Consider the following 48,516-nt stretch of genomic DNA (forward strand, 5'->3'; position numbering starts at 1 on the left):
CACGCCGCTGATCGCCGACCGGATGGCCGAACTCAACCGCGCCGGGATGGCCGTCTCGGACCCCGAGAGCGTCGTGGACGCCCTGGAGACCGTGCTGGCCGACCCGCGCACCGGGCTGGCCTGGCTGGTGATGGCCGACCGCCCGCTCGCGCCGTTCGAGTTCGCGGACCTGCCGGTGGCGCGGGAGAAGAACCTGCTCTTCGAGAACGGCGGGGTCAGAGCCGTCCAGATCCCGGAAGGGAACCAGCCATGACATCGACCAAGGCGGCTGTCGTCCGGGAGAAGGGCGGGGCGTTCCTGATCGAGGACGTGGACGTCGCCGATCCGCGCCCCGGCGAGGTGGCGGTCCGACTCGTCGCGAGCGGCATCTGCCACACCGACCTGCTCGCCCGCGACCAGGTCATGCCGCCCGCCGCGCCCGCCGTCCTCGGCCACGAGGGCAGCGGGGTGGTGACCGCCCTCGGCGCGGGCGTCGACTCGGTCGCCGTCGGCGACCGGGTGGTGCTCGCCCCGATGAGCTGCGGCCAGTGCCGCAACTGCCGCAGCGGGCACCCGATGCACTGCGCCGCGTTCCTCGCCCTGAACCTGCGCGGCCGCCGCAAGGACGGCAGCACGGCCTACCGGGACGCCGAGGGCGCCGAACTCAACGGGCACTTCTTCGGCCAGTCCTCGTTCAGCTCCGACGTCGTGGTCCACGAGCGCAGCGTGGTCAGGGTCGAGGACGTCCTCGGTGACGTGCCGCTGGAACTGCTGGCACCGATGGGCTGCGGACTCCAGACCGGCGCGGGGACCGTCCTGAACGCCCTGCGGCCGGCGCCCGGCAGCAGCATCGCGGTCTTCGGCGCCGGCACGGTCGGCCTGGCCGCCGTGATGGCCGCCCGGATCGCGGGCTGCGACCGGATCGTCGCGGTCGACCTGCACGACCACCGGCTGGAGCTGGCCCAGGAGCTCGGGGCGACGCACGTCTGCCGCGCCGACGCACCGTCCCTGGTGGCGGACATCGTCGCCGCGACCGGCGGCGGGGCCGACTTCGCGGTGGACGGCGTGGGCCTGCCGCGGACCGCCCGGGCCGCCGTCGACGTCCTGAACATCGGCGGCACGGCGGCGGTGGTCGGCTCCGCCGGGGCCGGGCAGGAGGTGTCCCTGGGACTCTCCCCGCTGTTCGGGCGGACGGTGAAGGGCGTGGTCGAGGGTGACAGCGTCCCGGCGCTGCTCATCCCGCAGCTCATCGCGTTCCACCGGGCCGGCCGCTTCCCGTTCGACCGGCTGATCCGGACCTACCCGTTCGAGGAGATCGAGCGGGCGGTGGCCGACACGGCCTCCGGGGCCACGGTCAAGCCGGTGCTGGTGCACTGAGGTGTACTGACGGAAACACGGTATTAACAAAAGGGATGAGGGGTCGCCCCAGGCGGCCCCTCATCCTTTTTGTCATGTACTTCTGTGTTGACTTGACTGCGCATTGTGCTTAGGGGATACCTAGGGGCTTTCAGGAGGTCACGAGCGTATGCCGATCCGTTAGGGTCGTAACCAAGGCAAGAAGTAATGAGTGCAAATTCAGATTGCTTTTAATTACTCCGTAGTGAAGGTTGGACGATGAACGACGCTGCATCCGTCATCAATGGCGAGTCACTCGATCAGAATGACGCGATCGCAGTGATCGGCATGGCCTGCCGATTCCCGCAGGCGCCGACGATCGAATCCCTCTGGGAGCTGCTCAGCGGCGACGCGCACGCCATCACGGCCCGCCCGGCGGGCCGCGGGAACGGCGGGCCGGGCATTGACCAGGGCGGCTTCCTGGACCAGGTGGACCTCTTCGATGCCGCCTTCTTCGGCGTCTCCCCGCGCGAGGCCGCCTTCATGGACCCGCAGCAGCGGCTCATGCTGGAGGTCACCTGGGAGGCGCTGGAGAACGCCGGGATCGTGCCCGCCCAGCTGAACGGCCGGCGCCTCGGCGTCTTCATCGGCACCATCTGGGACGACTACGCCAAGCTCATCTACCGCGACGGCGTCGACGGCACGACCCAGCACACCACCACGGGCATCCACCGCAGCATCATCGCCAACCGGATCTCCTACTTCCTCGGCGTCAACGGCCCCAGCCTGGTGGTCGACTCCGGCCAGTCCTCCTCTCTGGTCGCGGTCCACCTGGCCTGCGAGAGCCTGCGCAGCGGCGAGATCGAGGCGGCCGTGGTCGGCGGCGTCAACCTCGCCCTGCTGGCCGAGACGACCGAACTCTCCGCGCGCTGGGGCGGCCTCTCCCCGGACGGCCGCTGCTACACCTTCGACAGCCGCGCCAACGGGTACGTCCGCGGCGAGGGCGCCGGCGCCGTCCTCCTGAAGCCGCTGTCGCGCGCCCTGGCCGACGGCGACCTCATCCACTGCGTGATCCGCGGCAGCGCGGTCAACAACGGCAGTGACGACTCGCTCACCACGCCGAGCCGGGCGGCGCAGGAGGACGTGCTCCGCCGCGCCTACGCCCGGGCGGGAGTGGCGCCGGCGCAGGTCCAGTACGTCGAGCTGCACGGCACCGGCACCCCGGTCGGCGACCCGATCGAGGCCGCCGCGCTCGGCGCGGTCCTGGGCCAGGCGCGGGACGCCGGACAGCCGCTGCGGGTCGGCTCGGTCAAGACGAACCTGGGACACCTGGAGGGCGCGGCCGGCATCGCCGGCCTGATCAAGGCGGCCCTTGCGCTCAGGCACCGCGAGATCCCCGCCAGCCTCAACTTCGAGTCGCCCAACCCGGCGATCCCGCTCGCCGAACTGAAGCTGCGGGTGCAGCAGGAGCGCGGCCCGTGGCCGGACGCCGAGCGGACGCTGCTGGCGGGCGTCAGCTCGTTCGGCATGGGCGGGACGAATGCGCACGTGGTGCTGGAGCAGGCGCCGGTGGTCTCGGCGGTTGTTGCTGAGGGTGTTGCTCCGGTGGTGACGCCTTGGGTGGTGTCGGGTCGTACGGCTTCTGCGCTGGCTGGGCAGGTTGAGCGGTTGCGGTCTGCGGTTGTGGGGCTGCGGCCGGTTGATGTGGGTTGGTCGCTGGCGGTGGGGCGTTCGGTGTTCGAGCACCGGGCTGTTCTGGTGGGCGACGAGACGGTGGAGGGTGTCGCCGGTTCTGGTCGGGTGGCTGTGATGTTCACCGGTCAGGGCGCTCAGCGCGTCAGCATGGGACAGGAGTTGTACGAGGCCTTCCCGGTGTTCGCGGCCGCTCTGGACGAGGTGCTCGGGCACCTGGACCCGTCGCTGCGGGAGGTGATCCTCTCCGGCACGGGTCTGGACGAGACGGGGAACACGCAGCCTGCCCTCTTCGCGCTGGAGGTTGCGCTGTTCCGCCTGGTCGAGTTGTGGGGTGTGAAGCCCGAGGTGCTGGCGGGTCACTCGATCGGTGAGATCGCTGCCGCGCATGTCGCGGGCGTGCTGTCCCTGGCGGATGCGTGCACGCTGGTGTCGGCGCGCGGACGCCTGATGCAGGCACTGCCGTCCGGTGGCGCGATGGTCGCGGTCCAGGCTTCGGAGGAGGCGGTCCTTCCGCTGCTGTCGGACACGGTCGCCATCGCGGCCGTCAACGGGCCGACGTCCGTTGTGCTGGCGGGTGTTGAGGCTGATGTCCTGGCGGTTGCTGCCGGGCTGGGGGTGAAGTTCAAGCAGCTGTCGGTGAGTCACGCGTTCCACTCGCCTTTGATGGACCCGATGCTGGCGGACTTCCGCCAGGTCGTCTCCGAACTGACGTTCCATGCTCCGCAGTTGCCGATCGTCTCGACGGTGACCGGTGAACTCGCCTCCGCGCAGGAGCTCCAGTCGGTGGACTACTGGGTGGAGCACGTGCGCCGTCCGGTCCGCTTCGCGGATGCGGTGCGCACGATCGAGGCCCGCGGTATCGACTCGCTCCTCGAACTGGGCCCGGACGCCGTGCTGTCCGCGATGGCCGCCGAGGTGACCGAGCTCCCGGCCGTCCCGGCGCTGCGCAAGGGCCGCCCGGAGGCGCAGCAGCTCGTCACGGCGCTCGCCCGCCTCCACGTGACCGGCACCCCCGTCGACTGGCAGGCCTACTACGCCAACTCTGGCGCCCAGCACGTCGACCTGCCCACCTACGCCTTCCAGCGGGAGCGCTACTGGCTGGACGACGCCCAGCCCTCGCCGCGCGTCGGTGCTGCGGTGGTGGCCTCCGCGCTCGCGCAGCAGTTCCACGGCCTGACCGCCGACGAGCGTGCCCAGTTGGTGACCGACCTGGTCGGAGCACACGTGGCCGCCGTCCTGGGCCAGGAGTCCGCCGTCGACATGCGGCGCCCGTTCAAGGATCTGGGTTTCGACTCCTTCATGGCGGTCGAGCTGCGCAACGGCCTGGCGAGTGCGACCGGCCTGCGCCTGCCCTCCGGGCTGCTCTTCGACTACCCGACGCCGCAGATCCTCGCCGAGCACATCCTGGACGAGACCGGGGGTGCGGACCTTGCCTCGTCCGCCGCCGGTGTCGTCCCGGCCGCCTTCGCGACCGACGAGCCGATCGCCATCGTCGGCATCGGCTGCCGGTTCCCCGGCGGTGTCGGCTCCCCGGAGGAGCTGTGGCGGCTGGTGGCCGGCGGCGCTGATGTGATCTCCGGTCTGCCGACCGACCGTGGCTGGGACCTGGACGGTCTCTACCACCCCGACCCCGAGCACTCCGGCACCACCTACGCGGGCCAGGGCGGATTCCTGCGCGACGCCGGCAGCTTCGACGCGCCGTTCTTCGGGATCTCGCCGCGTGAGGCCCTGGGGATGGACCCGCAGCAGCGGCTGCTGCTGGAGACCGCCTGGGAGACGTTCGAGCGCGCGGGCATCGACCCGGAGCTGGTCCGCGGCACGCAGACCGGTGTCTTCGTGGGCGCCACGGTCCAGGACTACGGCCCCCGCATGCACGAGGCCGCCGACGCGGTCGAAGGCTACGTGCTCACGGGCGGGACGCCCAGCATCATGTCCGGCCGTATCGCCTACACCTTCGGGCTGCTGGGTCCGGCCATGACGGTGGACACGGCGTGCTCCTCGTCGCTGGTGGCACTCCACCTGGCCGCGCAGGCGCTGCGCTCGGGCGAGTGCGAGATGGCTCTGGCGGGCGGCGTGGCCGTGATGTCGACGCCCGGGATGTTCCTGGAGTTCAGCCGGCAGCGCGGGTTGGCCGCTGACGGACGCTGCAAGGCGTTCTCGGCGGATGCGGACGGCACCGGCTGGGCCGAGGGGGTTGGCCTGCTGCTGGTCGAGCGGCTCTCCGACGCGCAGCGCAAGGGCCACAACGTCCTTGCCGTGCTGCGTGGTTCGGCGGTCAACCAGGACGGTGCGTCCAACGGGCTGACCGCGCCGAACGGTCCGTCGCAGCAGCGGGTGATCCGTCAGGCGCTGGCGAACGCGCGGCTGACGCCGGCCGATGTCGATGTGGTGGAGGCGCACGGGACGGGTACCCGGCTGGGTGACCCGATCGAGGCGGAGGCGCTGCTGGCGACCTACGGTCAGGATCACACCGCCGAACAGCCGCTCTGGCTGGGCTCGTTGAAGTCCAACATCGGCCACGCGCAGGCAGCTGCCGGTGTGGGTGGCGTGATCAAGATGATCGAGGCGATGCGGCACGGGGTCCTGCCTCGGACGCTGCACGTCGGTGAGCCGTCCCCGCTGATCGACTGGTCGGCTGGTGCGGTCGAGCTGCTGTCGGAGTCCCGCGACTGGCCGGAGACGGGTCGTCCTCGGCGGGCGGCGGTGTCGTCGTTCGGGATCAGCGGCACGAATGCGCATGTGGTGCTGGAGCAGGCGCCGGTGCTCTCGGCGGTTGCTGAGGGTGTTGCTCCGGTGGTGACGCCTTGGGTGGTGTCGGGTCGGACTTCGGGTGCGCTTCAGGGGCAGGTTGAGCGGTTGCGGTCGGCGGTTGCGGGGCTGCGGCCGGTTGATGTGGGTTGGTCGCTGGCGGTGGGGCGTTCGGTGTTCGAGCACCGGGCGGTGCTGGTGGGCGATGAGACGGTGGAGGGTGTCGCCGGTTCTGGTCGGGTGGGTGTGATGTTCACCGGTCAGGGTGCTCAGCGCGTGGGCATGGGCAAGGAGTTGTACGAGGCTTTCCCGGTGTTCGCGGCCGCTCTGGACGAGGTGCTCGGTCACCTGGACCCGTCGCTGCGGGAGGTGATCCTCTCGGGTGAGGGTCTGGACGAGACCGGGAACACGCAGCCTGCGCTCTTCGCGCTGGAGGTGGCGCTGTTCCGCCTGGTGGAGTCCTGGGGTGTGAAGCCCGAGGTGCTGGCGGGTCACTCGATCGGTGAGATCGCTGCCGCGCATGTCGCGGGCGTGCTGTCTCTGGCGGATGCGTGCGCGCTGGTGTCGGCACGCGGTCGGTTGATGCAGGCGCTGCCGGCCGGTGGCGCGATGGTCGCTGTCGCCGCGTCGGAGGAGACGGTCCTTCCGCTGCTGTCGGACAAGGTCGCCATCGCGGCCGTCAACGGGCCGACGTCCGTTGTGCTGGCGGGTGTTGAGGCTGATGTCCTGGCGGTTGCTGCCGGGCTGGGGGTGAAGTTCAAGCAGCTGTCGGTGAGTCACGCGTTCCACTCGCCTTTGATGGACCCGATGCTGGCGGACTTCCGGCAGGTCGTCTCCGGACTCACGTTCCATGCTCCGCAGTTGCCGATCGTCTCGACGGTGACCGGTGAACTTGCCTCCGCGCAGGAGCTCCAGTCGGTCGAGTACTGGGTGGAGCACGTGCGCCGTCCGGTCCGCTTCGCGGATGCGGTGCGCACGATCGAGGCCCGCGGTATCGACTCGCTCCTCGAACTGGGCCCGGATGCCGTGCTGTCCGCGATGGCCGCCGAGGTGACCGAGCTCCCGGCCGTCCCGGCGCTGCGCAAGGGCCGCCCGGAGGCGCAGCAGCTCGTCACGGCGCTCGCCCGCCTCCACGTGACCGGCACCCCCGTCGACTGGCAGGCCTACTACGCCAACTCCGGTGCCCAGCACGTCGACCTGCCCACCTACGCCTTCCAGCAGGAGCGGTACTGGCTGCTGGCCCCGGCTCCCACCGGCGATGTGTCGTCGGCGGGTCTGTCCTCCGCCGGGCACCCGCTGCTCGGCGCTGCGGTCGAACTCGCCGACGGCGAGGGCCTGGTCCTCACCGGACGGCTCTCCCTCTCCACCCACTCCTGGCTGGCCGATCACGCGGTCTTCGGGACTGTCCTGCTGCCCGGCACGGCGTTCGTCGAGCTGGCCACCCAGGCCGGCGACCGGGTCGGCTGCGACACCGTCGAGGAACTGACACTCGCCGCGCCGCTGGTCCTCTCCGAGCTTGGTGCGGTCCAGCTCCAGCTGACCGTGAGCGGCGCCGACGAGAGCGGCCGGCGCGAACTCACCGTGTACTCCCGCCCGGAGGGTGAGGACCAGCCGTGGGTGCGCCATGCCACTGCCGTCCTGGCCACCGCCGAGCCGGCCCCGGCCGTCGACCTCACCGTCTGGCCGCCGGCCGGCGCGACCGAGGTGGATCTGACGGGCGTCTACGGGCGTCTGGTGGATGAGGGCTACGCCTACGGCCCGGCGTTCCAGGGGCTCCGTGCGGTCTGGCAGCGCGACGGCGAGCTGTTCGCCGAGGTCGCCCTGCCGGACGAACTGCGCGCCGAGGCCGCCCTGTTCGCTCTTCACCCGGCCCTGCTGGACGCCGTCCTGCACCCCCTGCTGCGCGGCGTGGTCGACTCGGAGCGTCCCCGCGCTCTGCCGTTCGGCTGGTCCGGCGTCACCGTGCACACGGCGGGCGCGTCGAGCCTGCGGGTCCGGCTGACCTGGACCGGTGCTGAGACGGTGGCCCTGGAGCTGGCGGACGACGCCGGCACGCCGGTGGCCGCCGTGCGCGAACTGCTGTGGCGCGAGGCGAGCGTCGAATCGCTGCGCGGGGCCGGGGCACGGATGCACGACTCGCTGTACCGCGTGGCGTGGACCCCGGCGCCCGTCGCGTCTGCTGCGTCTGACGCGTCCGCCGCATCCGTCGCGGTGCTGGGCGGCGCGTCGGTGCCGGGCCTCCCGGCGGAGGTCGCCAACCACGAGGACCTGGCGGCGCTGGTTCGTGCGGTGGACGCCGGCGCGGCGGTTCCCGCCGTCGTCCTGGTGCCGGCGCAGAGCGGTGACCCGGTGGACGTGCCCGGCAGCGCCCGGCGTCTGACCTCCCAGCTGTTGGACCTGCTGCGGAGCTGGCTGGCCGACGAGCGGTTCGAGGCGTCCACGCTGGCGGTGCTGACCCAGGGTGCTGTCGCCACCTACGACGGCGCGGATGTCGAGGATCTGGCGCAGGCGGCCCTCTGGGGCCTGCTGCGCTCGGCGCAGACCGAGAACCCCGGCCGGTTCGTCCTGCTGGACGGCGACGGGCTGGAGGAGTCCGGCCGGCTGCTGCCCGCCGCCGTCACCTCCGGCGAGCTTCAGCTGGCCCTGCGCGCCGGTGCGGTGTTCGCCCCCCGCCTGGTCCGGGCGGTGGCGTCGTCGTCGGTCGAGCTGCCCGCGGGTCCGTTCGGTCCCGAGGGCACGGTGCTGGTCACCGGCGGCACCGGCGGTCTCGGCGCTCTGCTGGCCCGTCATCTGGTCACCGAGCACGGTGTCGGCCACCTGCTGCTGACCAGCCGTCGCGGTGCTGCGGCGCCGGGTGCCGAGGAGTTGGCCGCTGAGCTGACCGCCCTGGGCGCGCAGGTCACGCTCGCCGCGTGCGATGCGGCCGACCGTGCGGCGCTGGCCGAGCTGCTGGCCGAGATCCCGGCCTCGCAGCCGCTGACCGCCGTCGTCCACACCGCCGGTGTGCTCGACGACGGCGTGGTGCACAGCCTGAGCGCCGAGCAGCTGGACCGGGTGCTTCGGCCCAAGGTCGACGCCGCCTGGCACCTGCACGAGCTCACCGCCGACCTGGACCTGTCCGCCTTCGTCCTGTACTCCTCGATCTCCGGCCTGATCGGTGCGGCGGGGCAGGGCAACTACGCGGCGGCCAACACCTTCCTGGACGCGCTCGCGCACCACCGGCGCTCCAAGGGCAGCGCGGCGCTCGCGCTGGCCTGGGGCCTGTGGGCGCAGGGCGGCGGCATGGCCGACACGCTGGACGCCACCGACCTCCAGCGGATGGCCCGGGCCGGGGTCGCCCCGCTGGACCGCGCGGACGGGCTGGCGCTCTTCGACGCCTGCCTCACGCCGGGCCGCGAGCAGGCGCTGCTGGTGCCGATGAACCTGGACACCGCGCAGCTGCGGTCCCAGGCAGAGCGCGGAGAGGTGCATCAGCTGCTGAGCGGTCTGGCGCCCCGCCCGGCCCGCCGCAGCCGTTCCGCCGCCCGCGGCTCGGCCGCCGAGCCGCTGCGCCGCAGGCTGGCCGCGCTCAGCGCCGCCGAGCGCAACCGCGTGCTGGCCGACCTGGTCGGCACGCAGGTCGCAGCGGTGCTGGGGCACGCGAGCGGGGAGTCGGTGGACCCGGACCGGGCGTTCAAGGAGCTCGGCTTCGACTCGCTGACCTCGGTCGAGCTGCGCAACCAGCTCAATTCGGCCACCGGGCTGCGCCTGTCGACCACGCTGGTGTTCGACTACCCGAGCCCCCGGGCGGTGATCGACCACCTGGCGGCCGAGCTGGCGCAGGTGGAGGAGTCGGAGGAGCCGGCCGCAGGCCGCGGCGTGCGGTCGGTTCGGTCGGCCGACGCGGACGAGCCGCTGGCGATCGTCGGTATGGCCTGCCGCTACCCGGGCGGGGTCGCCTCGCCGGAGGACCTGTGGCGCCTGGTGGCGACCGGTACCGACGCGATCTCCGGTCTGCCGGAGAACCGTGGATGGGACGCCGACCTCTACGACCCGGACCCCGAGCGCCCCGGCAAGACCTACGTCCGCGAGGGCGGGTTCCTGCACGACGCGGGCCTCTTCGACCCGGCGTTCTTTGGGATCTCGCCGCGTGAGGCCCTGGGGATGGACCCGCAGCAGCGCCTGCTGCTGGAGACCGCCTGGGAGACCTTCGAGCGCGCCGGCCTCGACCCGGCCACCCTGAAGGGCAGCCAGACCGGCGTCTTCGCCGGCGTGATGTACCACGACTACGCGCCCAAGGTCGGCCAGATGCCGGAGGATCTGGAAGGCATCCTGCTGACCGGCAACACCGGAAGCGTCATCTCCGGGCGGCTCTCCTACACCTTCGGTCTGACCGGCCCTGCCGTCACCGTGGACACCGCGTGCTCCTCCTCGCTGGTCGCTCTGCACCTGGCGGCGCAGGCGCTGCGCTCGGGCGAGTGCGACCTGGCGCTGGCCGGCGGCGTGACGGTCATGTCGACCCCGGGCACCTTCGTCGAGTTCAGCCGCCAGCGCGGGCTGGCCCCGGACGGCCGTTCGAAGTCCTTCTCGGCGGACGCCGACGGTACGGGCTGGGCCGAGGGCGTGGGCCTGCTGCTGGTCGAGCGGCTCTCCGACGCGCAGCGCAACGGCCACAACATCCTTGCCGTGGTCCGTGGTTCGGCGGTCAACCAGGACGGTGCGTCCAACGGCCTGACCGCCCCCAACGGTCCTGCTCAGCAGCGCGTCATCCGCCAGGCGCTGGCCAGCGCCCGACTGACGCCCGCCGACGTGGACGCGGTCGAGGCGCACGGAACCGGCACCCGGCTGGGCGACCCGATCGAGGCGGAGGCGCTGCTGGCCACCTACGGTCAGCAGCACACCGCCGAACAGCCGCTCTGGCTGGGCTCGTTGAAGTCCAACATCGGCCACACCCAGGCCGCCGCCGGCGTCGGCGGGGTGATCAAGATGGTGATGGCGATGCGCGCGGGCGTGCTGCCCAGGACTCTCCACGTCGAGCAGCCGTCGCCGATGATCGACTGGGAGTCGGGCGCGGTGGAGCTGCTGACCGAGGCTCGGCAGTGGCCCGAGACCGGTCGCCCGCGCCGGGCCGCCGTCTCCTCCTTCGGTATCAGCGGCACCAACGCGCACGTGATCCTCGAACAGGCCGCACCGGCGGCAACCGGTCAGCAGGCACCCGCTGTTGACCCTGCCGCGCCCGCCGTCCTGCCGTGGGTGGTCTCCGCCCGCGGCGAGGCCGCGCTGCGCGAGCAGGCCGCGGCGCTGCACACCTTCGCAGGCGCGTCCGACGCACCTGACGCCCCGCGTCCGCAGGACATCGGCCGCTCGCTGGCCGAGACCCGGACGCTGCACGAGCACCGCGCCGTCGTCCTCGGCGCGGACCGCGAGCAGCTGCTGACGGCCCTGGAGGCGCTGGCCACCGGCGCACCGGCGCCCGGCCTGGTGGCGGGGGCGGCCGGCGGAAGCCGGGACAAGACCGTCTTCGTCTTCCCCGGCCAGGGCTCGCAGTGGGTCGGCATGGCGACCGAACTGCTGGACACCTCACCGGTGTTCGCCGAGTCGATCGCCGCCTCGGCGGCGGCGCTCGCACCGTTCACCGACTGGTCGCTGCTCGACGTGCTGCGCGAGGTGGCCGAGGACCCGGCCGACTCCTCGCTGGCCCGGGTGGACATCGTCCAGCCGACCCTGTTCGCCGTCATGGTGGCGCTGGCCGCCGTCTGGCGCTCCTACGGTGTGGAACCCGCGGCCGTGATCGGCCACTCGCAGGGCGAGATCGCCGCGGCCTGCGTGGCCGGCGCGCTCAGCCTGGAGGACGCCGCACGCATCGTGGCGCTGCGCAGTCAGGCGCTGCTGGCGCTGGCCGGGCAGGGCGGCATGATGTCGGTGCCGCTGCCCAGGGAGCGCACCGTCGAGCGGCTGGCCGGCTGGGGCGAGCGGATCTCGGTGGCCGCCGTCAACGGACCGTCCTCCACCGTCGTCTCCGGCGACTCCGCGGCGCTGGACGAGCTCTACCAGGCGCTGGTGGCCGACGAGGTCAAGGCGCGCAGGATCCCGGTGGACTACGCCTCGCACTCCGCCCACGTGGAGCTGATCGAGGAGCAGCTCGCCGAGCTGCTGGCGCCGGTGCGCCCGCGTCCCGCACAGGTGCCGTTCCTGTCCACGGTCACCGCCGACTGGGTGGACGGCACCGGCATGGACGCCGCCTACTGGTACCGCAACCTGCGTCAGACCGTGCTCCTGGAGGACGCCACGCGGGCGCTGCTGGAGCAGAAGTACGACGTCTTCCTCGAGATGAGCCCGCACCCGGTGCTCGCCGTGGGCATCGAGGAGACCGTCGAGGCGACCGGTGCGGACGCACTCTTCCTCGGCTCGCTGCGGCGCGGCCGCGGCGGCCTGGCGCAGCTGCTGGGCTCGATCGCCGGTGCGTTCGCGGCCGGCGTGCCGGTCGACTGGAGTGCCGCCTTCACCGGCACCGACGCCCGGCGGGTCGACCTGCCGACCTACGCCTTCCAGCACGAGCACTTCTGGCTGTCCGCCGAGGCGGGCGTCGGTGACGTGTCCTCGGCCGGCCTGACCGCCGCCGGGCACCCGCTGCTCGGCGCTGCGGTCGAACTCGCCGACGGCGACGGCCTGGTGCTCACCGGCCGGCTCTCCCGGCAGACCCACCCGTGGCTGGTGGACCACACCGTCTTTGACACCGTGCTGCTGCCCGGGACGGCCTTCGTCGAGCTGGCCACCCAGGCCGGCGACCGGGTCGGCTGCGACAGCGTCGAGGAGCTGACCCTCGCCGCGCCGCTGATCCTGCCCGAGCAGGGCGCGATCCAGCTCCAGCTCGCCGTGGGCGCGCCGGACCCGAACGGCCGCCGCGAGCTGGCCGTGCACTCCCGCCCCGAGGGCGGGGAGCAGCCGTGGACCCGCAACGCCACCGCCACGCTGGCCCCGGCCGAGCCGGCCCCGGCCGTCGACCTCACCGCCTGGCCGCCGTCCGGCGCCGAGGAGGTGGACCTCGCCGGCGGCTACCAGCGCCTCGCGGAGGCCGGGTTCGGCTACGGCCCGCTCTTCCAGGGGCTGCGCCGGCTGTGGCAGCGCGGCGCCGACGAGGTCTTCGCCGAGGTCGCCCTGGCCGAGGAACTCGCCTCCGAGGCAGGCAGTTTCGCTCTGCACCCGGCCCTGCTGGATGCCGCGCTGCACCTGCTGCTGCCCGGCGTGACCCGTGGTGAGCGCCAGGCGGGCCTGCCGTTCGCCTGGTCCGGGGTGCGGGTGCACGCCACCGGCGCCCGCATGCTGCGGGTCCGGGCCACCTTCACCGGCCCCGACGCGGCCTCCTTCGTGCTGGCCGACGGCGCCGGCGCGCCGGTCGCCACCGTCGAGAGCCTGACGCTGCGGCCGATCTCGCCGGAGGCCCTGCGCGGCAGCGGCACCGGCACCGGCCGATCGGATGCACTGTTCGGCCTCGACTGGCCGACCCTGCCCACCGTCGAGGCGGGTACCGACCGGTACGACGCGAGCGGCTGGGCGCTGGTCGGCGCCACCCATGAACTCACCGAGGCCACCGGCGCCACGGTCCATCCGGACCTGGCCGCACTGGTGGACTCGGTGGCCCGAGGCGCCACGGCTCCTGCGGTGACGATCCTGCCCATTGAGGGCGGCGGAATCGATGCCCACACCGCGGGGGCCGCGGCGCACCGCGTGCTCGAACTGACCCGCGCCTGGCTGGCCGACGAGCGCCTGGCCGACACCCGGCTGCTGGCGGTGTTCCGCGGCGCGGTCGCCGCCCGCTCCGGTGAGCCGGTCACCGACCCGGCCGCCGCCACCGCCTGGGGCCTGCTGCGCTCGGCGCAGACCGAGAACCCCGACCGCTTCGTCCTGCTCGACACCGACAGCGCGCTGCTGCCGGCCCGGGCGCTGGCCGCGGCGATCGATGCGGGTGAGCGTGAACTGGCACTGCGCTCCGGCGAGTTGCACGCCGCCCGGCTCTCCCGCTCGGCCACCGGCGAGGACCTGCTGCCCACTCCGGACGTCCCCGAGTGGCGGGTGGTCGCCCCGGTCAAGGGCACCCTGCGCAACCTGGCCATCGCCCCCTGCCCCGAGGTGGCGGCGCCGCTGCGCGCCGGCGAGGTCCGGGTCGCGCTGCGCGCGGCCGGCCTGAACTTCCGCGACGTCCTGGTGGCGCTCGGCCTGGTGCCCGAGAACGGCGCCCAGATGGGCCGCGAGGGCGCGGGCGTGGTCATCGAGGTCGGTCCCGGCGTCGACGACCTGCGGGTCGGCGACCAGGTGATGGGCCTGTTCGACGGCGCCTTCGCCTCGGTGGCGATCGGCGACCGGCGGCTGATCGCCCGGATGCCCGACGGGTGGACGTTCGCCCAGGCGGCAGCCATTCCGGTGGTCTTCCTCACCGCGTACTACGGTCTGGTCGACCTCGGCCAGGTCCGCCCGGGTGAGTCGGTGCTGGTGCACGCGGCGGCCGGCGGCGTCGGCATCGCGGCCGTCCAGCTCGCCCGCCACCTGGGCGCCGAGGTCTACGGCACGGCCAGCCCCGGCAAGTGGGACACGCTGCGCGCGCTCGGCCTGGACGACGACCACATCGCCTCCTCGCGCACGCTGGACTTCGAAGCGCAGTTCCAGCGGGTGAGCGGCGGACGCGGCGTCGACGTGGTCCTCAACTCGCTTGCGGCCGAGTACATCGACGCCTCGCTGCGGCTGATGCCCGGCGGCGGCCGGTTCCTGGAGATGGGCAAGACGGACATCCGCGACGCGGACCGCCTCGCCGCCGACCACCCCGGGGTGGACTACCAGGTGTACGACCTCACCGTGCTCGCCCGCACCGAGCCGGGCGCCGTCGGCGGCGTGCCGGACCGGGTGCAGGAGATGCTGGTCGAGATCCTGGCCCTGTTCGAGAAGGGCGTCTTCGCGCCGCTGCCCGTCACCGCCTGGGACGTGCGCCGCGCACCGGAGGCGTTCCGCTTCCTGCAGCAGGGACGCAACGTCGGCAAGGTCGTGCTGACCGTCCCCGCCCGCCCGGCCCCCGGCGGCACGGTGCTGATCACCGGCGCCACCGGCGGTCTCGGCACCCTCGCCGCCCGCCACCTGGTCACCGAGTACGGGGTGCGCGACCTGCTGCTGACCAGTCGGCGCGGTGCCGCGGCACCGGGCGCCGAGGAGCTGGCGGCCGAACTGACCGCGCTCGGCGCCCGGGTCACCCTGGCGGCCTGCGACGTGGCCGACCGCGCGGCGCTGGCCGAGCTGCTCGCCGCGATCCCGGTTGAGCACCCGCTGACCGGCGTGGTGCACACCGCGGGCGTGCTGGACGACGGCGTCGTCGCCGACATGACGCCCGAGCAGCTGGACCAGGTGATGCGGCCCAAGGTCGACGCGGCCTGGCACCTGCACGAGCTGACCGCCGACCTGGACCTGTCCATGTTCGTGCTCTACTCCTCGGTCGGCGGCCTGATGGGCGCCGGCGGCCAGGGCAACTACGCGGCGGCCAACGGCTATCTCGACGCACTGGCCCAGCACCGCCGCCGCCAGGGCCTGCCCGCCGTCTCGGTGGCGTGGGGCCTGTGGGCCGAGGCCAGCGGGATGACCGGCCACCTGGACGAGACCGACCTGCGCCGGATGGCCCGCGGCGGACTGATCGCACTCTCCTCCGGCGAGGGCATGGAGCTGTTCGACTCCGCCCAGTCGCTCGGCGAGCCCGTCGTGGCGGCCACCAAGCTGGACGTCGCGGCCCTCGGCCGACAGGGCGCGAGCCTGCTGCCGCTCTTCCGCGGCCTGGTCCGTGCCGTGCCGCGGCGCGCCGTGGCCGGACTTGCGGTGGAGAACTCCGCCACCCTGGAGCAGCGGCTCGCCGGCCTGCCGGACGCCGAGCGCGACCGACTGCTGATCGACCTGGTGCGCACCCAGGCCGCCACCGTCCTCGGCCACGCGGGCGCGGACTCCGTGGAGCAGGACCGCGCCTTCAAGTCCCTCGGCTTCGACTCGCTCACCTCGGTCGAACTGCGCAACCGGCTCAACGCCGCCACCGGACTGCGGCTGCCCACCGCGCTGGTCTTCGACTACCCGACGCCCGTCGAACTGGCCGGCTACCTCAAGGAGCAGTTCGTCGTCGAGGACGTCCCGGCCGCGGCGCCCGTCCTGGCCGAACTCGACCGTCTCAAGGGCAGCCTGGGCGCCCTGCTGGGCGACGAGGCCGCGCGGACCGAGATCGGCGACCGGCTGGCCGAGCTGCTCGCCCTCTGCGGACGGGACGCCCTTCCGGCCGCCGCATCCGCTGCGTCCGTGGAGGAGAGCGCCGACGACGCGCTGGACTCCGCGACCGACGACGAGCTGTTCGCGCTGATCGACGGGGGACTGGAATGACGTCCTCCACCTGCACTGTGCTGACCCTGCTGACTCTGCGACACCCCGAAAGGCTGAACTCGCGTGGCTGAGGAACAGAAACTCCGCGACTACCTCAAGCGAGCCATCAACGACGCCCGCGAGGCGCACCGCAAGCTCCGCGAGGTCGAGGAGAAGGAGCACGAGCCGATCGCGATCGTCGGCATGGGCTGCCGATTCCCCGGCGGCGTGGGCTCGGCGAGCGAGCTGTGGGACCTGGTGGCGGCCGAGACCGACGCCGTCGGGCCCTTCCCCGAGGAGCGCGGCTGGCCCGCGGACCTCTACGACGCGGACCCCAAGCGCTCCGGCAGGAGCTACACCCGCGAGGGCGGCTTCCTGCACGAGGCGGGACGGTTCGACGCGCCGTTCTTCGAGATCTCGCCACGTGAGGCGCTCGCCATGGACCCCCAGCAGCGCCTGCTGCTGGAGGTCGCCTGGGAGACCGCCGAGCACGCCGGGATCCGGCCGACCAGCCTGCGCGGCAGCCGCACCGGCGTCTTCGTCGGCGCCACCGGACAGGACTACGGCCCGCGCATGCAGGACGCGCCGCCGAGCGTGGAGGGCCTGGTCCTCACCGGCAGCACCTCCAGCATCATGTCCGGCCGGGTCGCGTACCACCTCGGCCTGACCGGCCCCGCCGTCACGCTGGACACCGCGTGCTCGTCGTCGCTGGTGGCACTCCACCTGGCGGCGCAGGCGCTGCGCTCGGGCGAGTGCGACCTGGCGCTGGCCGGCGGCATCATGATCATGGCGACCCCCGGCACCTTCATCGAGTTCAGCCGCCAGCGCGGGCTGTCGGCAGACGGCCGGTGCAAGTCCTTCTCGGCGGACGCTGACGGCACGGGCTGGGGCGAGGGCGTCGGCATGCTGCTGGTCGAGCGGCTCTCCGACGCGCAGCGCAACGGGCACCAGGTGCTCGCGGTGGTCCGCGGCACCGCCGTCAACCAGGACGGCGCGTCCAACGGCCTCACCGCCCCCAACGGCCGGGCCCAGCAGCGCGTCATCCGCGACGCCCTGGCCGCCGCCCGGCTGACCTCGGCCGAGGTCGACGTGGTGGAGGCGCACGGGACGGGCACCCGGCTGGGTGACCCGATCGAGGCGGAGGCGCTGCTGGCCACCTACGGCAAGGAGCGCGGCGAGGACGCTCCGCTGTGGCTGGGCTCGGTGAAGTCGAACATCGGCCACACCCAGCACGCGGCGGGAGTCGCGGGTGTGATCAAGATGGTCGCGGCGATGCGGCACGGGGTCCTGCCTCGGACGCTGCACGCCGGTGAGCCGACGCCGATGGTGGACTGGTCGGCGGGTGCGGTCGAGGTGCTGTCGGAGTCGCGGGCGTGGCCGGAGACGGGTCGTCCTCGGCGGGCGGCGGTGTCGTCGTTCGGCGTGAGCGGGACGAATGCGCATGTGGTGCTGGAGCAGGCGCCGGTGGTCTCGGCGGTTGCTGAAGGTGTTGCTCCGGTGGTGACGCCGTGGGTGGTGTCGGGTCGGACTGCGGGTGCGCTTCAGGGGCAGGTTGAGCGGTTGCGGTCTGCGGTTGTGGGGCTGCGGCCGGTTGATGTGGGTTGGTCGCTGGCGGTGGGGCGTTCGGTGTTCGAGCACCGGGCTGTTCTGCTGGGCGATGAGACGGTGGAGGGTGTCGCCGGTTCTGGTCGGGTGGCGGTGATGTTCACCGGTCAGGGCGCTCAGCGCGTGGGCATGGGCAAGGAGTTGTACGAGGCTTTCCCCGCCTTCGCGGCCGCTCTGGACGAGGTGCTCGGTCACCTGGACCCCTCGTTGCGCGAGGTGATTCTCTCCGGCACGGGTCTGGACGAGACGGGGAACACGCAGCCTGCGCTGTTCGCGCTGGAGGTGGCGCTGTTCCGCCTGGTGGAGTCGTGGGGTGTGAAGCCCGAGGTGCTGGCGGGTCACTCGATCGGTGAGATCGCTGCCGCGCATGTCGCGGGCGTGCTGTCCCTGGCGGATGCGTGCACGCTGGTGTCGGCGCGCGGACGCCTGATGCAGGCACTGCCGTCCGGTGGCGCGATGGTCGCGGTCCAGGCTTCGGAGGAGGCGGTCCTTCCGCTGCTGTCGGACAAGGTCGCCATCGCGGCCGTGAACGGGCCGACGTCCGTTGTGCTGGCGGGTGTTGAGGCTGATGTCCTGGCGGTTGCTGCCGGGCTGGGGGTGAAGTTCAAGCAGCTGTCGGTGAGTCACGCGTTCCACTCGCCTTTGATGGACCCGATGCTGGCGGACTTCCGCCAGGTCGTCTCCGAACTCACGTTCCACGCACCGCAGTTGCCGATCGTCTCGACGGTGACCGGTGAACTCGCCTCCGCGCAGGAGCTCCAGTCGGTGGACTACTGGGTGGAGCACGTGCGCCGTCCGGTCCGCTTCGCGGACGCGGTGCGCACGATCGAGGCCCGCGGTATCGACTCGCTCCTTGAACTGGGCCCGGACGCCGTGCTGTCCGCGATGGCCGCCGAGGTCACCGAGCTCCCGGCCGTCCCGGCGCTGCGCAAGGGCCGCCCGGAGGCGCAGCAGCTCGTCACGGCGCTGGCCCGCCTCCACGTGACCGGCACGCCCGTCGACTGGCAGGCCTACTACGCCAACTCCGGCGCCCAGCACGTCGACCTGCCCACCTACGCGTTCCAGCACGAGAACTACTGGCTGGTCCCGTCCTCCACGGACGCGGCGGAGTACGTTGCGCCGGCCGTTGAGCGGACCGCGCCGCGCCCCGGCCGTGGGTCGAGCGAACTGATCGACGAACTGGCGGAGTTGAGCGAGGCAGACCAGGAGAAGCGGCTCCTCGATCTGGTCCGCGAGCAGCTCGCCGGGGTTCTCGGCTACGCCGACCCGCAGAGCGTGGGCGCCACCCAGATCTTCACCGAGCTGGGTCTGACCTCGATGACGGCGGTCGACCTGCGCGACGGTCTGAACGCGGCGACCGGTCTGCGTATCCCGGCCACGGTCGGGTTCGACCACCCGACTCCGCAGGCCGTTGCCGCCTACCTCAAGGCGGAGCTGCTCGGTTCGGACGGCGTCCAGCGGACCTTCGCGGCCGGCCGGGCGAGCGACGAGCCGATCGCGATCGTGGGCATGGCCTGCCGCTATCCGGGAGGCACCGCGTCCCCCGAGGATCTGTGGCGTCTGGTGTCCGAGGGCATCGACGCGGTCGGCCCGCTGCCCACCGGCCGCGGCTGGGACGAGGACCTGTACGACCCGGACCCCGACCGCTCGGGCAAGAGTTACGCCCGCGAGGGCGGATTCCTCTACAACGCGGACGAGTTCGACGCACAGTTCTTCGGGATATCGCCGCGTGAGGCCCTGGGGATGGACCCGCAGCAGCGCCTGCTGCTGGAGACTGCCTGGGAGACGTTCGAGCGCGCGGGCATCGACCCGGAGACGGTTCGCGGCGGCCAGATCGGTGTCTTCGCCGGAGGCAACGGCGCGGACTACGCGACCATGATGACCCGTGCGCCGGAGGGTGTCGACGGCTACCTGATGACGGGCAACGCGGCCAGCGTGGTCGCCGGCCGCATCTCGTACGCCCTCGGTCTCGAAGGTCCGGCCATGACGGTGGACACGGCGTGCTCCTCGTCGCTGGTGGCACTCCACCTGGCTGCTCAGGCGCTGCGCTCGGGCGAGTGCGAGATGGCCCTGGTCGGCGGTGTGACGGTGATGTCGACGCCCGGCACGTTCATCGAGTTCAGCCGGCAGCGCGGGTTGGCCGCCGACGGACGCTGCAAGGCGTTCTCGGCGGACGCGGACGGCACCGGTTGGGCCGAGGGTGTGGGCATGCTGCTGGTCGAGCCGCTTTCGCAGGCGCGCAGGAAGGGGCACCAGGTGCTCGCGGTGGTCCGCGGCACGGCGGTGAACCAGGACGGTGCGTCCAACGGGCTGACCGCGCCGAACGGTCCGTCGCAGCAGCGGGTGATCCGCCAGGCGCTGGCGAACGCTCGGCTGACGCCGGCCGAGGTCGATGTGGTGGAGGCGCACGGGACGGGTACCCGGCTGGGTGACCCGATCGAGGCGGAGGCGCTGCTGGCGACCTACGGTCAGGATCACACCGCCGAACAGCCGCTCTGGCTGGGCTCGTTGAAGTCCAACATCGGCCACGCGCAGGCAGCTGCCGGTGTGGGTGGCGTGATCAAGATGGTCGAGGCGATGCGGCACGGTGTCCTGCCGAAGACGCTGCACGCGGACCAGCCCTCGCCGCTGATCGACTGGTCGGCCGGTGCGGTCGAGCTGCTGACGGAGGCCCGGCCGTGGCCGGAGACCGGGCGGCCCCGGCGGGCGGCGGTGTCGTCGTTCGGAGCCAGCGGGACGAATGCGCATGTGGTGCTGGAGCAGGCGCCGGTGCTCTCGGCGGTTGCTGAGGGTGTTGCTCCGGTGGTGACGCCTTGGGTGGTGTCGGGTCGGACTTCGGGTGCGCTTCAGGGGCAGGTTGAGCGGTTGCGGTCTGCGGTTTCGGGGCTGCGGCCGGTTGATGTGGGTTGGTCGCTGGCGGTGGGGCGTTCGGTGTTCGAGCACCGGGCTGTTCTGGTGGGCGATGAGACGGTGGAGGGTGTCGCGGCCGGTTCTGGTCGGGTGGGTGTGATGTTCACCGGTCAGGGTGCTCAGCGTGCGGGTATGGGACGGGAGTTGTACGAGGCCTTCCCCGCCTTCGCCGCCGCTCTCAACGAGGTGCTCGGGCACCTGGACCCGTCGCTGCGCGAGGTGATCCTCTCCGGCGCGGGCCTGGACGAGACCGGGAACACGCAGCCTGCCCTCTTCGCACTGGAGGTGGCACTCTTCCGCCTGGTGGAGTCGTGGGGCGTCAAGCCCGACGTGCTGGCGGGTCACTCGATCGGTGAGATCGCTGCCGCGCATATCGCCGGTGTCCTGTCTCTGGTGGATGCGTGCACGCTGGTGTCGGCACGCGGACGCCTGATGCAGGCCCTGCCCGCCGGTGGCGCGATGGTCGCGGTCGCCGCCTCCGAGGAGACGGTCCTTCCGCTGCTCTCGGACACGGTCGCCATCGCCGCCGTCAACGGACCAACCTCAGTCGTCCTGGCGGGTGTTGAGGTCGACGTCCTGAAGGCCGCTGTCGAGCTGGGGGTGAAGTTCAAGCAGCTGTCGGTCAGCCACGCGTTCCACTCACCGCTGATGGACCCGATGCTCGCCGACTTCCGCCAGGTCGTCTCCGGACTCACCTTCCACGCACCGAAGTTCCCGATCGTCTCCACGGTCACCGGTGAACTCGCCTCCGCGCAGGAGCTCCAGTCCGTCGACTACTGGGTGGAGCATGTCCGCCGCCCGGTCCGCTTCGCTGATGCGGTGCGCACCATCGAGGCCCGCGGCATCGACTCGCTCCTCGAACTGGGCCCGGACGCCGTCCTGTCCGCGATGGCCGGCGACATCACCGAGCTCCCGGCCGTCCCGGCCCTGCGCAAGGGCCGCCCGGAGGCACACCAGCTGGTCACGGCCCTGGCCCGCCTCCACGTGACCGGCACCCCGGTCGACTGGCGCGCCTACTACGCCAACTCCGGCGCCCAGCACGTCGACCTGCCCACCTACGCCTTCCAGCGGGAGTCGTACTGGCTGGTGCCCGTCCAGGAGAGCGCCGATGTGGTCTCCGCGGGCCTGTCCTCCGCCGGGCACCCGCTGCTCGGTGCGGCCGTCGAACTCGCCAACGGCGAGGGCCTGGTCCTCACTGGACGGCTCTCCCTCCCCACCCACCCCTGGCTCGCCGACCACGCGGTCGCCGGTGCGGTGCTGCTGCCCGGCACGGCCTTCGTGGAGATGGCGATCCAGGCCGGTGACCGGGTCGGCTGCGAGACCATCGAGGAACTGACCCTCGCCGCCCCGCTGATCCTGGCCGAGCGCGACGCCGTACAGCTCCAGCTCACCGTCGGCGCGCCGGACGAGGCGGGTCGCCGCATCCTGGGCGTTCACGCCCGGCCCGCGGGCGAGGACGGCGACGACGAGCCGTGGGTCCAGCACGCCTCCGGCGTCCTGGCACCGGCCGCAGCCGCTACCGTCCCCGCTGATCTGCTGGAGTGGCCGCCGGTCGGCGCGACCGAGGTCGATGTCGAGGGCGCGTACGAGCGGCTCGCCGGCCAGGGGTACGGCTACGGTCCGGCGTTCCAGGGCCTGCGGCGCGCCTGGCGGCTGGACGAGGAGGTGTACGCCGAGGTCGTCCTGCCCGAGGCGCAGGCCATGGACGCGGGTCTGTTCACCCTGCACCCGGCGCTGCTCGACGCCACCCTGCACGCCGTGATGCTCAAGGCACTGGAGGACGCCTCGGAACCGGCGCTGCCGTTCTCCTGGGGCGGGGTCACCGTGCATGCCACGGGGGCGGCCGAGTTGCGGGTGCGGTTCACGTCGACCGGGCCCGACACCGTCTCGCTGGTGATCGCGGACGGCGCCGGCAAGCCGGTCGCCGAGGCCGACTCGCTGCTCTGGCGGACCGTCTCGGTGGACGCGCTCACCAGTGCGCGGACCGCGTACCACGAGGCGCTCTTCCAGGTGGAGCGGACCAAGGTCGCCACCGGCCCGAGCGGCTCGTCCGCCGCCGACTGGGTTCTGCTCGGCAACGACGAACTCGGCCTGGCATACGGCCTGTTCGAGGACCTGCCGCGCTACCAGCAGGTGGCCGGGCTGCTCGACGCGGTGGAGCAGGGCGCGCCGCTCCCGGCCGTGGCGCTGACGGCACTGCCGTCGGGTACCGGCACGGGCAGTGATGTACCGCAGGCCGTACGGGAGTTGACCTACCGGGCGCTGGAGCTGGCGCAGGACTGGCTGGCCGACGAGCGGTTGGCGGACTCGACGCTTCTGGTCGTCGCGCGCGGCGCGGAGGACGGGGATCTCGCATTGGCCTCCGCCTGGGCGCTGCTGCGTTCGGCGCAGACCGAGAACCCCGGTCGGATCGTCCTGCTGGACCTGGACACTTCCGGCCCTCCCGGTTCCGAGCCGGGGGCGATGCTGCTCGCCGCCGCAGGCTGCGGAGAGCCCCAACTCGCCCTGGTCGAGGGCGAGCTGCTCGCACCGCGGCTGACCCGGATGCCGATGGTCGCGACGAACGGCACGGACCGGGCCGACCTGGACGGGCCGGTGTCGTTCGACCCCGAGGGCACCGTGCTGGTCACCGGCGCGACCGGTGTGCTCGGCGGGATGCTGGCCCGGCACCTGGTGGTCGAGCACGGCGTGCGCCACCTGCTGCTGACCAGCCGCCGCGGCCCGGCAGCGGACGGCGCCGCCGAGCTGACCGCCGAACTGGCCTCGCTCGGCGCCGAGGTCAGGGTCGCCGCGTGCGACGCGGCCGACCGGGACTCCCTGGCGCGGCTGCTCGCCTCGATCCCCTCGGAGCACCCGCTCGGCGCCGTCGTCCACACCGCGGGTGTCGCCGACGACGGTGTCATCGGCTCACTGACGCCCCAGCGGGTCGACGGGGTCCTGCGTCCCAAGGTGGACGGCGCGTGGAACCTGCACGAGCTGACCCGGGACCTACCGCTCACGGCGTTCGTGCTGTTCTCCTCCGCCGCCGCCGTCTTCGGCGCCCCGGGGCAGGGCAACTACGCGGCCGCCAACGCCTTCCTGGACGCACTGGCCGAGCACCGCCACCGTGCCGGCCTGCCCGCCACCGCGCTGTCCTGGGGCCTGTGGGCGCAGGCCAGCGGGATCACCGGCCACCTGGGCGAGGCCGACCTGCAGCGTATGATCCGCGCCGGTCTGCTGCCGCTCACCGCGGAGGACGGCCTGTCGCTGTTCGGGACCGCCCTCGCCGCGCGACGGCCCTGGGTGCTGCCGATGCGGCTGGACGTCAAGGCCCTGCGGGCGCAGGGCGAGGCCCTGCCCGCGATCCTGCGCGGTCTGGTGCGGGTCGCACCGCGGCGCGCGGTGGCGGGCGGAGCAGCGGCAGGGGAGGGCCAGTCGGCGCTCGGCCAGCGGCTCGCCGGCCTGTCGCCGGCCGAACAGGACGCCGTACTGAACGAGTTGGTCTGCACGCAGGTCGCCACCGTGCTCGGCTTCGGGGATCTGGAACAGGTCGCGGCGGAGCGGGCGTTCAAGGAACTCGGCTTCGACTCGCTCACCGCCGTGGACCTGCGCAACCGGCTCAACGCGACGACCGGACTGCGGCTGCCGGCCACCCTGATCTTCGACTACCCGACCCCGCAGGCGCTCGCCGCGCATCTGCGGGAGGAACTCGTCGACACCGGGCTCTCCCCGGAGCGGCTGGTCCTGGAGCGGATCGAGGCACTGGAGGCGGCGCTGACCGGCATCGAGCTGGACGACATCGCGCTCGGTCAGACCCGGCTGCGACTGAAGGCGCTGATGTCCGCGTGGGACGGCAGCGCAGCGGCAGCAGAGAGTACCGACGTGGCCGGGGAGATCGAGTCGGCATCCGTCGAGGAAATGTATGAATTCGTCGGAAAGGAATTCGGAATCACCTTCGACTAGCGGTAGCAGCAGGGTGAAGAAAAATTCTGGACCTGTCGAAAAAGAATGGGTGGGAAAGTAGCAATGTCGAACGACGAAAAGCTCCTCGGTGTCTTCAAGAAGGTAACCGCCGACCTCGTACAGACCCGTAACCGGCTGCAGGAGCTTGAGCAGAAGAACGAGGAACCGATCGCCATCGTCGGGATGGCGTGCCGCTACCCCGGCGACGTCGAGTCGCCGGAAGACCTGTGGCGACTGGTCGCCGAGGGCACCGACGCGATCTCGTCGTTCCCGACCGGGCGCGGCTGGGCGGAGGACCTCTACGACCCGGACCCCGAGGCGAAGGGCAAGAGCTACACCCGCGAGGGCGGCTTCCTGCACGACGCCGATAAGTTCGACCCACACTTTTTCGACATGAGTCCGCGGGAAGCAGTCGGTGTGGACGCGCAGCAGCGGCTGCTGCTGGAGATCGCCTGGGAGACCTTCGAGCGGGCCGGCATCGACCCCGCCACGGTCCGGGAATCCTCCGTCGGCGTCTTCACCGGCGTGATGTACGGCGACTACGGCCTGCGGTTCCGGGACATTCCCGACGGCCACGAGGGACACCTCCTCACCGGCAGCGCCGGCAGCGTCGCCTCCGGCCGGGTCGCCTACAACCTCGGCCTGACCGGGCCCGCCGTCACCGTGGACACGGCGTGCTCCTCGTCGCTGGTGGCACTCCACCTGGCCGCGCAGGCGCTGCGCTCGGGCGAGTGCTCGATGGCGCTGGCCGGCGGCGTGACCGTGATGTCGACGCCCGGCACCTTCATCGAGTTCAGCCGCCAGCGCGGGCTGGCCCCCGACGGCCGCTCGAAGTCCTTCTCGGCGGATGCGGACGGCGTCGGCTGGGGCGAGGGCGTCGGCATGCTGCTCGTCGAGCGGCTCTCCGACGCGCAGCGCAACGGCCACAACATCCTTGCCGTGGTCCGTGGTTCGGCGATCAACCAGGACGGCGCGTCCAACGGCCTGACCGCCCCCAACGGCCCCTCGCAGCGCCGGGTGATCCGCCACGCGCTGCTGAACGCCCGGCTGACGACGGCCGACGTCGACGTGGTCGAGGCACACGGGACGGGCACCCGGCTGGGTGACCCGATCGAGGCCGACGCGCTCCTCGCCACCTACGGCCAGGACCGGCCGGCGGAACGGCCGCTGCTGCTCGGTTCGGTGAAGTCCAACATCGGCCACACCCAGGCAGCCGCCGGTGTCGCGGGCGTGATCAAGATGGTCGAGGCGATGCGGCGCGGTGTCGTGCCTCGCACGCTGCACGTCGGCGAGCCGTCGCCGGAGGTGGACTGGTCGGCGGGTGCGGTCGAGCTGCTGACCGACGCGCGCGACTGGCCGGAGACGGGTCGTCCTCGGCGGGCGGCGGTGTCCTCGTTCGGGATCAGCGGGACGAATGCGCATGTCGTGCTGGAGCAGGCGCCGGCCGAGGAGGCCGCTCCGGTCGAGGGTGTCGCTCCTGCGGTGACGCCGTGGGTGGTGTCGGGTCGGACGCCTTCCGCGTTGGCCGGGCAGGTCGAGCGGCTTCGGGACTTCGTGGCCGGGTCGGATGTGCGGCCGGTTGATGTGGGCTGGTCGCTGGCGGTGGAGCGTTCGGTGTTCGAGCACCGGGCCGTGCTGGTGGGCGACGAGACGGTGGAGGGTGTCGCCGGTTCTGGCTGGGTGGGTGTGATGTTCACCGGTCAGGGCGCTCAGCGTGCGGGCATGGGACGGGAGTTGTACGAGGCCTTCCCGGTGTTCGCGGCCGCTCTGGACGAGGTGCTCGGGCACCTGGACTCGTCGCTGCGCGACGTGATCCTCTCGGGTGAGGGTCTGGACGAGACGGGGAACACGCAGCCTGCGCTGTTCGCGGTGGAGGTTGCGCTGTTCCGCCTGGTGGAGTCGTGGGGTGTGAAGCCCGAGGTGCTGGCGGGTCACTCGATCGGTGAGATTGCCGCCGCGCATGTCGCCGGCGTGCTGTCCCTCGTGGATGCGTGCACGCTGGTGTCGGCGCGCGGTCGGCTGATGCAGGCGCTGCCGTCCGGTGGCGCGATGGTTGCCGTCGCCGCGTCGGAGGAGACGGTCCTTCCGCTGCTGTCGGACACGGTCGCCATCGCGGCCGTCAACGGGCCGACGTCCGTTGTGCTGGCGGGTGTTGAGGCTGATGTCCTGAAGGTCGCTGTCGAGCTGGGGGTGAAGTTCAAGCAGCTGTCGGTGAGTCACGCGTTCCACTCGCCTTTGATGGACCCGATGCTGGCGGACTTCCGGCAGGTCGTCTCCGGACTCACCTTCCACGCACCGCAGTTGCCGATCGTCTCGACGGTCACCGGTGAACTTGCCTCCGCGCAGGAGCTCCAGTCGGTCGAGTACTGGGTGGAGCACGTGCGCCGTCCGGTCCGCTTCGCTGATGCGGTGCGCACCATCGAGGCCCGCGGCATCGACTCGCTCCTCGAACTGGGCCCGGACGCCGTCCTGTCCGCGATGGCCGGCGACATCACCGAGCTCCCGGCCGTCCCGGCCCTGCGCAAGGGCCGCCCGGAGGCGCAGCAGCTCGTCACGGCGCTCGCTCGCCTGCACGTGACCGGTGCCCCGGTCGACTGGAAGGCGTACTACGCCAACTCCGGCGCTCAGCACGTCGACCTCCCCACCTACGCTTTCCAGCACGAGCGGTACTGGCTGCTGGCCCCGGCTCCCACCGGCGATGTGTCGTCGGCGGGTCTGTCCTCCGCCGGGCACCCGCTGCTCGGCGCTGCGGTCGAACTCGCCGACGGCGAGGGCCTGGTCCTCACCGGACGGTTGTCCCTCCCCACCCACCCCTGGCTCGCCGACCACGCCATCCTGGACACCGTGCTGCTGCCCGGCACGGCCTTCGTCGAGCTGGCCACCCAGGCCGGTGACCGCGTGGGCTGCGAGACCATCGAGGAACTGACCCTCGCCGCGCCGCTGGTCCTGCTGGAGGAGGGTGCGGTCCAGCTCCAGCTGACCGTGAGCGGTCCGGACGAGAGCGGCCGCCGCGAACTCACCGTGCACTCCCGCCCGGAGGGCGAGGACCAGCCATGGACCCAGCACGCCACCGGCACGCTGCTCGCGGCCGCCGCCGGTGCGCCCGAGGGTCTGCTGGTGTGGCCGCCGGCCGGCGCGACCGAGGTCGACGTGACGGGCGCCTATGAGCGGCTCGTCGCGCAGGGCCACGGCTACGGCCCGGCCTTCCAGGGGCTGCGCGCGGTCTGGCAGCGCGACGGCGAGCTGTTCGCCGAGGTCGCCCTGCCGGACGAACTGCGCACCGAGGCAACCCGGTTCGCCCTCCACCCGGCCCTGCTGGACGCCGCCCTGCACCCCCTGCTGCGCGGAGTCGTGGACGACGAGCGGCAGGGCGGGCTGCCGTTCTCCTGGTCCGGTGTCACGGTGCACGGTTCGGGCGCCGCCGTACTGCGCGTGCGGCTGACCCTGCTGGGCCCGGACACCCTGTCGCTGGTCGCCTGGGACGGCACCGGTGCCCCGGTGGTGACCGTGAACTCGCTGCTGTCGCGCGCCATTTCGGCCGAGGCCCTGCGTGCCGCCGGGAACGGCGGCAACGACGCACTGTTCCAGGTCGACTGGACCAGGGTGCTCACCGGTCCCGCTGCCGAGATCCCGGGCGACTGGGCTGCCCTGGACGGTGTCGACGTACTGCTTCCCGGCCTTGCCCGCGGCTACGCGGACTGGGCGGCGCTGGAAGCCGCGCTGGAGTCCGACGCCGACCAGGTCCCGGCCGTGCTGCTCGCGGCGTTCACCGCAACCGACCGCAGCCAGGACCTGGCGGCGGAGACCCGCCTCGCCACCAGGCGCGCCCTGCGGCTGGTCCAACGCTGGCTGGCCGACGCGCGGTTCGCCGACTCCAGGCTCGTCGTGCTCAGCCGCGACGCGGTGGCCACCGACCCGGCCGCCGCAGGTGACCCGGTCCTGGCTGCCGTGCGCGCTCTGGTCCGCACTGCGCAGAACGAGAACCCCGACCGCTTCGTGCTGATCGACCTCGACGGCACGTCGGCCTCGCGGCAGGCCCTGGTCGCCGCCCTCGCCACCGGCGAGCCGGACCTCGCGCTGCGGGCGGGTGACGCCTTCGCGCCCCGACTCGCCAAGGTCCCCACCGCCGCGACCGAGTCGACCCAGAGCGAGGGCGCTCGATGGGACGCCGAGGGCACCGTCCTGGTGACCGGCGCGACCGGCGACCTCGGCGGACTGCTCACCCGCCACCTGGTGACCGAGTACGGCGTCCGCCACCTGCTGCTGGTCAGCCGGCGCGGTGCTGCGGCGCCCGGCGCCGAGGAGTTGGCCACCGAACTGACCGGTCTCGGCGCGCAGGTCACGTTCGCCGCCTGCGATGTCGCCGACCGCGCGGCGCTGGCCGAGCTGCTGGCCGCCGTCCCGGCCGAGCACCCGCTGACCGCGGTCGTGCACACCGCGGGCGTGCTGGACGACGCGATCGCCGCGACGCTGACCGCCGAGCAGCTGGAGCGCGTGCTGCGGCCCAAGGTCGACGCGGCCTGGAACCTGCACGAGCTCACCCAGCACCTGGACCTCGCAGCGTTCGTCCTCTACTCCTCCTCCGCGGCGACCTTCGGTGGTCCCGGGCAGGCCAACTACGCGGCCGCCAACGGATTCCTCGATGAACTCGCCCGCTACCGCCGCTCGTTCGGCCTCCCGGCGACCTCGATCGCCTGGGGCCTGTGGGCGCAGGCCGGCGGCATCACCGACAGCCTCTCGCAGAACGACGTCACCCGGATCGCCAAGGCCGGCATGCTGCCGCTGTCCGCCGAGGACGGCATGGCGCTGTTCGACACGGTCGTCGGCTCCGGGCTCGCCTGGGCCCTGCCGACCCGCCTGGACCTCAGCGTCCTTCGCACGCTGGGCGACGGCCTGCCCGCGCTGCTGCGCGGCCTGGTGCGGGTGGCACCGAGGCGCGCCGCCGCAGCAAGCACCGGTGGCGCCGCCGCCTCGCTGGCCCAGCAGCTCGCGGGACTGAGCGACGCCGAGTGCGAGCGCCTGCTGGTCGACCTCGTCCGCGGCCATGTGGCCGCCGTCCTCGGGCACAGCGACCGCGCGGCGATCGACCGGGACCGCGCGTTCAAGGAGCTCGGGTTCGACTCGCTGACCGCCGTGGAACTGCGCAACCAGCTCAACACGGCCACCGGTCTGCGCCTCTCGGCGGCGCTGATCTTCGACTACCCGACCCCTGCCGCCATCGCGCAGCACCTGCGCGGCGAGCTGGCCGGCAGCAGCCCGGCCGCCGCTGCGGTGCCGGTGCCGCGGACGGCCGTGGACGACGATCCGATCGCGATCGTGGGCATGGCCTGCCGCCTGCCCGGCGGGGTGAGCTCGCCGGAGGACCTCTGGCGGCTGGTCTCGAACGGCGTGGACGCCATCTCCGGCTTCCCGACCGACCGCGGCTGGGACGAAGCCGGGATCTACGACCCGGACCCGGAGGCGAAGGGCAAGAGCTATGCCCGTGAGGGCGGCTTCGTCGACGGCGTCGACCGGTTCGACCCGGCCTTCTTCGGGATCTCGCCGCGGGAGGCCCTCGGGATGGACCCGCAGCAGCGCCTGCTGCTGGAGACCACCTGGGAGAGCATCGAGCAGGCCGGCATCGACCCGCTGTCGCTGCGCGGCAGCCAGACCGGCGTCTTCGTCGGCGTCAGCGGACAGGACCACGGTGGCGTGCTTGCCCAGGTCCCGGGCTACGAGGGCCAGTTGCTGACCGGAAGCGCCAACAGCATTGCCTCCGGCCGGCTTTCCTACCACCTGGGCCTGACCGGCCCGGCGCTCACGCTCGACACGGCGTGCTCCTCGTCGCTGGTGGCACTCCACCTGGCCGCTCAGGCGCTGCGCTCCGGCGAGTGCGACCTGGCCGTGGCCGGCGGCGCGCTGCTGATGTCCACCCCCACCCTGTTCGTGGAGTTCAGCCGGCAGCGCGGGCTGGCTCCGGACGGACGCTGCAAGGCGTTCTCGGCGGACGCGGACGGCACCGGCTGGGCCGAGGGCGTGGGCGTGCTGCTCGTCGAGCGGCTCTCCGACGCGCGGCGCAACGGACACCAGGTGCTCGCGGTGGTCCGCGGCACGGCGGTGAACCAGGACGGCGCGTCCAACGGGCTGATGGCTCCCAACGGTCCCTCGCAGCAGCGGGTGATCCGCCAGGCGCTGTCCGGTGCCGGACTGACCGGGGCCGACGTCGACGTGGTCGAGGCGCACGGGACGGGCACCCGGCTGGGTGACCCGATCGAGGCGGAGGCGCTGCTGGCGACCTACGGCCAGGACCACACCGCCGAACAGCCGCTGCTGCTCGGCTCGGTGAAGTCCAACATCGGCCACACCCAGCACGCCGCCGGTGCGGCGGGCGTGATCAAGATGATCATGGCGATGCGGCACGGCGTCGTGCCTCGCACGCTGCACGTCGGTGAGCCGTCCCCGATGATCGACTGGTCGGCGGGTGCGGTCGAGCTGGTGACGGAGTCCCGCGACTGGCCGGAGACCGGGCGGGCGCGGCGCGCGGCGGTGTCGTCGTTCGGCGTGAGCGGGACCAATGCGCATGTGGTGCTGGAGCAGGCGCCGGTACTCTCGGCGGTTGCTGAAGGTGTTGCTCCGGCGGTGACGCCGTGGGTGGTGTCGGGTCGCACGGCTTCTGCGCTGGCCGGGCAGGTTGAGCGGTTGCGGTCTGCGGTTTCGGGGCTGCGGCCGGTTGATGTGGGCTGCTCGCTGGCGGTGGGGCGTTCGGTGTTCGAGCACCGGGCCGTGCTGGTGGGCGATGAGACGGTGGAGGGTGTCGCGGCCGGTTCTGGTCGGGTGGGTGTGATGTTCACCGGTCAGGGAGCTCAGCGTGCGGGCATGGGCAAGGAGTTGTACGAGGCCTTCCCCGCCTTCGCCGCCGCTCTCGACGAGGTGCTCGGTCACCTGGACCCGTCGCTGCGGGAGGTGATCCTCTCCGGCACGGGCCTGGACGAGACCGGGAACACGCAGCCTGCCCTCTTCGCACTGGAGGTGGCGCTGTTCCGCCTGGTCGAGTCGTGGGGTGTGAAGCCCGAGGTGCTGGCGGGTCACTCGATCGGTGAGATCGCTGCCGCGCATGTCGCGGGCGTGCTGTCCCTGGCGGATGCGTGCACGCTGGTGTCGGCGCGCGGACGCCTGATGCAGGCACTGCCGTCCGGTGGCGCGATGGTCGCGGTCCAGGCTTCGGAGGAGACGGTCCTTCCGCTGCTGTCGGACAAGGTCGCCATCGCGGCCGTGAACGGACCAACCTCAGTCGTCCTGGCGGGTGTTGAGGTCGATGTCCTGAAGGTCGCTGGTGAGCTGGGGGTGAAGTTCAAGCAGCTGTCGGTGAGCCACGCGTTCCACTCGCCGCTGATGGACCCGATGCTGGCGGACTTCCGCCAGGTCGTCTCCGGACTCACCTTCCACGCACCGCAGTTGCCGATCGTCTCCACGGTCACCGGTGAACTCGCCTCCGCACAGGAGCTCCAGTCCGTCGACTACTGGGTCGAGCACGTGAGCCGCCCGGTCCGCTTCGCGGACGCGGTGCGCACCATCGAGGCCCGCGGTATCGACTCGCTCCTCGAACTGGGCCCGGACGCCGTCCTGTCCGCGATGGCCGCCGAGGTGACCGAGCTCCCCGCCATCCCGGCCCTGCGCAAGGGCCGCCCGGAGGCACACCAGCTGGTCACCGCCCTCGCCCGCCTCCACGTGACCGGCACGCCCGTCGACTGGCAGGCGTACTACGCCAACTCCGGTGCGCAGCACGTCGATCTGCCCACCTACGCCTTCCAGCATGAGCGGTACTGGCTGCTGGCCCCGGCGCCCACCGGCGATGTGTTGTCGGCGGGTCTGTCCTCCGCCGGGCACCCGCTGCTCGGTGCGGCGGTCGAACTCGCCGACGGTGAGGGCCTGGTCCTCACCGGACGGCTCGCGCTCTCCACTCACTCCTGGCTGGCCGATCACGCGGTCTTCGGTACTGTCCTGCTGCCCGGCACGGCCTTCGTCGAGCTGGCCACCCAGGCCGGTGACCGGGTCGGTTGCGACACCGTCGAGGAGTTGACCCTCGCCGCGCCGCTGGTCCTCTCCGAGCTTGGTGCGGTCCAGCTCCAGCTGACCGTGAGCGGCGCCGACGAGAGCGGCCGCCACGCGTTCGCGATCTTCTCCCGCCCCGAGGGCGAGGGCCGGTCCTGGACCCAGCACGCGAGCGGAGTGCTCGTCGCGACCGCGTCGGCCGCTCCCGTCGGAGACCCGATGGGCGCCTGGCCGCCGGCCGGGGCCGAGGAGATCGACCTGGCGGACGTCTACGGACGGCTGGTCGACCAGGGCTACGGCTACGGCCCGGCCTTCCAGGGCCTGTTGCGCGCCTGGCGGGTCGGTGGCGAACTGCTCGCCGAGGTCGCGCTGCCGGAGGAGCAGCGTGCCGAGGCCGACCGGTACCTCCTGCACCCCGCCCTGCTCGACGCCTCGCTGCACGTCCTGCTGCCGGGCGTGGCGGAGGCCGACGGCCGCCCGGGGCTGCCGTTCTCCTGGTCCGGGGTGACCGTGCACAGCACTGGCGCCACGGCCCTGCGGGTGCGGCTGGTCCGCACCACCGCCGAGACCGGGCTGGACGAGGTCGCGCTGGCGATCACCGACACGGTCGGAACCCCCGTGGCGACCGTGCGGTCGCTGCTCTCCCGCGAGGTCTCCGCCGAGCTGCTGCGCAGCGCGGGCGGTTCGCACCACGAGTCGCTCTTCCAGGTCGACTGGACGGCGGTGGCCACCACCACCCCGGCCGACACCGCGAGTTGGGCGGTCCTGGCCGACGAGGCCGGCGCGCTCGGCGGCCTCGCGCCGCGCAGCTACCCGGACCTGCCGGCGCTGCGTCGAGCGGTGGACGCGGGGGAGCCGGTGCCGTCCGTCGTCCTGCTGCCCCTGGCGGCCGTGGACGAGGGCACGGCTGCCGGTGACCTCGGGGAGGTCGCCCGCCGCACCACGCACCGTGCGCTGGAGCTGGCCCAGGCGTGGGTGGCGGACAGCCGGTTCGGCTCGTCCCAGCTGGTCCTGGTGACCCGGGACGCTGTGGCCGCCGACGACTCGGCTGCGCTGCGGAACCTGGCGCTGGCGGGTGCGTGGGGCCTGTTCCGCTCCGCGAGCACCGAGAACCCGGGCCGGTTCGCCCAGCTCGACCTGGACGGCTGGGACGGCTCCGACCGCTCGCGGGAGCTGGTCGCGGCTGCGCTGGCCACCGGCGAGCGCGAGTTGGTGATCCGGAACGGCGAGGCCCGGGCGCCGCGGCTGGCGAAGGTCCCGCTGGTCGCTGCCTCGGACCCGGCCTCCCCGTGGGACGCCGAGGGCACGGTGCTGGTCACCGGCGCGACCGGTGGCCTCGGTGTGCTGCTCGCCCGTCACCTGGTGACCGAGCAGGGGGTGCGCCACCTGCTGCTGGTCAGCCGGCGCGGGGGACAGGCCCCCGGCGCGGCCGAGCTGGACGCCGAGCTGACCGCGCTCGGCGCCCGGGTCACCTTCGCCGCCTGCGACGTCACCGACCGGGCGGCGGTGGCCGGGCTGCTGGCCGCCGTCCCGGCCGAGCACCCGCTGACCGCCGTCGTCCACACCGCCGGTGTGCTCGACGACAGCATCCTGGTCTCGATGACCGGCGAGCAGCTGGACGCGGTGCTGGAGCCGAAGGTGAACGCCGGCTGGATCCTGCACGAGCTGACCGCCGAGCTGGACCTGCGCGCCTTCGTGCTCTACGCGTCCGTCTCCGGCATCCTCGGCCCGCCCGGGCAGGCCAACTACGCCGCCGGCAACGCGTTCCTCAACGCGCTGGCCCAGTACCGTCGTTCGCTCGGCCTGTCGGCCACCTCGCTGGCCTGGGGCCTGTGGGACCACGGGATGATCGGTCACCTGGACGAGGCGGACCGGCGGCGTGTCGCCAAGGGCGGGGTCACTCCGATGACCGAGGCGGAGGGCATGGCGCTGTTCGACGCGGCCATCGCCGAGGACCGCAACCTGCTGGCGCCCGTCCGCTTCGACACCGCTGCGCTGCGCGCGCTCGGCGACAACCTGCCCCCGCTGCTGCGGAGTCTGGTCCGGGTGGCACCGCGCCGCGCGGCGGCCGGTGCGGCCGGCGGCGGGACGGGTGGCGCGGACAGCGCGTCCTCGCTCGCCCAGCGCCTGAGCGGTCTGAGCACCGCCGAGCGCGAGCAGGCCCTGGTGGAGCTGGTCCGCGGCGAGGTCGCCGATGTCCTGGGCCACTCCGGCCATGAGGCGATCGACCAGCAGCGCGCGTTCAACGAGCTCGGCTTCGACTCCCTCTCGGCGGTCGAACTGCGCAACCGGCTCAACGCGGTGAGCGGGCTGCGGCTGCCCGCGACCCTGGTGTTCGACTACCCGACGCCGGCCGCCGTCGCCGGCTACCTGGCGGCGGAGCTGCCCGTCCTCGGCAGCACGCCGGTCGGCTCGCTGACCGACGAGATCGACCGCCTGGAGGCCAGCCTGGCCGCCGTCCCGGAGGACCCGGAGGAGTACGAGAACGCCGCCGTCCGCCTGGAGAAGCTGCTGCTGCGGCTGCGGGAGTCGGCCGGTGCCAAGCCCATCGGCGTCTCGGAGGAGGACATCCACGCGGCCTCGGTGGACGAGCTGCTCAACATGATCGACGAAGAGTTCGACCTCGCGTGAGGTCTCGGAATATTCGGACCCATCGACGTATTCGCCCCTCGCGGCAGAGGAAAGTGACATGACGCAGGAAAGCCAGCAGGACAAGGTAGTCGACTACCTCAAGCGGGTCACCGCCGACCTCAGGCGGGCCCGGCAGCGGGTCCAGGAGCTGGAGTCCCGGGACGCCGAGCCCATCGCGATCGTCGGCATGGCCTGCCGCTACCCGGGCGGCGTCGGCTCCCCGGAGGAGCTGTGGCAGCTGGTCATGGAGGGGACCGACGCGATCTCCGGCTTCCCCACCAACCGCGGCTGGGACCAGGACCTCTACGACGCCGACCCCGAGCGCATCGGCAAGAGCTACACCCGCGAGGGCGGCTTCCTGCACGACGCCGACCGGTTCGACCCCGCCTTCTTCGGGATCTCGCCGCGCGAGGCACTGGGCATGGACCCGCAGCAGCGCCTGCTGCTGGAGACCACCTGGGAGACCTTCGAGCAGGCCGGCATCGACCCCGCTGCGATGCGCGGCCAGGACGTCGGCGTCTTCGCGGGCGTCATGTACTACGACTACGCCCCGCCGGTCCGCCAGATCCCGCAGGAGCTGGAAGGCATCCTGATGACGGGCAACGCCGGCAGCGTCATCTCCGGCCGGCTCGCCTACTCCTTCGGCCTGACCGGTCCGACGGTGACGCTGGACACGGCGTGCTCCTCGTCGCTGGTGGCACTCCACCTGGCGGCCCAGGCGGTGCGCGCGGGCGAGTGCTCGATGGCACTGGCGGGCGGTGTCGCGGTCATGCACACCCCGAGCACGTTCGTGGAGTTCAGCCGGCAGCGCGGACTGTCGGCGGACGGCCGCTGCAAGTCCTTCTCGGCGGACGCGGACGGCGTCGGCTGGGGTGAGGGCGTCGGCATGCTGCTCGTCGAGCGGCTCTCCGACGCGCAGCGCAACGGCCACAACATCCTTGCCGTGCTGCGTGGTTCGGCGGTCAACCAGGACGGCGCATCCAACGGCCTGACCGCCCCCAACGGTCCCGCGCAGCAGCGGGTGATCCGCCAGGCGCTGGCCAACGCGCGGCTGCGGCCGGCCGAGGTCGACGTGCTGGAGGCGCACGGGACGGGCACTCGGCTGGGTGACCCGATCGAGGCCGACGCCCTGCTCGCCACCTACGGGCGCCAGCGGGACGGCCAGGAGCCGCTGTGGCTGGGCTCGTTGAAGTCCAACATCGGCCACACCCAGGCCGCCGCAGGCGTCGGTGGCGTGATCAAGATGATCATGGCGATGCGGCACGGCGTCGCACCGATGACCCTGCACGCCGGCGAGCCCTCGCCGGAGGTGGACTGGTCGGCTGGCGCGGTCGAGCTGCTGACGGAGGCCCGGCCGTGGCCGGAGACCGGGCGGCCCCGGCGGGCGGCGGTGTCGTCGTTCGGCGTGAGCGGGACGAATGCGCATGTGGTGCTGGAGCAGGCGCCGGTGGTCTCGGCGGTTGCTGAAGGTGTTGCTCCGGTGGTGACGCCGTGGGTGGTGTCGGGTCGGACTGCGGGTGCGCTTCAGGGGCAGGTTGAGCGGTTGCGGTCTGCGGTTGTGGGGCTGCGGCCGGTTGATGTGGGTTGGTCGCTGGCGGTGGGGCGTTCGGTGTTCGAGCACCGGGCCGTGCTGCTGGGCGACGAGACGGTCGAGGGCGTCGCAGGCTCTGGCCGGGTGGCGGTGATGTTCACCGGTCAGGGCGCTCAGCGTGCGGGCATGGGACGGGAGTTGTACGAGGCCTTCCCCGCCTTCGCCGCTGCCCTCGACGAGGTGCTCGGTCACCTGGACCCGTCGCTGCGCGAGGTGATCCTCTCCGGCGCGGGCCTGGACGAGACGGCGAACACGCAGCCAGCCCTCTTCGCACTTGAGGTGGCACTCTTCCGCCTGGTCCAGTCCTGGGGCATCAAGCCCGAGGTCCTGGCCGGCCACTCGATCGGTGAGATCGCCGCCGCGCACATCGCCGGCGTCCTCTCCCTCACGGACGCGTGCACGCTGGTGTCGGCACGCGGACGCCTGATGCAGGCCCTGCCCGCCGGTGGCGCGATGGTCGCGGTCCAGGCGTCGGAGGAGACAGTCCTTCCGCTGCTGTCGGACAAGGTCGCCATCGCGGCCGTGAACGGACCAACCTCCGTCGTCCTGGCGGGTGTTGAGGACTATGTCCTGAAGGTTGCCGCCGAGCTGGGGGTGAAGTTCAAGCAGCTGTCGGTGAGCCACGCGTTCCACTCGCCTTTGATGGACCCGATGCTGGCCGACTTCCGCCAGGTCGTCTCCGAACTGACCTTCCACGTACCGCAGTTCCCGATCATCTCGACAGTGACCGGTGAACTCGCCTCCGCGCAGGAGCTCCAGTCCGTCGACTACTGGGTCGAGCATGTCCGCCGCCCGGTCCGCTTCGCTGACGCGGTGCGCACCATCGAGGCCCGCGGCATCGACTCGCTCCTCGAACTGGGCCCGGACGCCGTCCTGTCCGCGATGGCCGCCGAGGTCACCGAGCTCCCCGCCATCCCCGCCCTGCGCAAGGGCCGCCCGGAGGCACACCAGCTGGTCACCGCCCTCGCCCGCCTGCACGTGACCGGTACCCCGGTCGACTGGCAGGCCTACTACGCCAACTCCGGCGCCCAGCACGTCGACCTCCCCACCTACGCCTTCCAGCACGAGAACTACTGGCTGGTGACGGAGGCCGGAGCTGGCGACGTGTCCTCGGCGGGTCTGTCCTCCGCCGGGCACCCGCTGCTCGGCGCTGCGGTCGAACTCGCCGACGGCGAGGGCCTGGTCCTCACCGGACGGCTTTCCCTCCCCACTCACTCCTGGCTCGCCGACCACGCCATCCTGGACACCGTGCTGCTGCCCGGCACGGCCTTCGTCGAGCTGGTCACCCAGGCCGGTGACCGCGTGGGCTGCAACACCGTCGAGGAACTGACCCTCGCCGCCCCGCTCGTCCTCTCCGAGCTCGGTGCGGTCCAGCTCCAGCTGACCGTGAGCGGTCCGGACGAGAGCGGCCGGCGCGAACTCACCGTGCACTCCCGCCCGGAGGGCGAGGACCAGCCGTGGGTGCGCCATGCCACTGCCGTCCTGGCCACCGCCGAGCCGGCCCCGGCCGCCGACCTCACCGTCTGGCCGCCGACCGGCGCGACCGTGGTCGACGTGACGGCCGCCTACGAGCGCCTCGCAGCGCAGGGCTACGCCTACGGCCCGGCGTTCCAGGGCCTGCGTGCGGTCTGGCAGCGCGACGGCGAGCTGTTCGCCGAGGTCGCCCTGCCGGACGAACTGCACACCGAGGCCGACCAGTTCACCCTCCACCCGGCCCTCCTGGACGCCGCCCTGCAGACCGTCCTGCTCACCGGGACCACCGACACGGACGCGGACGCCGCCGCCGTCACGCTCTCCTGGTCCGGGGTGAGCATCCAGGCAGCAGGTGCGTCCGTGCTGCGGGCCCGCTTCACCCCGACTGCCGACGGCGCGATGAGCGCGTACCTCGCGGACGGCCAGGGCGTGCTGGTGGCCGGCGTCGAGTCGCTGACCTGGCGGCCCGTGCAGGCGGGCGAGCTGCGCGCTGCGGGCTCGCGGTCGCTGGAGGGTCTCCTCCAGCTGGACTGGCTGCCCGTTCCGGCGGCCCCGCAGCCGGCCGAGGCGGCCGCACTCGCGGGCACCCCCGTCGTCCGGTCGGCCCAGGAACTCACCGAGCTGCTCGGGCAGTCGGGTGACCTCCCGCCGTTCGTGGTGGCCGCCCTGTCGACCCCCGCGACCGACTCGTCCACCTCGTCCACCTCGTCCGCGGCGTTCCCCGACGCCGTCCGGGCCGCGACCCGGCACGCCCTGGACCTGCTCCAGACCTGGCTGGCCGACGAGCGGTCCGCCGCGACGAAGCTGGTCGTGGTGACCGAGAGCGCCGTCGCCGACGCCCCGGCCTCCGGGCCGCGCGACCTGGCGTCCGCGGCGGTCTGGGGCCTGCTGCGCTCGGCGCAGAGCGAGAACCCGGGCCGGATCGTCCTGTTGGACCTGGACGGTGGTGAGTTGAAGCACGCTGCCACGCTCACTACCACCCTCGCCGCCACCCTCGCGTCCGTGCTCGCCACCGACGAGCCGCAGCTGGCCCTGCGCGCCGGCACCCTGCTGGTCCCGCGGCTGGTCCGGGCGGCGGCGTCGTCGTCGGTCGAGCTGCCCGCGGGTCGGTTCGGCCCCGAGGGCACGGTGCTGGTCACCGGCGCGACCGGTGTGCTCGGCGCCCTGCTGGCCCGTCACCTGGTCACCGAGCACGGTGTCGGCCACCTGCTGCTGACCAGTCGCCGCGGTGCTGCGGCGCCGGGTGCCGAGGAGTTGGACGCCGAGCTGACCGCCCTGGGCGCGCACGTCACCTTCGCCGCGTGCGATGCGGCCGACCGTGCGGCGCTGGCCGGGCTGCTGGCCGCGATCCCGGCCGAGCAGCCGCTGACCGCCGTCGTCCACACCGCCGGTGTGCTCGACGACGGCGTGGTGCACAGCCTCAGCGCCGAGCAGCTGGACCGCGTACTGCGGCCCAAGGTCGACGCCGCCTGGCACCTGCACGAGCTCACCGCCGACCTGGACCTGTCCGCCTTCGTCCTGTACTCCTCGATCTCCGGCCTGCTCGGCGGTGCCGGCCAGGGCAACTACGCGGCGGCCAACACCTTCCTCGACGCACTTGCCGGGCAGCGCCGCGCGGCCGGGCTCCCGGCGCTCTCGCTCGCCTGGGGCGCGTGGGGCGGGGGCGGCATGGCGGGCGAGCTGACCGACGCCGACGTGGCCCGACTGCGCCGCACCGGCATCATCCCGCTGGCGCCCGAGCAGGGCCTGGCGCTGTTCGACGCGGCCGTCGCCCACCCGGACCGCGCCGTGCTCGCGCCTGCGCCGTTCGACACCGCGGTGCTCGCCGAGCAGCCCGAAGTACTGCCCTCGATGCTGCGGGCCCTGGTGCCCTCGGCCGGGCGACGGGCCGCCGCAGGCGGCACGGGCGGCACGGACGCGCTGCCCGCGCGACTGGCCGGCCTGACCGCCGACGAGCAGCTGCACGAGCTCACCGAGCTGGTCCGGGCGCAGGTCGCGCGGGTCCTCGGACACGCGGGCGTCGAGAGCGTGGCGCAGGACCGGGCGTTCAAGGAGATCGGCTTCGACTCGCTGACCTCGATCGACCTGCGGAACCGGCTGAACGCCGCGACCGGCCTGCGCCTGCCCGCCGCCCTGGTCTTCGACCACCCGACCCCCGCCGCGGTCGCGGAGTTCCTCCGCGCGGAACTGCTCCCGCAGCTCGGCGCGGCGGCCGAGACGGCCGTGGACCCGCAGGAGCGCGAGTTGCGCGCGCTGCTGGCCGAGATCCCGCTGGAGCGGGTGCGCCGGGCGGGGCTGCTGGACGTGCTGCTCCAGCTCGCCGACCCGGATGCGCAGATCGCGGGCGGTGCCGGGCGGAGTGCCGCTGCCGCTGCGAGCGCCGCGGGCAACGCCCTCGACGCGATCGACGACATGGACGCCGAAAGCCTGCTGCTGATGGCGGCCACCGCCTCGGACGAGTGATGGCAATCGCCGAGACGACTGCCGGAAAGAGTTCTCGATGACTACGAACGAACAGTTTGTCGCCGCTCTGCGGTCCTCCCTCAAGGAGGTGGAGCGCCTGAAGCAGCAGAACCAGCAGCTGGTCGCCGCCACCCTGGAGCCGATCGCGATCGTCGGCATGGCGTGCCGCTTCCCGGGCGGGGTCGGATCGCCGGATGACCTGTGGCGCCTGGTGTCCGAGGGCGTCGACGCGGTCGGCCCGTTCCCGGACGACCGCGGCTGGCCGGCGGACCTGTACCACCCCGATCCGGCCAAGTCCGGTACGACGTACGCTCGCGAGGGCGGCTTCCTGTACGAGGCCGACCGGTTCGACGCCGCGTTCTTCAGGATCTCGCCGCGTGAGGCGCTGGCGATGGACCCCCAGCAGCGGCTGCTGCTGGAGACCGCCTGGGAGACCTTCGAGCGGGCCGGCATCGACCCGCTGTCGCTGCGCGGCAGCCGGACCGGCGTCTTCGTCGGCGGCAACGGCCAGGACTACCCGCTGCTCCTCACCGACCCGCCGAAGGAGGTCGAGGGGCTGCTGATCACGGGCAACGCGGCGAGCGTCGCGTCCGGCCGGATCTCCTACACGCTGGGCCTCACCGGCCCGGCGGTCACGCTGGACACGGCCTGCTCCTCGTCGCTGGTGGCCCTGCACCTCGCCGTGCAGGCACTGCGGGCGGGTGACTGCTCGCTGGCACTCGCGGCCGGCGTGACGGTGATGTCGACGCCCTCGGGCTACATCGAGTTCAGCCGCCAGCGCGGCCTGGCACCGGACAGCCGGTGCAAGGCCTTCTCGGCGGACGCGGACGGCGTCGGCTGGGGCGAGGGCGTCGGGATGCTGCTGGTCGAGCGGCTCTCCGACGCGCGCCGCAACGGGCACCAGGTGCTCGCGGTGGTCCGCGGCACCGCCGTCAACCAGGACGGCGCGTCCAACGGTCTCACCGCCCCCAACGGCCCCGCGCAGCAGCGCGTCATCCGCGACGCGCTGGCCAGCGCCCGGCTCTCGGCCGCCGACGTGGACGCGGTCGAGGCGCACGGCACCGGCACGCCGCTGGGTGACCCGATCGAGGCCGACGCGCTGCTCGCCACCTATGGCAGGGAGCGCGGTGAGAGCGGTCCGCTGTGGCTGGGCTCGGTGAAGTCGAACATCGGCCACACCCAGGCGGCTGCCGGCGTCGCGGGCGTCATCAAGATGGTCGAGGCGATGCGGCACGGTGTCCTGCCGAGCACGCTGCACGCGGACGAACCCACGACCGAGGTGGACTGGTCGGCAGGTGCGGTGCAGCTGCTGACGGAGGCTCGGCCGTGGCCGGAGACGGGTCGTCCGCGGCGGGCTGCGGTCTCCGCGTTCGGGATCAGCGGGACGAATGCGCATGTGGTGCTGGAGCAGGCGCCGGTGCTCTCGGCGGTTGCTGAAGGTGTTGCTCCGGTGGTGACGCCGTGGGTGGTGTCGGGTCGGACTTCGGGTGCGCTTCAGGGGCAGGTCGAGCGGTTGCGGTCTGCGGTTTCGGAGCTGCGGCCGGTTGACGTCGGCTGGTCGCTGGCGGTGGGGCGTTCGGTGTTCGAACACCGGGCCGTGCTGCTGGGCGACGAGACGGTGGAGGGTATCGCGGCCGGCTCTGGTCGGGTGGCGGTGATGTTCACCGGTCAGGGCGCTCAGCGTGCGGGCATGGGACGGGAGTTGTACGAGGCCTTCCCCGCCTTCGCCGCCGCTCTCGACGAGGTGCTCGGTCACCTGGACCCGTCGCTGCGCGAGGTGATCCTCTCCGGCACGGGCCTGGACGAGACCGGGAACACGCAGCCTGCCCTCTTCGCACTGGAGGTGGCCCTGTTCCGCCTGGTCGAGTCCTGGGGCATCAAGCCCGACGTCCTGGCAGGTCACTCGATCGGCGAGATCGCCGCCGCGCACATCGCCGGCATCCTCTCTCTCACGGATGCGTGCACGCTGGTGTCGGCACGCGGACGCCTGATGCAGGCGCTGCCGGCCGGTGGCGCGATGGTCGCGGTCGCCGCCTCCGAGGAGACGGTCCTTCCGATGCTCTCGGACACGGTCGCCATCGCCGCCGTCAACGGGCCGGCGTCCGTCGTCCTGGCGGGTGTTGAGGTCGACGTCCTGAAGGCCGCTGTCGAGCTGGGGGTGAAGTTCAAGCAGCTGTCGGTGAGTCACGCGTTCCACTCACCGCTGATGGACCCGATGCTCGCCGACTTCCGCCAGGTCGTCTCCGAACTCACCTTCCACGCACCGCAGTTCCCGATCGTCTCGACGGTCACCGGTGAACTCGCCTCCGCACAGGAGCTCCAGTCCGTCGACTACTGGGTCGAGCACGTCCGGCGCCCGGTCCGCTTCGCCGACGCCGTCCGCACCATCGAGGCCCGCGGCATCGACTCGCTCCTCGAACTGGGCCCGGACGCCGTCCTGTCCGCGATGGCCGGCGACATCACCGAGCTCCCGGCCGTCCCCGCCCTGCGCAAGGGCCGCCCGGAGGCGCAGCAGCTCGTCACCGCGCTCGCCCGCCTCCACGTGACCGGCACCCCCGTTGACTGGCAGGCCTACTACGCCAACTCCGGCGCCCAGCACGTCGACCTGCCCACCTACGCCTTCCAGCACCGCCGCTTCTGGCCCGAGGTGCATGACAGCAGCTCTCGCCGTACCGTGAGTGCCCGGCCTGACGAGCACGCTGACGAGCACCCCGTGGAGCAGTCCACCGGGCCCGCCCTCGCGGAGCTCACCGGCGCCGAACGGCTCGCAGCGTTTCGGACGCTGGTCGCGACCAAGGTCTCGGCGGTTCTCGGCCACACGGGGGAGGACACGGTCGAGCTCGAGCAGAGCTTCACCGAGCTGGGACTCAACTCCATCACGGCCGTCGAGCTCCGGGACCGGCTGCTGGCGGCGACCGGGCTTCGGCTGAGCGCCGCCGATGTCTTCGACCACCCGAGCGTGTCGGCTCTCGCGGACCGCCTGGCCAACGCTCTCCCGCTGCCCTCAACCCCTACCCCTACTCCTACCCCCACTCCCGGTCGGTCGGACGCCTTCGTCCAGCTGTTCCAGCAGGCGTGCGTCGCCGGGCGGGCACCGGAGGGCATCCGCTTCCTCGCCGCCGCCTCCCGTCTGCGCGCCGGGGCCACGACCCCCGCGCGCAGGGCGGCTGACGTGCCCGTCAGGTTCTCCGCTGCCGAGGGATCCGGTCCGCTGCTGGTCTGCCTGCCGTCCTTCGTGGCGCCGGCCAGCCCGCTCCAGTTCGCCCGGTTCGCCGCCGCGCTGCCCGGTGAACAGGCGGCGGTGGCACACCACTTGCCAGGTTATGGGGACGGCGAGAGCCTGCCCGACACGCTGGACGAGGCGGTCCGGTGGCAGGCGGATGCGGTCCGCCGCACGGTGGGCTCGCGGCCGTTCGTGCTGCTCGGCTACTCCTCCGGCGGTTGGCTTGCTCATGCGGTCGCCGGCGCGTTGGCGGCGGACGGCCGGCCGGCGGCCGGGGTGGTGCTGCTCGACACCTACCTGCCGGGGGATCGCGAGACCGCCGAGCTCCAGACCTCGCTGTTCCGGGAGTTGGCGGTCCGGCCCGAGCTGGTCGGGATGGTGGACGACACCAAGCTGCTGGCGATGGGCCGGTACCTGGAGCTCTTCGAGGACTGGACGCCGGAGGTGACGGCGACCCCCACCCTGCTGGTGCGTGCCGGCGACCTCCTCGCCCCCCGTGACCAGGGGGCCGACGCCGCCCGTACCGGCTGGCCGCTCCCGCACACCGAGGTGGTCACGGCTGGCAGCCATCTCAGCGTGATCGAGGAGTTCGCCGACACCACTGCCAAGGCCGTGGATGTCTGGCTGGCCGACCTCGGATGAGCGCCCCGAGTCCTTCCCCACGCAAACCCACTGACGAAGAGGACCTTCCCTTGTCCACTGCACCACCGACCGTCGCGACGCTCACCGCAGGCGGCGTCGACCTGCTCAGCTGGCGGTTCGTCCAGGACCCGTACGCGACCTATCAGGACCTGCGCGACGCGGGGACCGTCCGCCGGCACGTGGTCAAGACGCTGGCCACGGAGTTGAACGCCTGGGTGGTGACCGACTACGACAACGGCCGTGCCCTGCTGACCGATCCGCGCCTGTCGAAGGACGCGGTGAACCTGCCGGCGATCGTGAACGCCCGGGCCGTGGACCCGAACACCTCGGCACCCGAGCACCCGCGCAGCATGCTGTTCAGCGACCCGCCGGAGCACACCCGGCTGCGCAAGCTGATCGGCAAGGCGTTCACCATGCGCCGGGTGGAGCGGATGCGCGAGTGGATCGAGCAGACCACCGATGAGCTGCTCGACCAAGTCATCACTCCAGGTGAGGAGTTCGACCTGGTCGAGGAGATCGCGCTGGCCCTGCCGATCTACGTGATCGGCAACCTGCTCGGGGTGCCCGCCGAGCGGTTCGGCGACTTCAAGGCCTGGAGCGGCGCGCTGGCGAGCGTGGACATCTCCGCCGAGGAGAAGCAGCGGGCGATCGGCCAGGCGTTCGGCTATCTTGGGCAGTTGATCCAGGAGAAGCGGGCGAACCCCGGTGAGGACATGGTCTCCGCGCTCATCGAGGCGGACGACGACGGGGTGCGGCTGACCGACACCGAGCTGATGTCGACCATCTTCCTGGTGATGAACGCCGGTTACGAGACGACGGCGAACATGATCAGCAGCGGCGTGCTCGCGCTGCTCCAGCACCCGGAGCAGCTGGCGCTGCTCCGCTCGGATCTGTCGCTGCTGCCCGGCGCGGTCGAGGAGTTCCTGCGGTACGAGAGCCCGCTGAACCTGTCCACGATCCGGTTCACCACCAGCCCGGTGCAGGTGGGCGAGGTCACCATCCCGGAGAACGAGATCGTCTTCGTCGCGCTGATGTCGGCGAACCGGGATCCCGCGAGGTTCGCCGATCCGAACCGGCTGGACGTGACCCGGACGTCCAACGCGCACCTGTCCTTCGGGCACGGGGTCCACCACTGCCTGGGTGCCCCGCTCGCCCGCCTGGAGGGCGAGATCGTCTTCCGGAAGCTGCTGGAGCGCTTCCCGGACTGGGAGTTGGCCGCCGAGCCGGCTGCTCTCAGGTGGCGCTACACGGCGCAGTTCCGCGGGCTGGAGACACTCCCGGTCCGCCTGACCTGAGCGAACAACCACCCCTCACACAGTCACATCACCGAACACCGAACACTGAACACCGAAAGAGGAGTACTGACATGGGCGTTGGCAAGGACGTGGTGAACCGGTTCTTCGAGGCCGGCCTGCGCGACGACATCCAGGCGGCGGCGGACTGCTTCGCACCGGACGCCCGCTGGATCATGGCGGAGGGCGCCGAGCCCGGCACCACCTACACCAAGGCCGAGATCCCGGCCTTCCTGGAGAAGATCATCGGCCTCCGCAAGGAGTACGAGGCGAAGGGAATCACGCTGGAGTACGGCGAGTTGCTGGAGGTCCAGGACCGCGTCGTCCTGGAGTTCTCCGTGCTCTCCCCGGAGGGGAAGGTCCTGGACCGCGCCGTGGACCTCTTCACCATCCAGGACGGCCTGATCGCCGTGAAGGACGTGTTCCGCAAGGCGTAGCGGCCGGGCGGGCGGCCCGCTCTGCGGAGCGGGCCGCCCGCTCGAACCACCAGTCAGCTCAGCTCAATTGAAAGGCCGTCAGAACACCATGACCGCAGCACTGTTCGCCGACGATCCATGGATCCGGAGCTACCACCCCGCCCCGGACGCCGCCGTGCGCCTGCTCTGCTTCCCGCACGCCGGCGGCTCGGCCAGCTTCTTCTTCCCGGTCTCCCGCGAACTGTCGCCGGACGTCGACGTGTTGGCCGTCCAGTACCCCGGCCGGCAGGACCGCCGCGCCGAGCCGATCGTGACAGACATCGGCCTCCTCGCCGACCAGGTGCTCGAGCGGCTGGTCGCCGTGTCCGACGACCGTCCGCTGGCGCTGTTCGGACACAGCATGGGCTCGCTGGTGGCCTTCGAGGTGGCCGGGCGGCTCCGGGCGCGCGGCGTCCGCCTCGCCGCGCTGATCGTCTCCGGGCGCCGGGCCCCGCATCTGCAGCGCGCGGACAACGTCCACCAGCGGTCGGACGACGGCCTGGTGGCGGAGTTGAAGGCGCTGAGCGGCACCGACTCCGGGCTGCTCGGTGACGACGAGATCCTGCGGATGATCCTGCCCGCGATCCGCGGCGACTACCAGGCGGTGGAGACCTACCGCTACCAGGCCTCGCCCGCCCTGGAGTGCCCGGTGCTCGCACTGGTCGGCGACAGCGACCCGCGGGTGGACGTCGACGGGGTGCGGGAGTGGGAGCAGCACGCGGCCGGAGAGTTCGAGCTCAGCGTGCTGCCCGGCGGTCACTTCTATCTCGCCCGCGAGCAGGCGTCGGTGCTCGCGGCGATCCGCGCGCGCATCGGCGTGCTGCCCGTGGCGGGGTGACGAGGGACCGTGATCGAGGAACTGCTTCCGGCGGACGTCGCGGCCGAGGAAGCCTACGACGATCTGCCGGACTCCGTGCTCTACGAGCAGGAGATGGCCCTGGTGGCCGATGCGGTCGAGCAGCGCCGGCGGGAGTTCGCGACGGTGCGCGGCTGCGCCCGCACGGCGCTGGCCCGGCTCGGGGTCGAGCCCGCGCCGATCCTGCCGGGTCGGCGCGGCGCGCCGACCTGGCCGCAGGGCGTCGTCGGCAGTATGACGCACTGCGCCGGCTACCGGGCGGCCGCGCTGGCCCGGGCCGACCGGCTGACCGTGATCGGCATCGACGCGGAACCCAACCAGCCGATCGCCAGCCGGGGCGCGCTCGAGCTGGTGACCGTGGAACAGGAGCGTCAGTGGCTCGCCCGGCTGGCCGCGGACCGTCCGGAAGTCAGCTGGGACCGGCTGGTGTTCAGCGCCAAGGAGAGCGTCTACAAGGTCTGGTATCCGCTCACCGGCCGCTCGTTGGAGTTCGAGGACGCGGTGGTCACCGTGGACCCGGATGCCGGCACTTTCCACGCACGCCTGCTGGTGCCGGGACCGACGGTGGCCGGCGCCCGGCTGACCGCCCTGCGGGGCCGCTGGACGACCGGGCGCGGGCTGGTGATCACCGCGATCGCGCTGCCGGCCCACCACCTGGACTGCGCCCGTACCACCGCAGTACCGCACTACCGATAACGAACGACGAGGAGTACCTGAGAGATGTCCGTTCCCGATGGGATCGCTGACGGGTCGGCCGATACTCGTGGCCGGGTCGCCGAGTTGCACGAGCTGCGTGAGCAGGTGCGGCGCGGCCCGAGCGAGAAGGCGACCGAGGCGCAGCACGCCAAGGGGAAGTTGACGGCGCGTGAGCGGATCGATCTGCTGCTGGATGCGGGGTCGTTCCACGAGGTGGAGCCGCTGCGTCGGCACCGGGCGACGGGTTTCGGGCTGGAGGCGAAGAAGCCGCACACCGATGGTGTGATCGTCGGGTGGGGCACGGTGAACGGCCGGACGGTGTTCACCTACGCGCACGACTTCCGGATCTTCGGCGGCGCGTTGGGTGAGGCTCATGCGCAGAAGATCCACAAGATCATGGATATGGCGATCGCCGCGGGTGCGCCGCTGGTGTCGCTGAACGACGGTGCCGGCGCCCGGATCCAGGAGGGTGTCACGGCGCTGGCCGGCTACGGCGGCATCTTCCAGCGCAACACCCGCGCCTCGGGCGTGATCCCGCAGATCTCGGTGATGCTGGGCCCGTGCGCCGGCGGCGCCGCCTACAGCCCCGCGCT

General features: G+C 72.5%; 12 protein-coding genes (1 of these 12 only partly in view). All 12 read left to right on the forward strand.

Annotation, left to right across the window (positions count from 1 at the left end):
* On the forward strand, positions 1-253 hold the 3' end of the coding sequence (locus tag P3T37_RS02325; protein ID WP_280721662.1) for an SDR family NAD(P)-dependent oxidoreductase. It extends 551 nt beyond the left edge of the window; the window shows 253 of its 804 coding nt (coding positions 552-804); the start codon falls outside the window, past its left edge; it ends in the stop codon at positions 251-253.
* Complete coding sequence (locus P3T37_RS02330) at positions 250-1,356, forward strand: NAD(P)-dependent alcohol dehydrogenase (protein ID WP_280721663.1); 1,107 nt, start codon at positions 250-252, stop codon at positions 1,354-1,356. The genes P3T37_RS02325 and P3T37_RS02330 overlap by 4 nt, the downstream gene beginning before the upstream one ends.
* 237 nt (positions 1,357-1,593) lie before the next feature.
* Positions 1,594-16,134 (forward strand): type I polyketide synthase, encoded by a 14,541-nt coding sequence (locus P3T37_RS02335; protein ID WP_280721664.1) that lies wholly within the window; start codon positions 1,594-1,596, stop codon positions 16,132-16,134.
* A 63-nt stretch (positions 16,135-16,197) separates the two neighbouring features.
* Entirely contained in the window at positions 16,198-24,570 is an 8,373-nt protein-coding gene (locus P3T37_RS02340; protein ID WP_280721665.1) for a type I polyketide synthase, read from the forward strand.
* A 63-nt stretch (positions 24,571-24,633) separates the two neighbouring features.
* Positions 24,634-35,232 carry a type I polyketide synthase gene (locus tag P3T37_RS02345; RefSeq protein ID WP_280721666.1) on the forward strand — a complete coding sequence of 3,533 codons (10,599 nt, stop codon included), beginning with the start codon at positions 24,634-24,636 and terminating at the stop codon, positions 35,230-35,232.
* Between the two features lie 58 nt (positions 35,233-35,290).
* A complete protein-coding gene (locus P3T37_RS02350; RefSeq protein WP_280721667.1) occupies positions 35,291-40,759 on the forward strand; it encodes a type I polyketide synthase in 5,469 nt (1,822 codons plus the stop codon).
* 37 nt (positions 40,760-40,796) lie between these two features.
* Positions 40,797-44,624 carry an alpha/beta fold hydrolase gene (locus P3T37_RS02355; RefSeq protein ID WP_280721668.1) on the forward strand — a complete coding sequence of 1,276 codons (3,828 nt, stop codon included), beginning with the start codon at positions 40,797-40,799 and terminating at the stop codon, positions 44,622-44,624.
* A 50-nt stretch (positions 44,625-44,674) separates the two neighbouring features.
* Positions 44,675-45,919, forward strand: coding sequence for a cytochrome P450 (locus P3T37_RS02360; protein ID WP_280721669.1), 1,245 nt, complete (start codon positions 44,675-44,677; stop codon positions 45,917-45,919).
* Positions 45,920-45,990: 71 nt separating this feature from the next.
* On the forward strand, positions 45,991-46,353 hold the full coding sequence (locus P3T37_RS02365) for a nuclear transport factor 2 family protein (RefSeq protein WP_280721670.1): 363 nt from the start codon (positions 45,991-45,993) through the stop codon (positions 46,351-46,353).
* Positions 46,354-46,441: 88 nt separating this feature from the next.
* On the forward strand, positions 46,442-47,209 hold the full coding sequence (locus tag P3T37_RS02370; RefSeq protein WP_280721671.1) for an alpha/beta fold hydrolase: 768 nt from the start codon (positions 46,442-46,444) through the stop codon (positions 47,207-47,209).
* A gap of 9 nt (positions 47,210-47,218) precedes the next feature.
* The gene (locus P3T37_RS02375) at positions 47,219-47,923 is read left to right on the forward strand and encodes a 4'-phosphopantetheinyl transferase superfamily protein (RefSeq protein ID WP_280721672.1); all 705 of its coding nucleotides are present in this window, start codon (positions 47,219-47,221) and stop codon (positions 47,921-47,923) included.
* A gap of 24 nt (positions 47,924-47,947) precedes the next feature.
* Positions 47,948-48,516, forward strand: a 569-nt coding sequence (locus P3T37_RS02380) for a carboxyl transferase domain-containing protein (protein ID WP_280721673.1), incomplete at its 3' end; no start/stop codon positions are given.

Origin of the sequence: Kitasatospora sp. MAA4 (assembly GCF_029893355.1) — a bacterium.
In the GTDB taxonomy this organism is placed as follows: domain Bacteria; phylum Actinomycetota; class Actinomycetes; order Streptomycetales; family Streptomycetaceae; genus Kitasatospora.

Coding starts and splice junctions, on each gene's coding strand:
- P3T37_RS02345 (WP_280721666.1), top strand. CDS start 24,634: ATGTCGAACGACGAAAAGCTCCTCGGTGTCTTCAAGAAGGTAACCGCC.
- P3T37_RS02355 (WP_280721668.1), top strand. CDS start 40,797: ATGACTACGAACGAACAGTTTGTCGCCGCTCTGCGGTCCTCCCTCAAG.
- P3T37_RS02370 (WP_280721671.1), top strand. CDS start 46,442: ATGACCGCAGCACTGTTCGCCGACGATCCATGGATCCGGAGCTACCAC.
- P3T37_RS02335 (WP_280721664.1), top strand. CDS start 1,594: ATGAACGACGCTGCATCCGTCATCAATGGCGAGTCACTCGATCAGAAT.
- P3T37_RS02365 (WP_280721670.1), top strand. CDS start 45,991: ATGGGCGTTGGCAAGGACGTGGTGAACCGGTTCTTCGAGGCCGGCCTG.
- P3T37_RS02330 (WP_280721663.1), top strand. CDS start 250: ATGACATCGACCAAGGCGGCTGTCGTCCGGGAGAAGGGCGGGGCGTTC.
- P3T37_RS02350 (WP_280721667.1), top strand. CDS start 35,291: ATGACGCAGGAAAGCCAGCAGGACAAGGTAGTCGACTACCTCAAGCGG.